The following is a 57,671-nucleotide window of genomic DNA, read 5'->3' on the forward strand; positions in this document are numbered from 1 at the left end:
CCCCACAGCAGACACGCGAAGGCGGTCAGCCACACGCCGCGGCGGACCGGGAAGGGAGAGTGTGCGAGGTTTCGCATGGCGGATTGGCCACCGCGCCCCCGGCCGCGCCGGGCCACCACTCGAGCGGCGGCCCCGGCGCAATCGGGGAGGTCGGTCGGCTTACTGATAGTTGACCGAGACCGAATATTGGCCGGTATAGGTGCCGTCCGCCTGGCTCGCGCCGACGTTCAGCGTACCTGCGACCTTGAAGTCGCCAGCGCCACCGGTCAGCGTCAACGCCGTGGTCGAGGTCGCCAGATTGACCGTCATCGAGTGCGAGGCACCGTCCGACAGCGTTGCCGTCGCGCTGTCGAGGCTGACACTGACGACTTCGCCGGTGGTGCCGACGACATGGAAGCCGCCCGAGGTCGCGGTGTCGTAACAGCCAAGGCCAGAACCGCACGTGCGTGCCCCGCTTTCGGCGACGGCTACGGTCGATGCGCTTGCCGACGGGAGAATCTTGCCGAAATACAGGTCGGAGGATTTGGTCACGGTGATCGCGCGGAGGATTTTTACGCTCGCAGTACCGTTACCCGCTGCGGCGTACGCGGGCGACACCGTCGCAACCGCCAGGATTGCGCCAATTGCGCCGATCGTCTTTTTCGAAAGAAGGATCATGATCTTGCCCCAGAACATGCCGACCGTCATTGGCCGGTGTCGGAGCTATGAGCGGGCAAGCGCAAAAAAATGGTTGCCGCACGTGGTAACCCGTCCGTTAAGCATCCTAACGGGTCCGCATCGCACATCTCTGTCGCGGCGCGCAGCGGCGGTCTCTGGGGCTGGACCGCCGGCGCTGCGCCACATGAAGCGCGCTTTAAGCGCCGCTACGTACTAATCCCTACACGCGAAGTCTTACCGAGAGATTAAAGCGCCCGCCCCAGGGCTCGGCGCCGCATGGCCATGCAACGCGGGGACGCGCAAGCCGCGTCTCGGCGCGCGCGGAGGTCCTGGCAAAATCGGGTTATTGATAATCGACCGAGACGACATATTGCCCGGCATAGGCGCCCTCGGCCTGGTTCGCCTTGACGCTCAGCACGCCGGCAATGCCGAAATCGCCACTCCCGCCGGCAAGCGCCAGCGACGACGTGGAAAGGCTGAGATTGGCGGTCATCGTGTGCGCCGCGCCATCGGTTAAGGTCACCCGCGTTGTGGCGAGACTGATGCAAACGATCTGCCCGCTGACGCCGACGACGTGAAAACGGCCGGCGCTCGGCGTGCCGTAGCACCGCAACGGTGATCCGCAGGTGCGCACGCCATCCTGCCGTATTGCGACGGTAGCCGTGCTCGTTGCGGGTAGTACGGTGCCGAACATTAGATCAGCTGTCTTGGTCACCGCGACGGGGCGGAGAATCTGGACGCTTGCCCTAGCCGCCCCGGGCGCCGCCGAAACGCCGCTCGCCATCGATACGGCGGTGACGCCGGCAAGAAGATGCGGGAATAGCTTCACGACACGCCCCAGACATCGCTCGCCGTCCGCAAGCGCTGCCCCGCAATGCCCCCGCTATGGTAAACAAGCCGTTGCCGCGGCGCTGTCCGCGCGACGCCGGGCACGCGAAAAGGGCCAGTGACGTCCGCGACATCACCGACCCTTTGCGACGCACCGCAAGCGTTACTGGTAGTTCACCGACACGGAATATTGGCCGGTGTACGTGCCATCGACCTGGTTTGCGCCGACGTTGAGCGTGCCCGCGACGCTGAAGTCGCCTGCACCGCCCGCCAGCGTCAGCGATGACGTCGAGGTCCCGAGATCGACCGTCATCGCGTGCGAGGCACCATCCGATAGCGTCGCGGTGGTACTGTCGAGGCTGACGCTGACGACTTCGCCATTGGTCCCGACAACGTGGAACGCGCCCGAGCTGGCGGTGTCATAGCAACCAAGGCCAGCGCCGCATGTGCGCGCGCCGCTTTCGGCTACCGCAACCGTGGCCGCACTCGCGGATGGGAGGATCTTCCCGAAATAGAGGTCGGCCGACTTGGTGACGGTAATCGCGCGAAGGATCTTCACGCTCGCGTCGCCATTGCCGGTCGACGCATAAGACGGCGAGACGGCAAGAAGGGTCAGAACGGCGCCGAACGCACCGAGCCGCTTGGTCGAGAAAAATGTCATGATCTTTGCCCCAGAACATGCCGGTCTGGATTGACCGGTGTCCTGAAAATGGCACGCAAACCTGCCGAAACGCTTCGCGAGCATGGCGAAGACGCGATTAACCACCACTCCGGATCACAGCCGCAACCTACTGATAATCAACGTCTACGTGGAATGCACCGTGATATCCCCCGGGCGCCTGCCCGGCCGGAACGATAATTTCCCCGCCGATCGCGACCCGCGCCTTGCCCGCAATCAGGTCGAGCTGCGGGCTGCCAAGCGTCAGCGCGACCTGCAGCGAATCGCCTGCGGCGGAGCTGAGCGTGGCATGGTCGGTCACCGTCACGCCGACGCGCTCGCCCGCCGTGCCCGTGAGCGCGAAGATCGCCGGGGACGCGCGTCCCGTGCACGATGCGGCGCGGCTGCACCGCGTCGTGCCGTCAGGATTGACCGTCAACACGACGCCCGAGCTGGACGAATCGATGCTACCGAAGGCGAGCGGCGCCTCCTCCCGCGCGATCACCGGCGCGACGATCGTCACCGATGCAGCACCCGCGACCGCGGTTGCCGAGGCGCTCGTCGATGCGAGCAGGGCGCAAAGAACGGTTGCCGCGCCGACACACGTTCTAGGGCAAGAGGTGATAAAGCGACGCGGCATGGGAAGCGTAGTAGCTCTGAATGTGTAAATCCAAGGTACGGAGATATACCTACGGCGCTCTTAATACCCCGGCTTTCGCGCCTCCGCGCCCGGCCGCACCGTCACGAAACGACCGCGAGCGTCGCTCAGGCGAAGTGCGCGGATTCGGCCGTCAGCGCGACGCGGATCGCCGCCGCCAGCGAATCGGCCTCGAGCTTCGACATCACATTGGCACGGTGAATCTCCACCGTGCGCGGGCTGAGATCGAGGTCGAGTGCGATCTCCTTGTTCGACAATCCGCCAACCAGACCGACCAGCACTTCACGCTCGCGCGCACTCAGGCGCTCGATCTGCATGCGGGCCGTCTCACGTGGTGCGGCCTGATCGCGCGCGTCCTGCAGCGCTTCGAACGCGCGATCGACCAGACCCATCAGGTCTTCGATGGCAAACGGCTTTTCGATGAAATCGCCGGCGCCGCGTTTCATCGCTTCGACCGCCAGCGCAATCTCGGCCTTCGCCGTCATAACGATCGTTCTGATCCGCCGATCGGTTGCGGCCAGTCGCGACAGCACATCGAGGCCGGAAAGACCCGGCATGTGAATGTCGAGCAGCAGCACTCCTTCCTCAAGCCCGTCGAGCGCCGCGACGAACGCGTTGCCAGAATCGAACGAATACAGGTGGCAGTCGCCGCGGCGCGACAGGGCATTGTGCAGGAGCGAGCGGATAACCTCGTTATCATCGACGATATAAACGGTCTTCATCGATCGTACTCTGCTCCGAAAGGTCCGGTTCGGATGCATTGCCGATGCTGGCCTGTCAATTGGCGCAGCGCGTGCCGTTTGCGGACACCGCGGGCGGTGCTGTTCGACGCTGTCGAGCCGTGTCAGGCAACATGCGCCAAGCGATCGCAGCCGGCCTTGAGAAGCCGCGGCCATTCGCAGGCGGGCGCGCGTTTCAAATCCTGCTCGAGCTCCGACGCTGCATCGCCGAGCAGCGTTTCTCCGAAAAAGCCCGCCATTCCCGCCAAATCGTGGAGCATCGCGGTTAATTCCTGGACGCGCATGCGATCGATCGATTCTTGGTGCGCACTCGCGGAAATAGCCGCGAGCGTCGTCGCCTTTCCCTTGCGATAGAGAACGGCGACGTCCTTCGCGGCGGCGCCTTTCTCTGCGCCCGCCGCGATATCGTGCTGCAGCGCACGGTTCCCCGAGAAGCGCTCCGCAAGCGCTTCCAGGTCGCGCAGTCGCACCGGTTTGGCGAGATGCGCCTGCATCCCTGCCGCAAGGCACGCTGCCTTGTCCTCGGCATAGGCGTTTGCAGTCAGCGCGACGATCGGCAACCGCTCCGCCGTGAAACCGAGCGCGCGGATGCGCCGCGTCGCGGTCAGCCCGTCGACCACCGGCATCTGCATGTCCATCAGCACCAGGTCGAACGGCACATCGGCGACCGCAGCCGCTTGCACCATCGCAACCGCCTCCGCCCCGTCGGCGGCGATCTGGTGGATGAAGCCGGCCGCGTCTGCCATTGCGGTGATCAGCGCCCGGTTGACGGCATGGTCCTCGGCAATCAGTACGCGCAGTGGTGCCGCGTGCCGCGTGCTCGAAGGCGTCGGGCCCTGCGCGACAGCTCGATCGGGCTGGCCGTGCGTCGTCGCTTCGACCAGCGGGATGCGCAGCGTGAAGGTCGTCCCGACGCCGACCGCGCTGACCACGTCGATCGAGCCGCCCATCAGGCGGGCGAGTTCTGCGCTGATAGACAGGCCGAGTCCGGTTCCGCCGTATCGGCGTGCGACCGATGCGTCGGCCTGCGCGAATTGCTGGAAGATCATGTCGAGCCGGTCGGGCGCGATGCCGATCCCCGAATCCTCGACGTCGATCGACAGCACGCCATGCCGCGCCCGCGCATGGACGCTGATCGCGCCGTGATCGGTGAACTTCACGGCATTGCCGATCAGGTTCAACAGGATCTGACGGATGCGCAGCGGGTCTCCGACCACATATTCCGGCAAGGCCGGGTCCAGCGAGATGGTGAGATCGACCCCCTTGCTCCGCGCGATCGGCTCCATCAATTGCGCGCATACGTGGAGCTTGTGGCCGAGACGTACCGGCTCCGCGGCAACCTGCATTCGCCCAGAATCGATCTTCGACATGTCGAGGATGTCGTTGAGCAACCGCATCATCGCGCGTCCCGAATCCGCGATGAGCTGGAGGTATTTGCGCTGCTCCTCGGTGAGGTCCATCCGCGCGAGCAATTCCGCAAAGCCGAACACAGCGTTCATCGGCGTGCGAATCTCATGACTCATATTGGCCAGAAAGGTCGCCTTGGCGGCGCTGGCGTTCTCGGCATCGAGCCGCGCCTGTTGCAGCGCGGCTTCGCGCAAGCGTCTGTCGGTGACGTCGCGGACCGAATCCGAGATTTCGACGATCGCATTCGACGCGTCGCGGTGGAACCGGGGTTTCGCCTCGAACCATCGGACATCGCCGTTCTTCGCCAAGGCACGATATTCGACGGTTACGTCGACGGGGGACGTGGCCGCTGCCTTGAACTCGCGCGCAACACGCGCGTGGTCGTCGGAATGCATGAACATGAAGGGCGTCTTGCCGAGCATCTCCTCGGGCGCATAACCTAGCAGATTCGTGATCGACGGCGATACGTAGCGCAAAAAGCCATCGGCATCGTACACCGCGATGATGTCGCGGACATTGTCCGCCAGCATCCGGCAGTGCCTTTCGCTCTCGGCGAGCGAGGCTGCGGCGAGATGTTGCTTCGTCACATCCTGAAATACGCCGAAGATCGAAATGGTCTTGCCCGCAGTATTACAAACGCACTCGGCCTTTGCGATCGTATACCGGATCGAACCATCGGGGCGCCGAATGCGCAGTTGGAACTCGTATCCCTCGCCAAGTCGGGCGGCGCGATCGACGAGGCGAGTCAGCGTCGCGCGGTCGTCTTCATGATAGAGTTTTTGGATCTCTTCGTATTGTGGGACGCTCGCGCTCGTCGGCAGTCCATGGATCCGAAAGACTTCGTCCGACCATGTGACGCGCTGGGTTACAAGGTCGAAGCGCCAGTGACCGACGCCGGACATCGCTTCCGCGCTTTTCAGGAGACGAAGCCGCTCGTCGAGAACGCCGCGCGCCGCCGAAAGCTCGAACTGGTCGACGACCATCTTTGCCAGCGCACGAAGAAAGTGCAGATCGACGTCGCTGGGGCGCTGCCGGGGTTCGGTGTCGATGACGCACAACGTGCCCAGATTGTGACCGCTCTTCGTCGTCAGAACGGCGCCAGCGTAGAAGCGGATATGCGGGGCGCCCACCACCAGCGGATTATTAGAAAACCGGGCATCCTTCGACGCGTCTTCCACGATCAGAACCGAGTTCGGCCCTAACCGGATCGAATGGTCGCAGAATGCCCATTCGCGTGGCGTCTCGCGCACTGGTAGGCCGATACAGGCCTTGAACCATTGTCGATCCTGATCGACCAGCGACACGAGCGCGATAGGCACCTGAAAATAGGCGGCGGCGAGGTCTGCGATACGATCGAACCGATCCTCGGGCGCCGTATCGAGGACGAATTGGTCGTGAAGTTCGGCGATGCGCGCTGATTCTGTGGATGAAGCGCTGTCGCTTGGTGCCTCTTGAGTCTCCATCTGCCCACTTCCCCACCACCGTTGGCATGGCCTGTCAGAAGATGGTTAAGGATCTCTTTAGCAACCACATTGGGTCGCGAGCCGCCCCGGTGCAGATGGGCGGCGCAGCTCTCAACCCAAATTGCCGCAAAGCAGGCTGTACGCCGGGTATAGCTTGGATCGCCGAAGGCTGCCTGTCACCCTTCCAATTTGAAGCATACCGTTTGTCGACGATGCTGCGACCCAACCCGCAGAAGAAGTCGGCTGCGGGCTATTGCCCAGACGTCCGCTATCGCCCTTCCCTCAATTGGCTGCGGGCGGCGCAATGCGCTGCGCCTCGCTGTCGGAAAAGGTTCGACCGCCCGAGATGGCCAAGCTGGCCAGCGCGCCCCCCGGCGAACCGTTCGTGTTGGGGTGATAGGTCACCGAAATCTTGTCGCCGCGCTTGAAGTCGCGCGGGGTAAACCCTTGCTTCGAGAACATCAGCGGGCTGCCCGAAATGATCGCCATTTCGACGGGCTTGCCGGCTTTGTCCTTGGCAAGAATCACCAGCGACGAGTGCGGAGCGCCCCAGCGAAATTCCTTCAAAGTGCCGGCGGCCGCCGCCGTCGTGTTCATGTTGTACGCCCCGAACGAATGATGCGCCAAAACCGGAGCGGCGGCGATCAGCGCCAAGGAGACGACGGCTGCTTGCGTAAAAACCTTCATGTACGGACTCCCTTTGGACCCGGCCGGACCTCGCTGATCGCCGCTCTCGGCGGGATCGCTCGCAATTGGCCCGAATGACCGGCAGCTCTCCTGCTGGATGGCCTTCTACTCCGGGGCCAAGGCCGCAAATAGCTGTTACAATCCGGTCAACGCGCGCACCGCGCGCTGCGCTACACGAACCGAAGCGACATCAGCGCAAATCTCGCCTTGGCAGCGCGTTCGGCCTGGAGCGGATTGGATCGCTCGACCCAGTGCAGAATCGATTCGGACAGCGCCATCATGCGGTCGAGCGGGACGTCTTCCGACGGTGAAGGTGGCGCGACGACGCAGGAATAGAGCAGCAGTCCGCGCTCGAAGCTGGCCAGCAACGGGTTCTGCGCGAACGCTTGGATCTGCCGATCGATCAGGATCATCCTCCACGCGTCGGCGGCTCCGTCGAGCGGGGTCGGCTGAACGCCATCGACCGGTGGGCTTTTCGCGCGTGACGCGGCCAGTCGCGCGATCTCGACGCTCAGCAGCCCTGCCGCCTCGTAGCAATCCGAGACCGCGAGGTGATGCCGCGACAGGATATGCGGCAGCAAGGACGAGATCGACACGGTATCAGGCTTCCGCAGCACGATTCCGCCGCTTCGTCCGCGCTGCGACGCCACGACGTCCAGGTCTTCGAGCAACCGCACGCTTTGCCGGACGATTTCCCCGTTGGTGTCGAACCGCATCGCGATGTCCGCTTCGGAGCCCAGGCACACCTCTGGCGCGTCCTGCTGTTCCCCGATCGTCTGCAAGATCCGCAAGGCCAGCCGATAGGCGACCTTCCTGCCGCCGGTGTGGTGCTTGGAAAAGGCCGCGATGTCGCACGGACGGTCCATCGCGAGGCGATTGCGCTCTTCGAGGTACCGTTCGAGCGCTGCGCGGGCCGAAGCCGCGTCGCCGCACGCGATCGCGTGCCAAAGCGCACGGGCGGCGCTCGTGTTGGGGTCTTCGCGCTGCTCGTCGGGATGGGCGCATGCCTTGCGGACCGACTCGATATATTCGACGATCAACTCGAATGCGGGATTCCCCGTCTGATAGGCCAAGGCGCGCGGGACCGAGACCTGGACCTCGTCGTTGACGAAGCGCAGCTCCCTCGGCAGCGGCGATGCCGGGTCGCAGATCATGTTGACCATCGCCGACAGCAGCGCCGCCTCCGCCTCGACGAGCTCGCGGATGCCATCGCGCGCGATGTAGATGTACAACAAGGTGAGCTCGACGATGTTGCCGAAATCCGGCTCGGCGACCACGACGCCCCCGCCGGGCCCCGGCCGGAGACGAGCCACCCCACGCTGTTCGAGGATCGCCAGCGCCTCGCGAAAGGCCCAGCGGCCGAGCTTGTGGCGAGCGCGTATCTGCGCGACCGTCCCGAGCAAACATCCGCTGTCGAGATTGCCGAAGATGATCTCTTGCTGGATGAGCATGGCGCCACGCTGCGCGAGCTTGGCGCCTTCGCTGGTTCGCCCCGCGACCAATGCATGGTCGATGTTCAGCGGGCCGCTCGGCTTGTTACGTCGCGCCGCCATCAGACTCCGTCCTTTCCTTGGGGCGATTTGCTTTTTCTTGCCTTATAAAGCGCCTCGAAAGTGAAAGGCGCAACGCTTTACGAATACCATCAAGCCCCAAAGTCTAGGGTAGGTCCGCTGGCTCAGGGACCAGCCCCGCGTCGCTAGGGACATTCGGATCCCCGATCTGCAGTTCGCAATTATATTCGTCGAACAGCGGCATGTTGGGCTGCCACCGGAAGGTCCGCACGATCGTCCAGGGGGCGGTGTAATATTTCGGATCGACGATAGTGGTTTCGATTTCGAGCAAAGGCTTGTGATCGCCGTTGTCGATCTTGCGGATGCGGTTGATCAGGTGCGCGTCCTTCGACACCGGCGTGCCGGCGATGTCGAGCCACAGGCCCTGCTTGAAGCCGCTGGTGTCGGCGACGAGCGTGTCGCCATCCCAGTGCGCCATCGCCGTTCCCATATAGCTGCGCCCTGGCGGCAGCAGCTTGCTGTCGAGAACGAGGTTTAGCCGCCCGCGATAGTCCTGGAAGACGAATTCCACGGCCGCCTTGTTCTGGAAGATCATGAACGGCATGTGGACGTCCGCCTGCCAGATGATGCCGGGCGGCCGGCATAGCGCGGCACCGTTCTGGAACGGCTTTCCGGCCTTGTCGGCGTTGGAACGCCGTTCGAGAACGCGCGCACCGGCCATCGTGAACGGTATGAGCTTGCCGTGGAGATCGCGCAGGATGCGGCCACGCAGGCTCAGATCGTGAAACCAGACCCCGCTAAAGTCGCGCGGATCCGACGACGCGCGACGGGCGTCGGACCTGAGCAGCGGCGGCTCCGCCATCGCTGCCATGGGCGACACCGGAATCGCAGCCGCGACCTTTTGTGCGTCGGTTAGCGGGGGGTCTTCACCCAGGCGCAGTTCGAGCGCCGCGGCATCGGCATAGACCGCCTTTTCGGGCACCGAGTCCGGATCGACATACGGCCGCGGCTTCGGCAGCGGAGGGAGCCCCGACGGTGGCCCGCCGGGCGGAAATCCCCCCGGCGGAGGGCCGCCCGGGGGAAATCCGCCCGGTGGCGGACCGCCCGGCGGAAAACCGCCCGACGGGGGCATGCCTTGCGGCATCGCGCCCGCCGGAGGCGCAGCCTGCGAAGGGGCGGCCTGCGGAGGTGCGCCTTGCGGCATTGCGGCAGCCGTGGGCGCTGCCTGTGCGGGCGCATCCGCCGGCACGCTTTGCGCGCTGGCGCTGTGCGTCAGCGCCAAGGCCGCGCCGATCATCGCCAGGCGGACCGAGACGGGACGCCTGCCGGTGCGGGAGATGTGCGACGAACTGGTGGAAGACATCGCTATTGACCTTTCTTGGACGCGAGCCGATCGAGACACACGTCCTCGGCGAAAACGACGAAGGGCTGGCGCTTGTAGGTCACCCGCGCTTCCCAGGGATGCTGATAATATTCCGGATCGGTGATCGTGATCCGGTCCTCGAGCGTATCCGCATCGAGCAGGCGATAGCGCTCGGTCACCTTCATGTCCCACGAGTGCGGCAGCAGCTGATCGATGAGCGCTTCGGGGGGCACATCGGTCGTCTCGACCTCGAGCGTGTCGCCGACCCAGCGCCCGCGCGAGACACCGGTGAAGCGCGTTCCCAACGGCTTTTCGAGCGGGAGCCCGCGCAGGTCGATCTGTCGGATCAAACGATTCCATTCGAAATCGAAGGTCAGGACGTTGAACAATTCCCGGATCTTGAAGCGCTTCGCGGTGATCATCATGCGCGGCATGCCCGGATTGGCGCAGCGCGAGGTCATGACGTCGTAATCGTCGATCGCGCCCTTCTTCTTGAGGCGCAGGTTGGTGCGATACGCCTCCTCTCCCTTCTTGGTGAAGGGGACCGTGCGATCGGCGGGGCGCAGGTCGACGACCGGCGTGGTGATCTGCCAAACCCCGAGCATGGCCTCGGTTTGCCCCGACACCGCCGGTGCCGGAGCCGGAGCCGGAGCCGCCTGGGGGGCCGCGAAGGCCGGTCCTGCGGCGAGCACCAGCAGCGCGGCACAAAAATGGGATGATTTTCGCACGAGTGCCTATCCTTCGTTGAACCTAGAGATCGCGGCGGCGCGACCGTGCGTCGGGCGTCATTTGCCCCAATGCTCGGCGATCTTGCCGTTCTGGATCCGCATCATGTTGAACATGAATTCCGGCGCGGTCTTGCCGGGCAACTGGATCGACGAGACCCACACCACCTTGTCGCCGTCGGCTACCCAGTACAGGTCCTGCGGGCTCGGCATCGGGCCCGCCATCGGGCCATTGCCTGCCGCCAATGTCGCCATGTTTTCGACATAGCCGTCGCGCCCGGGCTTTATGCCGTCGCTGTGCTGAATGTAGCTCGGGCTGATATAGCGTTCGGCGACCGCCTCGATTTTCCTGCGGTCATGATCTCGAAACGTCGCCTCCCGGATCTCGACCAGAAAGGTTTTGACCAACTGGACATTGGCGTTCGCGGTTGCGCGCGCCGGCTCGGCGGTCGCCTGCCCCGACGCGGCGGAGGCGAGCAGCAGGCCGAGACACGAGGCGAGGATCCTGCGACCCGGACCGCCAGCACGTTTGATACGCATCATCATCAATTCCCAAGGTTTCGGAGTGGTTTGGACACGGCGCGCACGATGCGCTCCGCCGGGCTGGCAGGACGGCGCAGCGGCCGACACCCGACACGATTGCCACGGGCGATCGGCGGGCCGAGCGCGATGGCCATCAGAAGCGCGCCTGCAGGATCACCCCGTAGGTGCGGGGATCGGTCCGCGTACCGGTGATCGAGAGGGGAGCGATCGACAGCACCGAAAGCGACGCCGCAGTCCGTTGATTGGTGAAGTTCCGGACGTAACCGCTGATCGAAAAGGCCTTGCTGTGCGGCGTCCAGCTCAGATTGGCGTTGCCGATCAGCTGCGCCTTGGCGCGGATGTACGCGGCGCCGCCGAGCGCCGCGTCCGCTGCGGAAAGCGGCGCGAGATCGTAAGCCGAGCGGTACACCCCTTCGCCGCGCAGCGTGACGGTCGATCCTCCCGGCAGCGCGACGTCATGTTCCCAAAAGGCGTTCGCCGTGGTCGCGGGAATGTAGGGGATTTGCTCCTTCGACAGATTGGCTGTGATCGCCGGCGTGCGATCAACGAACCGCGCATCGACATAGCTGGCATTCACGCCGATGCGGTCATGCCGGGCGGGTCGCACCAGAATCTCGATCTCGCCTCCGGTCATGCGGGCCGGCGCAGTGATCTGCAGGAAGGACGGGGCAAACGCGTTGCCGATATTCACCGCGGTCTGATAGCCGCCATAGTCGTAGTAGGAGAGCGCGCCGTTCAATTGGAGCCGATTGTCGAAGAAGCGGTTCTTGGTGCCGATCTCGTACGAGGTCAGCGTTTCCTCTTTATAGGGCAAGGCGATCGGCTGGTTGCCGGCGCCGCTCACCACCTGAACGTCGCCCGGCAGAAAACCCGTCGAAATCGACGCATAGACGAGGTTGTTGCGACTGAGGTCGTATTCGAGCCGGGCCTTGTAGGTGACGTTGTTGAACCGGCTCGTTGCCGCGTCGCCCGACACCGACTTGGTGACGAGAACTTCCGGCAGCGAAAAGCCAGGCGTTCCCGGTATGCCCGCAATCCCGAAATTGAGATTGGCGGTATAGTCCTGGTCGCTTTGCACGTAGGTATGATCGTAGCGCAGGCCGCCGCTGACGCGCAGGCGATCGGTCAGCGGATAGGTCGCTTCGGCGTAGACACCCAGAGCGCGCGTTTGCTTCGACGTTTTCGCGAAATAGGCGCGCGCGCCGTTATACTGCAGCGTGGCGGAATTCTGGCTTTCAAGATCGTTCTTGTAATAGAAGAGCCCAGCCTGCCACGTCAGCTTCGAACGCGCGGACGAAGAGAGACGCAGTTCCTGGGTAAGGAAATTGTCCTTCGGCACGAATTGCTTCTGCGAGAGGACCAGACCCGCCGGACCGAGCACGAGGATGTCGGCGTCCTGATGCCAGGTGCGATAGGATGGCACATAGGTCAGCGTGACACCGCCCAGGTCGATGTCGATATTTGCCCAAAACTGCCGGAAGCGGTTTCGCCCTTCGGTCGAACCGATCGGCACCTTGGTAAACGTGTCGGGCGCGGTGAGTTGTAGCGCCTGTTCGCCGGTGTGCGTCACATTGTCCTGGAACGCGGCCGCGAGCGTCACCGACACGGTGCTCGCCGGCTGCACGAGCAGCTTCACGCGGCCTTCGTTGGTGCGCAGCGCACCACCCTGCGGCGCGTCATAGCCGTCGCGCTCATAATGATTGCCCGACACGCGGATCGCTGCGACATCGCCGATCGGCAGGTTGAGCGCCCCGTTGAAATGCCGCAACGCGGCATTGCCGACTTCCGCCAGTGCCGCGCCTTCGACTTCGCCCAGCTTCGGAGCGATCGAATGGATCGCGACCAGCCCGGCGGTGGCGCTGCGGCCGTAGAGTGTGCCCTGCGGACCGCGCAGCACCTCGAGCCGTTCCAGATCATAGGTGCCGCCGATGCCGCCGTAGATCTCGTCGACATAGACCGCTGCCGTCGGCACGCTGGAAATGATCGAACCCGCGGCGCTGGCATTGGCAGGGACGCCGCGAATGGCGATCCCGGTTTCGGGGGAATCGGACCCACCGCCACTGGTTCCGGTCGACGTTGCGCCCGAGACGCCGGGCACATTGTCGAGCATCTGTGACAAGGTGCTCCGCCCCTGTTCGCGCAGGTCCTCGCCCGACCGGACGCTGACCGAGATGGGGACGTGTTGAATACCCACCGCGCGGCGTTCGGCCGTGACGATGATATCCTGCGTCGCGGTCTCAACCTCGTCCTTGGTCTGTCGATCCTGGCCCGCATTCTGTGCGAACGCCGTGCCGCTCGCCGAAACCATGAGCACGCCCAGAGCGATACCTCTTGCGCATTTGCCATTTCCCATCGTCATCCTCCCCCTTATTTTCGGTCGTTTTACCTGACGGCTCGCGCTTGCGGCGCTGCTGTCGGTTCAAGCGTAGGGTTCGCCTGAAATGTTGACCGATTAGTCTAATAAGAGGGCGGGGATCGTTATAATAGCTGTCAGAATTGTGCGAATATCCGTGGCGCTTTCTCGACTCTGGACTTACGCGTCACGGCGAAAAAGCGACGGTCGCTGCGCGCGCGGCAGTGTTCTACGACGCGCAGCCGGGCGCGCGCCACCACCGCATTGCTCTTGGCGCACGGTGCAGACTTCAGCGCTACGGACCGGGCAAGGGGTAACACCGCTCTAATGGGCGGGGCGTTTAAGGGTTACGCCGATATCGCGAGTCTGCTCCTGGATGCCGGCGCTGACCCCAACCAGCGCAATCACGCCGGTCAGACTGCGTTGATGAATGCGGTCATGTTCGGTCACGCCGAGATCGTTGAAATGCTACTCGCAGCTGGGGGCGATGTGGAGCTGAGCGATGCTGTGGGGAACAGCGCGGCCAGCATCGCTGCGGCGCAAACCAACTCGGCTATGGCAGATCTGGTGAAGCGCGCTACGGGCGATGCCAAGCAATTCGCCGATGCGACCGTACATAAGGCCAACGAATCTGACTGCACCTCGGGTAGACTGCAGTAGCGACAGTGCCCGACGAAGCGCGAACCTTGACGCACACCCTTCTCGGTCAACGAGCGCGAGGCGGCTCGATCTGTCCAAGCGAAGTCGCCAGGGCCCTGGCATCCGCGGGCGACTCGACCTTTGTGGATTGGCGTGACGCCATGCCGGAGGTTCATGCCGCTATCGATCAACTCTTGGCAGAAGGTTCGGTGCGGCTGACATGGAAAGGCGCGCTACTCGCGACGCGAGCCGGTCCCTATCGAATCCGGCGCGAAGAGTGAAATTCGCGGTCGCGGCGGCCTGCGGTCGCCTTGGGTGGTTGAGCTAAATATCGCACATTGAGTCATATCCCCTCAACGCGACGAGTGAACTATTTCGCCCGGCCGGCCTTCTCGTCGGCCAACCGCTTCTCGAACAAAGCCGCGTAGGTTTCAGCGTAAATCCGGCAGGCCTTGTCGTCGATAAACGGATTAGGGATCCGCGATACCGCCAGCTTGCGCGCTTTCACATCGCCGTCGGACTGCCCGGGGTGCGGCGTCAGGAGGATGTTGCACGGCAGCGCGCGTAAGGTGGCAAAGCTGCGGCGAAAGGCGTCGGCTTCTTCGGGGTGGCCTGTGTAGCGATAGCCCGGTCCGGCGATCGGGTTGAGGCTGGAGGCAAAGACCGTGTCCAAACACCGACCGCCTTCGCAGGATCGCCACGTCCAGCTCATGCTGCCGGGGGTGTGTCCGGCGGTAAGGTGAGCGGTCACGATGGTGTCGCCGAGACGGATCGGCGTGCCGTCGGCCACGGCACGCACGCGTCGGACGCCAGGGTAAGCGACGCCCCAAGCGACCTGCGGATCATCGGGAGCGGCCTGCCCCGAGCGCAGCACGGCGGCGGCGGCGGCGCTGGCAATCACGGTCGCGCCACTGTCGCGGGCGAGGGCGGCGATGCCGCTGGCATGATCGAAATGCGGCTCAGTATTTAGGATAAGTTTCACGTCGGCAATGCGAAAACCGAGCCGGCGGATATTGGCCTCGATCGCGCGCACCCCTTGCGGCACCGCACCGTCAATCAGGATCAGACCCGCCGACGTCCGGATCAGGGCAACATTGAGCGCGCCGAAACCGACGAGATAGGTGTTGCCGTAGATGTGCAGAGGCGCTTGCGGCGTGATCCACTCAGCCGCGTCGGCCGGCTTGATCGGACGCAGCAGCGGATCGTCGGCATGAGAAATTCCCGGTGCGCCGACCATCCACGCCAGACCCGCCATAGTCGCTATAAGTCGCTTCATGCTCAATCTTCCCTAGCTTCCCATGAGAATGCGACAAAGATCGGTAGAGGCGCAAAGCATCATATCTCGACAGAGGCATGAGGTGCGTTCATGCGTGAAGAATGGATCGTGCCCACCTTCCGTTAAACGCGCTGCGCGCCTTCGAGGCGGCGGCGCGGCATCTCAACTTTACCCGCGCAGCGATCGAGCTGCGGGTCAGTCAAGGTGCGATCAGCCATCAGGTCGCGGCGCTCGAGCGGCGCCTCGGCATGCCGCTGTTCCGGCGTCTGCCCCGCGGTTTGGCATTGACCGACGAGGGCCATGCGCTCGTGCCGGTCGTTGCCGGCGCCTTCGATGCGATCGGCGCCACGCTCGACCGCTATGCCGGCGGGCGCCTGCGCGAAGTGCTGAGCGTGGGAGTCGTGGGTACCTTCGCGGGCGGTTGGCTCCTGCCTCGACTGGCGGAATTCGGCCGAGCCCATCCGCATGTCGATTTGCGGCTGATGACCAACAACAATCGCGTGGATCTTGCAGGCGAAGGTCTCGATCTGGCGATCCGCTTCGGTGACGGCGCCTGGCACGGCGTTCACGCCGAACCGATCCTCGACGCACCGCTGTCGCCGTTATGCACGCCCACCATGGCGGATCGCCTCACGATGCCCGAGTCGTTGGCGCGCGAGACGTTGTTCCGGTCCTATCGGCTTGACGAATGGCCGTCCTGGTTCGCAGCGGTTGGTGTGGCACCGCCGCCGATCCGCGGGCCGGTGTTCGACACATCGATCCTGATGGTTGCTGCCGCGAAGGCTGGGCTCGGGGTGGCCATGGCGCCGCCTACGATGTTCGCGGACGAGCTGACGGCCGGGCGCCTCATCCAGCCGTTCGCAATCGAAATCACGACTGGGCGCTATTGGCTGACCCGGCTGATGTCGCGGCAGGACACGCCAGCGATGCGTGTCTTCAGGGAGTGGCTGATGGCGGCGGCGAGCTGGGATTCCTTCCAACTCGCGATCCATAAAGGCGGACCGACGACGATTTTCGCGGGGAGATGACCATTACGCACCTATGGCGCTGAAGCGCCGGCAACCGCCGTTCAAACCCTAATCGCCAACGCCGGCTGTAGCTTAACGGATGACCGTAGGTGATGAGCCGACAACGTGCTGTGAATGGCTAATCTTTGGGCCTTTTCAGTACGCACCGCGGAGCCACCGTCGACCACATAGTCCTGCTGTGTCGTTACCGGGTTAGCGTGCCCGAAAGCCCATCTATGTCTTTTCAGCGTCAACGGTATGCGCCGATAGCCGGTATGATCGAGCTTGTCGGAGCCTCGGCAACCGGCGACAAGTGCGGATGGCTGATCCTTCCCTGCTGACGGTGTGTGCGCTGGCAAAAAGCGTCCCTGGCCCGCGTCTGCTGTTTGGCGGGCTGAATCTTGCGGTGGGCGCCGGAGAGATCGTGGCGATTACCGGCGAATCCGGCGTCGGCAAATCGACGCTGCTCAACATCCTTGCCGGGTTGGACGACGCCGATGGAGGCGAGGTGGCGATCGAAGGAATTACGTTCGGCGGCCTCGACGAGACCGCGCGCACCCGATTGCGGCGCGAACGGATCGGCTTCGTTTTCCAGGCTTTCCACATCCTGCCGTACCTCACGCTGCAGCAGAACGTCGCCCTCCCGCTGGCGCTGGTCTCGCCCGACGCTGCGGCGGCGCGGGTCGAAGCGAAGGCGATGCTCGCGGCCGTCGGGCTCGGCGGTCGCGGCGAGGGCTATGCGCGCGATCTTTCGGGCGGCGAGTTGCAGCGCGTGGCGATCGCGCGCGCGCTCGTCCATCGCCCGGCGCTCATCCTGGCGGACGAGCCGACCGGCAACCTCGATTCAGAAACGGCGCTCCGCGTGCTGACGCTGTTCGCCGATGCCGCGCGCGAGCGAGGCGCGGCGGCGGTGCTTGTCACCCATTCCGACGCGACCGCCGCGATTGCCGATCGCGTGCTGACGCTCACCACCGAGGGCCTGGTCGAGCGTGCGCGCTGAGCCCGGCTTGTGGTCGGGGCGGCTGGCGCTTGGCTGGTTGATCGCGGGCGAGTGGCGCTTTCATCCAGCGCGCTTCCTCGTCACTGCAGTGGCGATCGCGGTGGGGGTGGCGCTAGGCTTTGCGGTGCATCTGGTCAACGGTTCGGCGCTGGCGTCGTTCGACAGCGCGGTGCGTGGCGTGAACGGCTCCGCCGATTTGAGCGTGAAGGCGACCAGCCGGCTCGGCTTCGACGAGCGCCTGTATCCGCGCGTGGCGCTCGCCGCTGGGGTGGCCGAGGCAAGTCCAGTCGTGCAACTCGAGGCGCGGATCGGCACGGCGCGCGTGACGCTGCTTGGGCTCGATATCCTGCGCGCGGCGGCGGTGACGCCGACGCTGATCGGGGTCCGCCCGCGCGGGTCCGATGCCGACGGCGCCGCGGTTTTCGACGAGGCGAGCGTCTTCCTGTCGCGCGCGGCACTCGAGCGGAGCGGCGCTAAGCTTGGAGCGGTGGTCACGGCCGCGGCGAACGGACGTGCGGTGCCGCTCCGGATCGCGGGTACGCTCCCCGGGGTTGCCGACGGGAGCGCGGTCGCGGTGATCGACATCGCCGCGGCGCAGTGGCGGTTCGATCGGATCGGACGGCTCGATCGGATCGACGTGAAGGTGGCGGATCGTCCGGCAGCGGATGCCGCGCTGGCGAGGATGATGCCCGGCGACGCCGTGATCTCGACCGCGCAGGCGCAGTCGCTGCAGGGCGATGCGCTCTCCCGCGCGTACCGCGTCAATCTCGACATGCTGGCGCTCGTCGCGCTCCTGACCGGCGGGTTTCTGGTCTATTCGGCGCAGTCGCTGTCGGTCGTCCGGCGGCAGCGAGCCTTCGCGCTGCTGCGCACGCTCGGCATGCCGCGCGGCGGGGTGGTCGCAGCCGTCGTGGCCGAGGGCGTCGCGATCGGCGTAATCGGATCGGGCATCGGGCTGTCGGCGGGGTACGGGCTTGCCTGGGCGGCAGTGCATTGGCTGGGCGGTGACCTCGGCGCCGGCTATTTCCGCGGCGCGGGGGCGGGGTTGGTATTCCAACCCTGGGCAGCAATCGGCTTTTTCGCGATCGGCCTGCTCGCGGCGATCGCCGGAAGCGCGGTACCGGCGCGTCTTGCGGCGCGCGCTGCGCCCGCGGCGGCGCTCAAGAATGCCGGCGACGTGCTCGATCCGCGTCAGCGCGTGGCGTGGTGGCCGGCGGCCGGGTTGCTGATCGCGGGGGGTGTGGTCTCGTTGCTGCCGCCGGTCGCGCATCTGCCGCTGTTTGGTTTTGCCGGGATGGCGCTGTTGCTCGCCGGCGGCATCGCGGGGGTGCCGTGGTTCGCGCGGGCACTGCTGGCGCCGCTCGCCCGCGGCGCGATCCGCACGGTCCCGCGTCAGCTCGCGATCCGGCACTTGCACGGCGCGCCGGGCGAGGCCGCGACCGCGCTGTGCGGGATCGTCGCGTCGACGGCATTGATGATCGCGATGGCGACAATGGTAACGAGCTTCCGCGGCGCGGTCGATGACTGGCTCGGCCAGGTGCTCAGCGCCGATCTCTATATGCGCACCAACGCGGGTGCGAGTTTCGACCCTGCCACTCGCACGCGGCTGGCCGCGACGCCCGGCGTTGCGCGTATGGCCTTCGGACGACAACTCGCCCTGACGATCGCGCCTGATCGCCCGGCGATCGCGCTCGTCGCACGACCGCAGCGCGGCGTGGAGGATCCGCAGTTCGTGCTGATCGCCCGCGCGGACGCGCTGCCGACTGGCCTCACGCCGATCTGGGTATCGGAGCCCGCCCAGCGCCTCTACCGCTGGAACCCCGGCGAGGTGATCCGCTTGCCGATCGGAGGTGGCACGCGCTTCGCGGTGGCGGGCGTGTGGCGCGACTATGCGCGGCAGGGCGGGGCCGTGCTGATCGACGAGGCCGACTATCAGCGTCTGACCGGTGACACCGGACGCGACGAGGCATCGGCCACGCTGCTGCCGGGCAGCGATGCGGCGGCGGTGACGCAGCGGTTGCGCGCGCGTGTATCGCCGATGCTGCGCGGTCAGGTCGACATCACCCAGCCGGCGGTCTTGCGCCGTTTTGCGCTGACGCTGTTCGATCGGAGCTTTGCGGTGACCTATCTGCTCGAGGCGATCGCCATCCTGGTCGGGCTCGCCGGCGTCGCCGCGACCATGTCGGCGCAGACGTTGGCGCGGGAACGCGAGTTCGGGATGCTGCGCCATCTCGGTCTCACGCGCGGCCAGCTCGGCGCGATGTTGGCGACCGAGGGGGCGATCGTTGGGCTGACCGGCGCGTTGGCCGGGATCGGGCTTGGGCTGGTGCTCGCGCAGGTGCTGATCCATGTGATCAACCCGCAATCGTTCAACTGGACGATGGACACGCGCATCCCCGTCGGCACCTTGGTCGCGGTGGCAGCGGCGCTGACCGGTGCGGCGGCGGTGACCGCCGTGCTGGCGGGGCGGCGTGCGACGTCGCGCAGCGCGGTGCAATCGGTGCGGGAGGATTGGTGATGCGCGTGTCCCCGATCGTAGCGCTGCTCGCCGCCGCCAGCCTGACCGCATCCGCGCCGGTGCCGTATCCGGTTGTGCGACCCGGCATCGCGCTGCGCTTCCCGCGCGATCACGGCGCGCATCCGCTGTTCCGGACCGAATGGTGGTATGTGACGGGCTGGCTTCGCACGGTGGACGGCGCCGATCTCGGTTTTCAGGTCACCTTCTTCCGCTCCCGGCCACCGACCGATCCGGCAAACCCGAGCCGCTTCGCCGCGGGGCAAGTGCTGTTTGCGCACGCCGCGCTGTCGGACCCGAGGATCGGCTGGCTGCTTCACGGCGAGCGGTCTGCGCGGGCCGGATTTGGCCTGGCGGGTGCCGGAACCACCGATGCGGACGTCACGATCCGCGACTGGCGGCTGCGGCGCTACGCCGACGGGCATTGGGCGACGCAGGTGGCGGCACCCGACTTCGCGCTTGCGCTGAATTTCGCACCGACCAAGCCGCCGCTGCCGCAGGGCCAAGGCGGGTTCAGCCGAAAGGGGCCGCAGCCGGATGCGGCGAGCTACTATTACTCGGTCCCGCATCTCAAGGTCGCGGGGACCGTACGCCGTGGTGGAACCTCGGTCGCGGTTACCGGTGAGGCGTGGCTCGATCGCGAATGGTCCTCCAACTATCTTCAGGGCGATGCGCAAGGCTGGGACTGGACCGGCCTGAACTTCGATGACGGTAGCGCGCTGATGGCGTTTCGCATCCGGCGCAAGGCAGGCGGAACGCTATGGGCAGGCGGATCATTCCGCCGGGCCGACGGTACGACGACCGTGTTGGCACCCGGTGACATCGTCTTTCGCCCGCTGGCACGGTGGCGCAGTCCCGTGACCGGGGCGGTGTATCCTGTGAAGCAGGCGCTCAGCGTGCGGTTGCCCGATGGCGTGCGCCGCTGGGTGCTAACCCCGCTGTTCGCAGCGCAGGAACTCGATGCGCGGCGCAGCGGCCTGCCGGTCTATTGGGAAGGTGCGGTGCGGACCGCGGGTGGGCGTGGGTATCTTGAACTGACGGGCTATGACCGCGCGCTGACGATGTGATGATCGACTACATCGACTCGATCGGTCGCTTACCTCCCCAAACCTTCGGGTGGTGCGGCGCGCTGACCATTGGCGTGCATGATCCGGCTGCAGGTTTGCTTCACACAAGCCCGAAATACATAGGAATCCGGTCCGTCGTAGCGACAATTGCAATCGAAAGCGTCTGAATGGCCTCGACATTCACCGCCCCATATGCTGATTTCACTTACGGATTTGTCCATCGAAGACAAACAATAGGAGGACGATATGGGCCTGATGGCGAATGCCGTTGCGTTGCCGCCGATCGACCGGCAGGTCCTCCGTACTCTTGAAACGCATTTCATCGCGCCGGAAATATATAGCCGCGATGACGTTGCAGCGCGCCAGGCGAACCTTGCGCGCATCATTTCCAATGACATTATTCCGCGTCTCTTAAAGCTTCACACCGACGTGATTCCCGATGCACCACCGGTCGCGTCGTTGATCGAGGCGCTCGCGCCAAGCAGCGCGGATATAACCGGCTTGGCCGACATCGTGCTGGGCAGCGATCTCGAAGCGGCGGCGGCTTACGTGATGGTGCTGCGGGATCGCGGCCTGCCGATGGAAACCCTGTTCGTCGAGTTGCTCGAGCCGACCGCCCGCCGTCTGGGGGAGATGTGGGACAAGGACGAATGCGACTTCATCGACGTGACGCTCGGTGTGGCCCGGCTGCAAAAGCTGTTGGCGATCTTCAACGATACCCATGCCATCCCCGCGCTGGACCAGCGTCGCCGCGTGCTGATGGCGATGACGCCCGGCAATCAGCACTCCTTCGGCGTGGCGATGGTGGAACGGTTTTTGCTCGCGGCGGGATGGGACGTGCAGGCCGAGCTCACCGGAACGGCTGACGAGATCGCAGCGGTCGCGCGGGACGGCTGGTTCGCGGTGGCCGGGCTGACGATCGGCTCGGAGCGGCAGATCGACAGCCTGAAGGAGGCGATCGCGCTGCTTCGCGAGCAGTCGCGCAACCGTGCCATCGGTATCATGGTCGGGGGGCCGATTTTCACGGCGAACCCGGGGCTCGCATATGAGGTGGGGGCGGACGCCACCGCGCCCAACGCCCCCGCTGCCGTGCTCGTCGCGCAGAAACTGTTCGACGTGGCAGCGGCGAAATTCCACGCCTAGGCGGCGGTTCGGGCTATGATGTCTATTCGCGCGACCACAGGTGCGCGCATGCGGCACCGCTCGATGTTTAGCCGACGATCTCCTCGACATCTTCTCAGAACACGGCGTGATCGCCACGGTCTGGCGCGGCCTCGCCATCCAACACTGCCCGGTAATAGTCGAACAGGGTCTGGCTGCCGATCGATGGCGTGGCCGCGGCGTCGTATCGGCCGGTCGCGGGATCCAGCACCAGCATGGATTCGGTCGCGTAATAGCGCCCGATCCGGGCCAGCTCGGCCTTGGCCGCGAGCGGCGGGGCAATGCGGCCGACGGCGGATAGGCCTGCGACAATACCGTCGAGCAACGCGACGGGCACCGAGCGAAACCGGGGCGTGCGGTTGAGCAGCGCGAACAGCGCCTCGCCCTGCTGCCGCGGCGTGATCGCCTCGCCCGGGCCACCGATCGGCAGGATCCGGTTCCAGCGCTCCTCGACCCCCAGGCACTCTGCGATATACGTGCCCAGATCGTCGTCGCTGATCGGCTTGCAGGCCGTCAGAGTGCCGTCGCCGAAGATCAGAAAGGGCCGCCCCTTGCGCACGCGTTCGATCTGGCCCGACAGGGATTTGAAATAGGCGGTGGGCCGCACGATCGAATAGCGCATGCCCGATGCGATCAGCGCCGCCTCGAATGCCAGCTTGGCATTCTGGAAAGCAAGAAGCGGTTTTTGCACGCAAATGGCGGACAGCAGCACGAAGTGGGTGACGCCGGCCTGCTGCGCCGCCTCCAGGGCGTTGAGGTGTGCGCGATGATCGATCGCCCAGGCGTCGTTGGGCTCGCCCGTGCGCGACGCCATGCACGACACCACTGCGTCGAACCGCTCGCCGCCAAACCCGGCGTGAGACAGCGATGCGGGATCGGCATAGTCCACGACCTTCACCAAGACGCCCTCGAACGAGCGGGCGCGGTCTGCTGAAGCAAGCGGTCGGTCGCCGCTTTTGGCTCGGACGAACGCGACCACATCGTGCCCTTGCCGCACGAGGGCCGCGGCAGTCGCGCGACCGATCGTACCGGTCGCACCGAGCAAACAGACCCGTCGCCGCGCCGTGGACTCGGGCGCACGTGATGTCACGGTTTCCGTCTCCATTGCCATCCGAGCGCGCCATGGCGCCGGGTTCGAAAGCAGTAGCTTAACGTGCCTTCAGCAGGCAGCGAAACAAAGCAGAATCTCCGACGTGAACGAACGGCAGCTATCGGGAAACGAGTAGGCCGGTGCTCGAGTGTTGTGCCGATGCACGCCTCAACGGCACCTCGAGACGTCGCGCGAGCAGCTGCCCTACTTCGTCCGGCGCAGCGTTATCCGCGTAATCTCGGATGGTACCCCGAGCCTCAACGCGAACCCCGGCCAAAGCCCGGTACCGTTGCTGACGTAGAGCGTCATGCCGCCGACTGCGTAGCGTCCCGAGACGAACCCCGCGTTGCCGCGGGCGACGAGCCGGTCGAGCCCGACGATCATGCCACCATGCGTATGCCCCGACAGCTGAAGCGCGACCCCGCGCGCCGCGGCGGTGCGCGCTTTGCGCGGCTGATGATCGAGCAGGACGACCGGCGCCTCGACAGGAGCGCCTTTCAAGGCGAGGGCGAGGTCGGGTCCGACCTCACCGACGCTTGGCGCCGATAGGTCGGTGACGCCGGCGATCACCAGTCGCTCACCGCCGCGGTTTATGACAGCATGCGCGTTCGGCAGCATGCGAAACCCCATGCCGGCCAGGTGACGCATCCATGCACGATAGTCGAAGAAATGCTCGTGATTTCCCGGGATCGCGTAGACGCCGTCCGGCGCGCGCAAAAGGCGGAGCGGCTCCACGTCGGTGTGGCGCATTTCCACCGAGCCATCGATGAAGTCGCCCGTTACAACGATCAGATCGGCGTCGGCCGCGTTGGCACGATCGACGACGGCCTTTGCCCACGCGGCGGTGAAGAGCCGGCTGATGTGGAGGTCGGTAAGCTGGACGATGGTGTAGCCATCGAAGGATGCCGGCAGGTCGTGGATCGCGACCGTGACGTCTCGGACAGGCGGCACGCGGAGCGCGTTGGCAACGCCGATCGCGGCAACGAGCGCTGCCAAGGCCGCTACGGCGTATCGGAGCCCAGCGGGCTCGCGGACTATCTCCTGACGGACGAGCATCGTGATGAGGGTGCCCAGGTCGAGGGCCAGTTGGAAAACGGCAAGCAGGAGCAGCGCGCCGAACGCCCAGTTGAACAGGATAACGACGAAACGCGGGAACTCGGGCGCAAACACCGAACCCGAGGAGAACCGGCTCCACAGATGAAACTGCGACGCGGCCAGCATCAGTATCCCCGCCGATACCTTGGCCCATAGCGGTAGCGGTAGCGGCCATAGCCAGCGGGCCAGGACGATCAGCGTGGGGATAGCGAACACGAGGTTGAAAATGACACGGACTCCAGGGTTTCGGACGCGATTTAGCCTCTAACGCCGGCGCGTCGACGAATGGCGATCACAAAGCAAGCGGCGCAGCTGACGCCCGTTTCCATTATCGCCTGCAATCCCCATCTGGGCGGGATGTATGAAGACCTCAACCGCCTCGGCCTGATTGAAGAGGACGAGATCGAATTGGACGATGCTGCGCTGTCGTTGGCGCTGCTCGATCATCCCGGCACCGATCTCGCGACCTATTACGACCTGCTCGACGCGATCGAGACACGACTGGACTCGGTCGGAGGTGATTTAGCGTCAGCCGCCGAGCGTGCCGAGGCCCTGGCCGCAGTGCTCGCCGGCGAGTTCGGCTTCGAAGGGGATTCCGAGACCTACGACGATCCCGCCAATGCCGACCTCATCAACGTTCTGGATCGTCGTCGGGGGTTGCCGGTGAGCTTGGCGATCCTCTGGGTCGCGATGGCGCGTCGGCTCGGTTGGAGCGCGGATGTGCTCGACCTCCCGGGCCACGTGCTCGTCCTGATCGCTGCGGAGGAGACGTCGGTGATCGTCGACCCTTTCGCAAACGGCGTGCGCGTGGGGACCGAGCGGCTCGCCGCGCTCATCGAGGCGGCTGCCGGTTCAGGTCGCTCGGTGACGCACCTCGCGGCGATGCCGAACCGCGCCGTGCTTGTCCGCCTCCTCCAGAACCAGGCGTCGCGCGCCGAGCAGGCGGGCAACGGCCGGCGTGCGCTCGAACTCTACGTTCGCATGACGACAATGGCACCGGCGTATCCGCACGCGTGGTGGGAGCGCGCCCGGCTGGAGCTTGCCGACCAGGCGATCGCGGCGGCGCGCGGCAGTCTCGGAGCGATGCTGGAGATCACGCGCGACCCGGCGTTACGTCGCCGCGTGACGAAAATGCTCGACGCGCTGACGGCTGACTGACCCGGTGGATCGCATCGGCGAGCGCTTCCGTTAGGCCCCCTATCCGCATGCGGATAGGGGTGACCAAGTGAGAGGAATCCTCGTCATGCACTGGCTTCGAACGGGCGCGCGCCAGAAGAGGCGCCCTTGGAGCTCGTTTGAACGAATGGCCGGTTCTGGATCCCGGCAAACCGGTCTCGGGGGACCGATTATGGGTCGTCGCGGGCGGATCGTTGCTCAAGAAAATTGCAGCGCTGCTGTCTAGCGATCTTCGGCCTCGGATTGGCAGAAAATGAAGCAAAGCTGTCCTATGGGCATTCCTTTATATGGGCCAGAAAAGCGAGCCATAACAGCCCGGACCGCATCATGTTTCACCTAAAACCTGTACGAAATCGCCTCGGCCTTGTTGCGGCTGCCTGCCTTGTTGCCGGCTGCAGCTCGGTCGCCGCGGCCCAATCCTCTAACCCGCCACGGCTTCCGATGTCCGGCGCAGCTCAGGCGCCGATCGAACACATCTTGCCGTATCAGGCGCGCTTTGGCCGACAGCGGCCGGTTATCGCCATCGTCGGAATAAACGCCGGTACCGAACTCACCGACTATGTCATCCCGTACGGCATCTTGCAGCAGGCGGCCGTCGGAGAGGTGATTACGGTTGCGACCGGCGAGGGTATGATGACAATGCGTCCGGCACTGCATATTCAGCCGCAGGCCTCCGTCGCTGAGTTCGACAGGCGCTTCCCCGAAGGCGCGGATTACATCGTGGTGCCGGCGGTGGTGCGGCACGACGATCCCGCGTTGCTTGCTTGGGTCAAGCAGCAGGCCGCGAAGGGCGGCACGCTCGTCAGCATCTGCGATGGCGCGTTGGTGCTTGCCAGCAGCGGCGTGCTCGACGGGCATCGCGCGACCGCGCATTGGGCAACGGCGGGTTACCCCCACAAGACATATCCCCAGGTTCATTGGGTCGACGACCGTCGCTATGTCGCCGATGGACGGATCGTCTCCAGCGCGGGAATCAGTGCGGCTGTCCCGACATCGCTGGCTTTGGTGGAAGCGATCGCCGGACGCGCCCGCGCTGCGGCGACCGCCGCCGTAATTGGCGCGCCCGACTGGAGCGCAGCCCATGACAGCCACCGGTTTGCCCCCAAATTCGGTCGCAATCTCGCGGCGTTCGCGGCCACGGAATACTTTAACGGCTGGTTTCATCATCCCCAGTCGATTGGCGTCACCCTTTCACCGGGGGCAGATGAGATAGCCATTGCCTTCACGGCCGATGCCTACGCCCGCACGGGCCGGGCAAAGGCCTATGCCTTTGCGCCCAATCCGGCTCCTGTGACGACCTTGCACGGCCTGACCCTGCTGCCCGATCGTACCGATCCGAACGCTCTCACGCGCATCGTCACGCCCGCGTCCGATACGTCGGCGTTCACCCTCGATCGTGTTCTCGCCGAGATCACGCGGCTGTACGGCAGGCAGACGGCCTATGGCGTGGCGCTCGGCTTTGAGTATCCGGGTTATCATGGTTGAAAAACGCACCGTCTCGCCCGCGCCGCCCCATACCCTCCGCGTAGTCCTGCTCGCCTATGACGGCATGAACCTGCTCGACCTTGCCGGACCATTGCAGGCGCTGACCACGGCCAATCGCGGTGGGCCGGCGGGGGCGCCGGCGCGCTACGAGACGATCGTCGCCTCCGCGCTGGGCGGGGCAGTCCTGACCACCGCGGGCCTGCCGGTCGTGACCGTGGCGACGGCGTCGCTGGGCGAAATGCCCATCGACACCCTCATCGCGCCCGGCGGGTGCGTGGGCGAAGACTATGATGTCGAGCCCGCGCTGCGCGACTTCATCGCCTTGCGCGCGAGATCGGTGCGGCGGCTCTGTTCGGTCTGCACGGGCGCGTTCCTGCTGGCGGCAGCGGGGCAACTCGACGGTCGGCGGGTCGCGACGCATTGGGCGTGGCTCGACAAGCTCAAACACCGGCATCCAACGCTCGACATCGACTCGGACAGCATCTTCATCCGTGACGGCAATTTATGGACCTCGGCCGGCGTGAGCTCCGGGATCGATCTTGCGCTCGCCTTGATCGAGCAGGATTACGGCCCGCGCGTCGCAATCGATGCCGCGCGGCAGATGGTCGTGTTCATGAAACGCGCCGGTGGCCAGTCGCAGTTCAGCGTGCCTTTGACTGCGCAGACGCGCGACCATGGCTTCGTCGAACTTCATGCATGGATCGCGGTGAACCTCACGGCAGACCTCTCCGTGGGCCGGCTTGCTGGGCAGGCGGGCATGGCGCCGCGGACCTTTGCGCGAACCTACGCGGCAAAGGTCGGCCGGACGCCGGCGAAGACCGTCGACCTGATGCGGCTTGAAGCCGCCTGCCGCGATCTCGAGGAAACAGACTTGCCGCTGAAGGCGGTCGCTGTCCGCGCGGGGTACGGTGATGAGCAAGCGCTCCGGCGCGCGTTTCAGCGTCAACTGATCACCAACCCGGCGACCCATCGTTTGCGATTTTCCAGTCTTCTGTAGCAGCGTTCGGCGGCAGATTGAGGCGGCCAAAAGCTGACATAATCGGACGTCATCATGCCAGGTATGTCGATAACGGCGTTCATCACCACGCTGCTGCAAGTGGCCTCGACCAACGCCGTAGCGGTTCCCGTGCCAGCAGGTGCGCAGCAGTTGCCGACACGTCTCTCTGTGACACAAGCGGCTTGCGCGCCAAATGATGACCCGAATGATATCGTCGTTTGTGGTCGAACGAACCGACGCAACAGCCAACGCCTCGAGCGGCTCGATCCCCGGTTTGAGCGGGTGACCCATTCGACCGGACTTTTCGAAAGACGCTTATCGGACACCGCCACAATGACGGGCGGTGGTCCGAAAGGCTCTGTTGGTATTACTCTGAAACTTGGTTTCAAATAATTCGACCTTCAAGCACTCCGCTCCAGCGCAGCGCGAAAGTTGGCAGCGCTCGGCTGCGTGAGCTATTCGCATTCGCTTGTCCGAAAGCGGGTCGACGGCTCTCCACCAATTGTTGCCGTCGAGCCTGACCGTTTGCCAAGCCGACGAGCGCTCTCGCGGCGGATGAACGTAGCCCGCTTTCGGGATGCGCAGATAAGCCAATGAGGGACCGACTGTGGGTCTGTTGGGTGTTCCGTCGGAAGCTCTCAACAGTCTTGCTGGACGGCGCTGATGGGTTGCGCCTCTCCTCAACTTACGCAGCGGTTGCTCACGCACGGCGCGAGCCCAAAACGCGTACGACGAGGGCACCACACCTTTGCTATCAACCGACGATGACCGCGTCGGTGTGACCTTGCTGTGCGCCGAGGCCGATGCACCTGGGAATGTACACATTGATATGGTGTGAGCATAGCCGGTGGAGGGGCCATATGCCCGCAACGCTCGCCTGGCTCGACACACACGAAGTTTTGCAGCGCTTATCTAGGCTCAGCGGATCTCCACGCGGTGTGTACCTGTTGGCAGCTGGAGGAAGCTACACCGCCGACCGAGAAATGCCTCGATGATTACCCTGGCTGTCAGGCTGTGCTGGCTCGGCTTGACCGTTGTGAAGCTGCCGCCGCCCGCGAGTGCGAACGGCAAGAGCAACTGGTCCGCGAGATACGGTCCGGCAAAGGCATCCGACGCGAGATAGCCAGCCATCCGCGCGGCGGCGGTCTTTGCGACATGCTCGGCCGAAACGCCGAGCTTACCAAAGCCGCTCACCACTTCGGTGACATGTTCGTAAGCTGCCTCGAGCAACACGATGTTGCCGGGGCCTTGCTCTTCCGGCAGCTCACGGATCGAAAAGGCATCCTCAGGCCAATCCAAGAGCCCACGAGTGGTCTTGATCTCGCGCTCTGCGACATCGAGCGGCAGGCCGGCATATAGCGCAGTGGCTGAGCGGCCGATCAGCGCGCCGCGATCGACACAGTTGATCGCGGTCAGCTCAGCCGGCTCGATATCGATCTCGATCCGGCCGCCGCCGCGCGGATAGAAGCCATGCCGTATCAGCCGCGCAGTGACGCGCGGCCCCATCCGGTTGATGACCGGCAGGAAGCTTTTCGCGATAAAGTCGAAGGGCGGTGCGAGCATGTTGTGCGTGCCCCCTTCGAGTACCAGCCGGGAGGGCGCGCCGGCGAGGATCAGGGGCATCAACACGGTCTGCAACACCAGACCCGTCGATCCCGCGGTGCCGACCGCGAAGCGGTACTCGCCCGGCGTCACCGGGCCAGGGCGGAACGTCAGATCGGACGACCCGACGCTCAGGCCTTCGCACATCGCGCCGCCGATCGCGCACGCGGCTTCGACCGCGGTGACGTGCTGACGCATCAGCCCCGGCTTCTCGCGCTTGCCGCGCGCATTGGTGATGTGGAAGGGCTGGCCGGTGACGAGCGACAGCGCGCACGCGTTGCGCACGACCTGTCCGCCACCTTCGCCTTCCGATCCGTCGATGATGATCATGGTCTTCTTTCTCGGGGGATGGCAGCGTGAAGGTCTACCCCTTCACGCACACCACCTGCTTCAACGTATGGGCGATCTCGACGAGATCGGCCTGTGCCGCCATCACGGCTTCGATCGGCTTGTACGCGCGCGGACTTTCGTCGATCACGCCTTCATCCTTGCGACAGGCGACGCCCTCGGTCGCGGCGACATGTTCCGCCACCGTGACCTCGCGCTTTGCCTCGGTGCGCGACATCACACGCCCGGCACCATGGCTGCAGCTGTCGAACGACTCCGCATTGCCGAGGCCTCGTACGAGATACGACTTGGCCCCCATTGAGCCTGGGATGATCCCCATCACGCCCTTCGCTGCGCGCACCGCGCCCTTGCGGGTGACGAGCACGTTCTGGCCGAAATGGTTCTCGCGCGTGACGTAGTTGTGATGGCAGTTGATCGCCTCCAGCTCCGCTTCGAACGGCTTGGTGATTACGCGGCGCATTGCGGCGATGACGTTGGTCATCATCATCCGCCGGTTGAGCGCTGCATAGTCCTGCGCCCAGCCAACCGCTTCGACATAATCGTCGAAATGCTCGGTCCCTTCCGGGAAATAGGCGAGGTCCTCGTCGGGCAGGTTGACGAACCACTTGCGCATGTCCTGCTTGGCCAGTTCGATGAAGAACGTGCCGATCGCGTTGCCCACGCCGCGTGAGCCCGAATGCAGCATCACCCACACCCGCTGCTCGGTATCGAGGCACACTTCGATGAAGTGGTTGCCGGTGCCGAGCGTGCCCAGGTGGACGAGGTTGTTCGACTTGGCGAGCTTTGGATATTTCGCGACGATCTGCCCGAAGCGCGTCGCCAGTGTCGCCCATGCGTCGACGATCGCGGCGGGCGGATCACCCCACGAGCCGGTGTCGCGTTTGCCGCGGCCCACCGACCGCCCGACCGGCACCGCGCGTTCGATCGCGGCGCGGACGCCTTCAAGATTGTCGGGAAGATCGCTTGCAGTGAGCGAGGTGCGCGCCGCCATCATGCCGCAGCCGATGTCGACGCCAACCGCCGCCGGGATCACCGCACCCTTCGTCGGGATGACCGAGCCGATCGTCGCGCCGATGCCGACATGGACGTCTGGCATCACCGCGACGTGCTTGAACACGAACGGCATCTGCGCCGCGCGCATCAGCTGCGCGCGCGCCTTGTCGTCAACCGCGACCCCGCGGGTCCACATCTTGATCGGTACGCCGCCCTCGACGGGCTGAAATTCGAAATTGGCTTCGGTCATCCTGACCTCCTGTTGAACTGTTGCACGCCGTGGTCGTGGCGACGAGGTGTGGCGGGACGTCCTGATGCTCTAACCGCTGAGCTACGGACCGAAGCCCGGCCGGATTCGAACCGGCGACCGTCAGATTACCATGTAGTCCCACCGGCATTCGCCACGTGTTGGCGATGTCGGTATCGGCGACGAGGATTGGCGAGACATTTTTTGCTGAGCTACCGGGTCGCCCGGGGATGGGTTTGAACCATCGACCTCCTGCATGAAGCAGGCGCTCTCCCTGTAGTCCCACCAGCATTCGCCGATAATTGTTGCTGGCAACGAGGAATGACGAGACGTTTCCGGATCGCTCCGGGGAGGATTCGAACCTCCTGTACCGTGTAGTCCCGTCGGCATTTGCCAGCTTCTTTTGTGGTCACGGCGACGAGAGGTGGCGGACGGTTGCGCTCTACCAGGCTGAGCTACCCGCTTGCACGGGGCGGGATTCGAACCCGCGACACCATGTAGTCCATGCCGGCATTCGCCGTGATGATATCTGGCCGTGGCGACGAGTGGTGGCGAGACGCGGTCCTTAAGCTACGTTCCAGCGGCGGGATTCGAACCCGCATCTCCTTCGCACCATCTCTGGTACTCGGGCGCTTTACTCGTCGGACCTCGGCAGTGGATGTAGTCCCACCGGCATTCGCCACGGCCAATTCTTCATACCTCCGTTTGCTCGATGATGCCGACCCAGTCGCGCGTTTCGCCGCGGGCGAACTTAGCGATCGTGTCGAACACGGCGTCGGAAAAACCTCCGACATTGAGGATCTCTGCCCGGCCCGACGCTTGCGTCGTGCCGTGCGGCTGGATGTCGATGCAGACCAGCTTCGCCGCCGGGTTGCGTCGAACGATCTTGTCCCACTCGCGCATCGTCTGCGTCGCGCCGCCCTGCACCCCATCCACCCATGACTGATTGTCCGAGACGATCACGACAAGATCGACCGCGGCCCGTTCCGCATTCAGCCTGGCCAGCGGCGCCGAGACATTCGTCCCGCCACCGCCGACCGCGGCCAGCTTTACGGTGTTCACCGCGAGCCGGGCATGCGGATCGAGCGTGATGCTCACGACCTTCTCCGCGAACGGCAGGACGCGTGCCTCGCGGTTGGTCCGCAGCATCGCCGACGCGACCAGGGCCGCGACATCGTTGCAACTGACCTTCGACGTGGCGCCCTTGCGGAACCCCGTCGCCGGCGAGGCCATCGACCCCGACATGTCGGGGCAGACGACCACCCGTCCCGCCACGCTCGGCACGGTGAGGACCGAAGCCTCGAGCGCTGTATCGAGCGCCGCCTGTACCTTGAGCGGCACGCCCTCACCGGCCGACCCCAGCGCCACCATCAACTGGTACGGCAGCACACGCGCCTTGCCGATCGCCGCCGAGTCCGACAGGCGCGCGGCGACCGCATCGGTAACTCCCGACACATCGAACGCGGCGTTGCGCGCGAGCGTGTTGAGGTTCATCCGCAGCGCCTGCCAGCCCATGCTGCGCGCCAGCTCGCCCCACTGTTCCGCCGTCAGCGGAAACGCGGTGAGCCATTCGAACGGCACCGGCGGCAGCGCACCCGCGGGATCGCGCTTCCACGCCTCGAACGCCGCGATCTCGACTGGAAGCGCCGCAACATCGTACGGTTTTCCGATCAGCCAGCCGTAGAAAGCGCGCCGCTCGTCCGTCGCCGGCTTCGGGCGCACCATCCGCACGATGTCGGCGAGCGACGGGTCGTTGCCCGTTGCAGCCGCCATCAAGTCACGCATCGACGCGGTCTCCAGCCAGGTCTGCACCAGCCGCTTCGGCCGCGTGCCGAGCGACGTCCGCCCGACCTGACCCGATCGCATGATCTGCACGAAGGTGCGCAGCATGCGGCCGGTGTCGATCACGCGCCCGAACACCACGACCGCGAGGTCGGGATCGGCCAGCGACAGATAGGCACAGAGCAAGGCCGGCATATCCTTCATCGTTCCGGCCTCGCGGGCATAGATTGCCGTCTTGGCGACGAAGAGCGGATCGACCGCCTTGGCGGCTTCGATCGTCTCAGCGAGATGCGTCTCGGCCGATGCGTAGACGCTTTCCGACAGCGTTCCCGTTGCCGCCAGCTGCGCAAGCCGGGCCTGCGGGCCATACGCATAGGCCGGCGCGAATTCGCGGTTCACGCTGTCGGTCGCCGGCAGCAGCTTGGCGATCGCCGCTGCGAAGAGGCTCTTGTTTGCCATCTCAAATCCCTTTGCGGTTCCGGGGTGACCGGCCCATTCCGATCACCCCTGCCGCGCCGTCCCGCTGGCCATGTTCGAGCACCAGCGGGACGTTTCATTCCTTGCAATCCGCGTGCCAGTTCAACCTGATCAAACCTGAAATACCGGTAGCCATATGTATTTGCTGATTTATTTCAGAGATCATTATCCCGAGCGCAAATAGATCGATTGCAGGAAAGGCATTGATATCATATCGCGTGGGATAGGATTTTATCCCACGGGATCACCATGAAGCCACTCGTCGCCATCGGATTTCTTGGATCCACGCTAGACTCGGGGAAATTCGGTCCGTCACGCTGGAATAAGTGGCGGCCATCGGTTGGCCTGTGCATGCATGAGGATCTTCGGATAGACCGCTTCGTGCTACTGCACGGCACGTCACACGGGCGGCTCGCCGAATATGTCGCGGACGACATCACCTCGATTTCGCCGGAGACACAGGTCGATCGGCGCGTGATCGACTTCGCCAATGCCTGGGATTTCGAAGAGGTGTACGGCAAGCTGCTGGACTTCGCGCGCGCCTATCCATTCGATCCGGATGCCGAGGATTATCTCGTACACATCACCACCGGCACGCACGTGGCGCAGATCTGCCTCTTCCTGCTGACCGAAGCGCATTACCTGCCCGGTCGGCTGATTCAGACCCAGCCGCAACGCGGGTCTCCGTCGAGCGCACCTGGCAGCTGGGACATCATCGACCTTGATCTGTCGCGCTATGACAGCATCGCAACGCGCTTTGCCGCGGTCGCCGCCGAGAGTACCTCTTTCCTGAAATCCGGAATCGATACGCGCAACCCGGCCTTCAACCGAATGATCGACGATATCGAGCAGGTCGCGGTGCGCTCCAAGGCGCCGGTGTTGCTGATGGGGCCGACCGGCGCGGGCAAGAGCCAACTGGCGCGGCGGATCTACGAACTCAAGCGGCTCAAGCATCAGGTGCGGGGGCCATTCGTAGAAGTGAATTGCGCGACGCTCAAGGGCGATGGCGCGATGTCGGCGCTCTTCGGGCACAAGAAGGGGGCGTTCACCGGCGCGGCGACCGACCGACCGGGCTTGCTGCGCACCGCCGATACCGGCACGCTGTTCCTCGACGAGATCGGCGAACTCGGACTTGACGAACAGGCGACGATCCTGCGCGCGATCGAGGACAAGCGCTTCCTCCCAGTCGGCGCCGACAAAGAGGCAGCAAGCGATTTTCAGCTGATCGCCGGCACCAATCGCGATCTTGGCCAGTGTGTTCGGCAAGGCACGTTCCGCGATGATCTCTATGCCCGGCTTAATCTGTGGACCTTCACCCTTCCGGGCCTCCGTGACCGTCGCGAAGATATCGCCCCCAATCTCGATTATGAACTGGACCGCTTCGCCGAGCGCGAAAGCACGCGGGTCACATTCAACAAGGAGGCACGTGACCGCTTCCTCGCCTTCGCCTGCGCGCCTGACGCCGAATGGCATGGCAACTTCCGCGACCTCGCGTCCAGCGTGACACGGATGGCGACCCTCAGCCCGAAGGGGCGGATCGACCTGGACGGCGTCGAGGCGGAGATCGCGCGGCTGAAGCGCGCCTGGGTGCAAGGCGACGCGACCGACAATGATCTCGCCGCGATCCTTTCGGCCGAACAGCTCGAGACGCTCGATCCGTTCGATCGCGTACAGCTGGCGCATGTGCTCGACACCTGTCGAAAGAGCCGGTCGCTCTCCGAAGCGGGACGCACGTTGTTCGCGGCATCCCGCACGCGCCGGGCATCCTCCAATGACGCGGACCGGTTGCGCAAATATCTGGCGCGCTTCGACGTCTCATGGTCCGATCTCTGATGAGTCGCGAAAACCATGTTCTCTGTCGGATCGACTGCGAAGGTGCATCCCGAGAACGCCGCTGTGGAGTGGGAAATGACGGTGAATCCTGCGCTGCACTTTGTCGGATTCCGTGGAGACGAGTTTCACTCGGCCGTGCGGATCTGGGGCAGACCGGACTTCATCCATCCCGACTGGGATCGCTGGGCTCAGCAGGACATCCATCCAACTGATACCGTGATCTTTGCGAGGGGCACGGATGCAGACCCGCTGGCGCGATTCACATATCCGCATTGCGGTTAGCGCTCGTATCATTGATCTATATTTGGCCCACCCTGCGGCAGCTATTAATCTATTGCAGGTCGCGGCCGGTATCCGCGTAGCGTCGGCGCCACTCCGGGCAACGGTGGCCATGCATTACTGCCATCGCGAACAACGGCAAAGTCTCAGTTCAACTCGGTGCCGGCGGAAAAATCCGCGCCTCGGGATCACGTCGTCGAAGATGTTGAGGATGCGGAACCGCCGCCCCGTGGCCATCTGATCGTGCACGAAGTCCAGGCCCCAGCGCTGGTTGGGCAGCGCCAGCACCAGTGCTGGCGCCCGCGCGCCGACGGCGCGCTTGCGTCCCTTCCGGCGACGCACCGTCAGACCTCCTCGCGGTAGAGCCGCCGGGTCTTCTTGCGCTTGATCGCGATGCCTTCCCGCCGCAGCAGGATATGCAGTCGCCGATAGCCGAACCGCGGCGCTGCTGCGCCAACTCGCGCAAATGCGACCGTAGGTCGCCATCATCTCCCCACCACGAACGATACCGCATGCTTTTGCGATCCGCTCCAACGACAGCACACGCCCGCCGCTCGCTCATCCCCAGCGCCGTCTGGAGATGAGCGACCGCTTCCCGCTGTGCGGCAGGCGTAACCATTTCTTTGACAGCAGGTCCTTCAGACCCGCGTCGTGATCATCTGACTCGCAACGGATAAATGGCCGTTGGTGCCCACGGTTCCTCGCCAGACGTCGGGGGTAGCGTTCTGTTCGCGCGGGTCGCACGGCGGCGAAAGAGGATCCGGATGAGAATGAGTTTCGCAATACCCGGGAGATGTGAGAGGTTTTTACGAACCGTGATCGTTTTTTCGCGATAGGGGCGGTGTCGCAAAAAACGCCTCAGGCCACAGCACAGCAATCTTGAGCATTTCGTCGCGCGGCGTGCACGCACAGTAGCGGAGCCTGCGACTTCACACTTTCGCCTGATTATATGGATTTATGGAGTCAGGGTCAGGACTCATTGATCAAAGCCAGAAGATGACGGTGGCTGCGAGTGCGATGGCGGAGAAGAGGGCTGTTGGACACCGGTCGTAGCGGGTGGCGACGCGGCGCCAGTCCTTCAGGCGGCCGAACATGATCTCGATGCGACTGCGACGTCGGTATCGGCGCTTGTCGTAGGTGACGGGCACGAGCCGAGACTTGCGACCTGGGATGCAGGGCTGAATGCCCTTTGCCTGCAAAGCGTCCCTGAACCAGTCGGCGTCGTAGCCGCGGTCGCCGAGCAGCCACTGCGCCTTGGGCAGATCGTCGAGCAACGCGGCTGCACCGGTGTAATCGCTGACCTGGCCAGCGGTCTTGAAGAAGCTCAAGGGGCGGCCGTTTGCATCGGTGGCGGCGTGAAGCTTGGTGTTCACGCCGCCTTTGGTGCGTCCGATCAGCCGCCCGAGAGCCCCCTTTTAACCCGCAGGCTCGATGCCGTGCGGTGCGCCTTCAAATAGCTCGCATCGATCATGACGGTTTTCGGATCGCCCCCCTCGGCCGCCAATCCTTCCACCATGCGGAGAAAGATACCCATATCGCCCCAGCGCTTCCAGCGATTGTAGAGCGTCTTGTGCGGACCATAGTCCTTGGGCGCATCGCACCAGCGCAAGCCGTTGCGATTGACGAAAACGATGCCGCTCAGCACCCGCCGGTCATCTACTCGTGGGCTGCCATGGCTCTTGGGGAAGTACGGCCGCAGCCGCGCCATCTGCTCGTCCGTCAGCCAGTACAGGTCGCCCATTCCAGGTCTCCTCACGAAGCCTGAATCAGATCATGCTTGTCACATCAATGGGTCCTGACCCTAGCTGACGCTCGATCGCATCGGGATTCCACAGTCCCATCTCGTTGAGCAAGGTCGCGGCCGTGGCGCGGAAGCCATGCGCGGTCATCACCTACCCGCTATATCCCATTCGCCGAGGGGCAAAATGTGACAATATTCTCCGACATCGACCGCTTCCACTTATGCGACGCCGTAAAGACATAGGGGCGATATCCTGTCAGCGGCCGCGGATCGTCCAACGGGCGAGCACCTGTCGCGATAGTGGCATCTGATGCGGCCAGCGCATCTTCATCTTCTCCGCTGGAATCGACCAAACGGCTCGATCAAGATCGAACTTGCTCCACTCTGCCCCCCCCCCCGGACGCACGAAAACATGCGGTGTCATGCGAAGCGCGAATTTGGTGATCGTGAACTCCGGAGCCTCCTCGATACCCCGCAGGAGCACGCAGAACTTCTTCGGGCAGATGATCGCCGCGTGATGTTTGGTCTTCGGGACGACGATCGCCCTGCGCAGATCGGTCGCAACATCGCGCTTCGCTCGCCCGGTGGCGATGCCATAACGGAAGACGCGGCTCACGACGCTACGCATTCGCCTTGCGCTTTCCTAACGACCTGTCGCCTCGATCGTCCGGAGCACAGCGAGCACCTCGGGTACCTCGATCTCGACGAGCGGTAGATCGCTCAGAAAGGGATAGGCCATTTCGAGCAGCTAGCGCACCTTCTCCAGTACAACTTCGGCCCATCCCTCACGGGTGATCTTAAGAAACCATTCCTCGGCGACACCCTTGAAAGATGGTGGCGTCGATCTGCGCACACAGCTTTCTACGTCTCGTCTCGATCAACGGATCGACGCTGTCGGCTATCAATTTGCGGGCGGCATCCCGCTTGTCCCGTGCTTCAGCAAGGCCGACGTCCGGCCACACGCCCAGTGCCAGCGTCTTCTGCTTGTCGAGAAAGCGGTAGCCCAGCCGCCAATATTTGGCGCCGCTCGGCGTGATCAACAGGTAGAGCGAGTGCGCGTCGGCAAGCTTGTGCGGCTTTGCCCGCGGTTTGGCATTCCGTATCGCAAGTGCGGTAAGAGCCATGAGGTATCTCCATCCAAAAACGGGTGGAAATAGCGCCGAAATATACCATCAAAGCTGTTGGTATATGGGCGAACCCACCCGAACCTGATCGGACAAGATATCAGCAAATAGTTTGTTTCCCAGTCACTTGGCGGACGCCGATGGGCGTCCGCGGACTGAAAATGGTGCCGGAAGAGGAAACTCAACGGTTACCTAAGCAGCTGACTTCACAACACGATTTTCATCGTTCGATCGCTGAAGGTCACAATATCAGCCACACCCCGGAACGCAACCGTGATATACGTCAAAGGCGGTACGCTCCTGCCGTCAACAAGGACCGTTTTAGGCCGTCTGCTCAATCGTGCCAGCTATCCCGGTCACCATTTGCCGCATGGCTTTCTCGCGACCCTCTCGACCATCATGAAAAGGCCGAGTGAGAGGTAAGGAGCACGATCGCAAGGTCATCGACCTCATGCTTGCGCAAGCGCGGACTGGCGAGGCCGAGGGCACCTATGACCGGGCCGTACATGCCCTCCTCGACGAGGGCGAGCCGAACAGGCGTGAAATCAGGGACCATCAAGCCCCCAGCCCGCGCATTGAAATTATTTTCACGCTCGGCCCCGTAGTTCGCTGTGTGCTGCGTCAACCATCCAACGCCGGAACATCCGGCGATGGGAGGGAATGATGACGAGCTTGAGAAGAACATATTGCGCTGCGCTGCTTGCGGCGACCGCTCTACAAGCGTGCCTGATCGTCTCGCCGGCCTGCGCGCAATCCGCGCCGATGGCGTTCGATCTGCCGGCGCAGCCGCTTGCGACGACGCTACGTGCAATCGCCCGCAAAGCTGGTCGGGAGATCTTGTTCGCCGACGATCAGGTGCGTGGCAGGAAATCGCCAGCTGTCCGGGGCAGTTTGACGATCGAGCAGGCAGTGAAGCGCGCACTCGGCGCAAGCGACCTCGTCATGGACGAGCAAGCGGGGGCGCTCGTCGTCAAGGTGCGTCCTCAAGCAGCGGAGGATGGCACCGCCGGGGGGACGATCACGGTAATCGGCACACGCATCCGCGGCGCGACAGGGCCTTCGCCGGTCACCGTTCTCACGCGGCGGGGCTTGGAGGAGCAGGGCATTACCGACCTTGCCAGCGTTTCGCGGATCATCCCCCAGAATTTCACCGGGGGGCAAAACCCCGGAGTCGTGGGCGGCGGTGACCAAGGTGGCTACAGCAATGTGAACAACTCGACGACGCTGAACCTTCGCGGGCTGGGGTCTGACGCAACGCTGACGCTCATCAACGGCCACCGCCTCCCTTACGATGCCGTCAACCAGGGGGTTGATATCTCGACTATCCCGCTCGCGGCGCTCGAGCGGATCGAGATCATCACTGACGGAGCCTCGGCACTGTACGGTTCCGATGCCGTCGGCGGCGTCGCTAACCTCCGATTGCGCCGCGACTATGACGGGCTTCTGACCAGCGCTCGGATCGGCGGCACAACTCAGGGCGGCGATGTCCAACAGCAATATTCGGGCCTGGTTGGCAAACGCTGGACGGGGGGCGGCTTCATGGCTGCGGTCGAGTTCAGCAAGGCAACGCCGATCTACGCCAACCAGCGATCGTACACGAGCAACCTTCGACCCGAACAGATGCTCGGGACGGGAAGCAGACAGGTGAGCGGGGTTCTTGCCGGGCATCAAGACATCGCTGACGGCATCTGGCTCGAGCTGGATGCACAAGTCGCCGATCGTCGATCCCGCAAGGATAGCGCCTTCTCGGTCACCTCGCCCCTTACCTTTCTCGGCCAGGTCAGTCAGCCGGTCACGCGCTCCTATACGATCACGCCTTCGCTCCATCTGCGGCCGGGCGGGGGTTGGGAAGCGACGCTTCAGGGCACGCAGGGCGAAAGCTCAAGCGGCGTCAATGCGCGGCGCTACACCAGCGGTGCGCTGCTTGTAGGGGAATCGACCTATGACGATTACCTCACCAACCTCGAGGCAAGCGCCGAGGGGCCGCTCATTCGCCTCCCTGGTGGCGATGCACGCCTAGCGCTCGGCGGCGGTTATCGCCGCTTCCGGCTCGACTTCGACGTGCGGTCTACCACAGGCGGCATCACGACCGTCAGCCGCAATGCGAGCGAACGACGGCAGAGCGTGTTCGGCTATGGTGAGCTATCGCTCCCGCTCATCGGCCCCGCCAATCGGCTGCCGCTGGTCGATGCGCTGCGCCTGAGCGCTGCGGTTCGCTACGAGCGCTACACCGGCATCGACGAGGTCGCAACGCCAAAGCTCGGGCTGGTCTATGCGCCGCATCCCGACATCACCTTGAAATACAGCTGGGGGCGTTCGTTCAAGATCCCAACGCTGAACCAAGTCAACCAGGCCCGCCAGGCGGTACTGCTCAGCGCCGCGCTGTTCGCGCCCCAGCCCGTACCCGCGCTGCCTACTGGCTCGACCGTGCTTCTGATCGGGGGCGGCAATCCCGACCTGCGTGCCGAGCGCGCAACCAGTTCGACGCTGTCGGTGGAGATCAAGCCGCACTTTCTCGACGGACTTCGTGTCGAAGCCAGCTGGTTCGACATCGATTATCGCGGCCGGATCGCATCCCCCATCAACAGCGTCCTGTCCGCCCTCACCAACCCGGCTGTCGCGAGCTTCGTCCAGCTCTCGCCCACGTCGAGCGCGTTGCAAACCCTGATTGCGACCTCGGACACCGGGCTCGCGAACCAGAGCGGCCAGCCCTATGATCCAGCCAAGGTCGTGGCGGTCATCGACTCGAGCCTGCGCAACACGGCACACGAGCATATCCGCGGCGTCGACCTGACGATCGAATATGGCGCGCAACTGGCGCGCGACAGCAGGCTCCAACTGGCCGCAAGCGCCAGCTATCTCGACTCGGCACGCCAAGTGGCAGCCAGCCTCCCCTCGCAGGCAACGTCAGGTATCCTTTTCACACCGTCGAAGTTCCGCGCGCGCGGGTCGGCCAGCTTGGAAACATCGATGCTGCAGGTATCGACATCGCTCAATTATGCTGGCAGCAACCTTGACACGCGCTTCCCGGTGGCGACCCGGATCGGTGCGTTCACGACGCTCGACCTGAGCGCCGCATTCCATCCGGCGGCGGGCAAGGGGCTGCTTCGTGATATCGAATTCCGGCTTTCGGTGCAGAACCTGCTCAACGAGGAGCCCGATCCGATCCGCGTATCTGATCCATCGTATGTTGCTTTCGATTCGACCAACCAGTCGCCGGTAGGCCGCTTCGTAAGCTTCTCGGTGACCAAACAATGGTGACCCTTCGCATGGTGGTTGCCGCTGCCGCACTCATACTGCCTGGCATGGCTAGGGCCGCGACCGACTGCGCCGATCTCGTACCGGCTGCGGGCGAGTTGTCGCAACCTATGCACGCGCTCGTGCCGATGGATCTCGTCCGCCTGCGCGACATCGGGCCGGTCGATCCAACCCAGCAATATGGCGGCTTGTTCACGGTGTCACCGGACGGTCATCAAGCGGCCTTCCAGCTTCGCCGTGGTGACCCCGCAACCAACAGCTTCTGCGTGGCGATGCTTGTGGTCGAGCTCCGCCCTAGGGGAAAAATACAGGTGGTTGACCGTGGCGGCGACTTCCTTCGCTTCCGCTTCGACCTGCGTGGCATGGCAGATTTCCCAAGCGGCGTCGCCGACACGATCACGCCACGCTGGTCGCCCGACGGTCGCTGGATCGTCTACCGTCGCCGGGACGAGGGCGCCGTGCAGCTGTGGCGAGCCCGAGTGGATGGCAGCGGAAGTGAGGCGATCACGGACAGCGCCGATAACATCGATGACTTCCGCTTTACGGCCGACGGATCGGCAATCGTCTATGCGACGCGGCCGGGTCTTCGCGAAGCAAAGGTCTCGATAGACCAAGAGGGCCGCTCGGGATTCCACTACGACGATCGCTTCTCGCCCACCACCAGCACTCGCCCGTTCACGCCAGCACCAGTGGCGCGAGCTGCATGGGTTATCGACCTGCAGAGCAGGCGGGTACGCGCGGCCACGCCGAACGAGACCGCGCGGCTGGACGTGACGTCGATGCAGGAAGGGCAATGGGTAGAGGCCGTCGGCCCCGGCGGTGCCACCGCCATGGTGCAGGTGTCCGCCAAGACCTCCTATCCCTCGCGCGGCCGACTTGCCATCCGGAAACCGGGACACGTCATATCGTGTGATGCGGCCGAATGCGCCGACGCGCGCTACCCGTGGTGGACCAGCCGCAAGGTCAATTTTCTGCGTTACGAAGGGTGGAAGAATAGCGAGACCGCCATCTATCAGTGGACGCCAGGCACCGGCGGCGTGCACCGGCTATACCGTACCGATGATGTGCTGATTGGCTGCGTTCCCTCCGGTTATAGGATCGATTGCCTGCGCGAGGGCGCGCGTCAGCCTCGCCGGCTCGAGCGGCTCGATCCGGCGAGCGGCAAGCGGACCATCGTGTTCGATCCGAACCCCGAATTTACCAGCCTGACCTTGGGCCGCGTCGAACGCCTGCACTCAACCAACAGTTTCGGGCTTCCGTCTTTCGCAGATCTTGTCCTTCCGATCGGCTATGTGCGAGGCAAGAACTATCCGCTCGTGGTCGTCCAATACAGCTCGCGGGGCTTCCTGCGCGGCGGTACCGGCGACGACTATCCGATCCAGGCCTTCGCCAATCGTGGCTTCGCGGTGCTAAGCATCGACAAGCCAGTGCCGGTCGGGATGAAGGCCGCGCCCGACTATGTCGAGGCCGACCGGATCAACCTCAAGGACTTTGCCGACCGCCGCAGCGTGCTCGAGGCAATCGAGACGCCCGTCCGTCTGCTGATCGCCCGCGGCATCGCGGACCCGCAGCGGATCGGCCTTACGGGTCTTAGCGACGGCGCCTCCTCGGTGCAGTTCGCACTGCTCCATAGCAACCTGTTCTCGGCCTATGCGATAAGCAACTGCTGCTGGGATACCAGCATGCCAGTCCGCGTCGGCCCGGGCGCTGCAAAGCAGTTCGCGACCATGGGCTACCCCGGGACGACCGACGAGAGCGCTGCGGCCAAGGCCTTTTGGCGGCAGATCGCCATCTCCCCCAACGCCAGGACGATAACCGCACCGATCCTGGCGCAGGTGCCCGATGATGAAATGTGGGGCGCGCTCCAGAGTTTCACGGTGCTCCGCGAGCAGCGGCGCCCGATCGACCTATACGTTTTTCCAGACGAGCATCACGTCAAATGGCAGCCGGCTCACCGGCTGGCTGTCTACGCCCGCTCGATCGATTGGTTCGACTATTGGCTGAACGGTGCGAAGGCTACCAATCGCGCCTCGGAAGTCGCGCATTGGGAGGCGCTACGGCGCGAGTGCCCCGCCTGCTTCGATGTTTCCACCCGGTTGGCGTCGAAACGATGACGGCCGCGCCAGATAGGCCGCGCCGTTGCGGCGCGGTCTGCACGCGGCTGCTATGGCCAGGAGGATAGCCATGCCTCGACATTGGCGAGCTCGAGCAGGCGCACATTCTCCTCGCCGGTCGTCGGACGTTCTGGCCGGAGCGTCTCCTCGATCGCGTGTTGGTCAAGCAGTCCTTGTGCGGCAAGTTGTCCGTCCAGCAGCCGCGCGCGCAACTCCCCGCGCTTGCGCGCGACGATCTCGCCGCAAAACGGGTCGGGCGTCCCCTTGCCCTTGCGGTCAAGGATCGCTTGCGGCAGCCGATCGGCGAAGGCGTCGCGCGCTACCGCGCGGTCCCGCCCACCGCTCCGCCACTGCCAACTCGGGATAGACAGGCACGTCTCGACGACGGGTTGCGACAGAAGCGGATGGACGACGGGAGCAACGCGGCTGCGATCGGGTTCAAGCGTCACCTGCGCCCGCAGCAGTCCGGCGATGTGCGCCGCCTTTCCAGGAAGCGCCCCGGGTGGGGCCTCAAGCCACGGATGCGCAAAGGCGAGTCCCTGCAACGACGCAATAAGCTCGGGATGCAGGAAGGCCGGACTCGCTCTCCAGCGATAGCCGGAAGCCGCGCGAGCAACGCGCATCGCCGCGCGCGTCACGCGGAGCGGCCCGGCCCCCGTCTGGCGGCAGATGTCGCGAAGGGTTGCGAACGCGCCAGCCCCAGGCCCCTCGTGCAACGCCCGGTCGGCCAATGCCGCAGCGGATTGCGAATAGTTGAAGACATTGTCGCCGCCATTGCCGGTGAAGAAGGCATCGGCCCCCACCTGCGCGGCAATCGCGCGGTGTGCTACCTCATAAGGCTGGGCTTCCACCCGTCCGGCCGGACGCGGGAGGTGTGCACCCAATGCACGGTTGAGATCGACGGCGTCGAGCGTATAGCGGCATTCGGCGAGCGGGAGATCGAGGGGTGCGCACACTTGCCGCGCATATCCGCGCTCATCCCCCGCCGGATCATCAGTGTAGAGCGTGATGCACGACGCCGCTGTCCCGGATCGCCCTCCCGTCGATCGCGCGAGGCAGGCCGCGACGATCGACGAGTCGAGGCCGCCGGACACGCTCAGCAAGGGATGCCGATAGCGCGACGTCCATGCCCCCACGGCTTGATCGATGGCGTGGCGCAGCCGCTCGCTCGCCGCCGCGCGATCCTCGCCGGCTGGTTCGGCAAAGTCCCACGGCGACCAACTCGTCACCGTTTCGTCCCGGTGTCCTTCGATCACCAACGTCGTCCCGGCCAATATCATGCCGATGCCGACAAGCGCTGTCTCGCGCGAGGGAAGGCCGCTCGAAAAGAGCATGCGGCCCAGCGCATCCCAGCCGACTCCGGCATGCACTGCGCCGCCCGCCGACAGGAGTTCCATGTCGGACGCGAAAAGGGCGATGCCGCCGGCCGCTGTCCGATAGCAGGGAAGCGCCCCCGATGGATCTCGCAGGATCTCAACGGCGTCGCCGCGCACGGACAGGCTGATATACCCGCCCCAATAGGACGCCAGCAGCGCCCCTGCGCCACCGCCTAGCAAGGCGCTGCGTTCGGTATCATCGAACGCGGCAATCGCGCGGGGCGGTCCATATCGGTGAAACAGCGTGCCGACCACCAGATGGTCCGTATCGATCGCAAGACAGCTGCAGTCTTCGTTCGCCAGCACCGCGATGCGCGGCGTCCGGTGGCAGACCCGCAGCTCCGTTGCGGTCGCGATGCGGGCCGCGCGAGCCGCGAGATCCTCACCCTGTGAGACGAGCAGCAGGTAGCGCGGCTTCATCGGACCACCAGGATGGGCGTATAGAGTCGCACCACCTCAAGATCGCCGACGACCACCGCGTTCCCGGCTTGGACCCAGCTATGCGCGGCAAAGGGATGGAGGCGGACGCCGAAGAGCAGCGCGCTATCCACCCCATCGTGGCGACAGCGCTGCTGCGCCGCGATTGCGCGCGGCAGGCACTGGTCGGCAGCGCGCATGAACAAGGCACTTGTCACGAAGGCCCGCGCGATCCGCCGCAGGCGGACTTCGTCCTTTGGCAAGGTTCCCGCGCCCTGATGCACTGCGAGAGACGCGATGATTTGCGCAAGGGGCCTGCGCTTCAAGGCGCGACGGGCGCGAAACTGTCCGGCAACGGCGGCGAAAAGATCGGGGATCGACAGGCTGGTGCCATCGACGATCGCCAAGTCGCGCGAAGCCGGCATGAACTCGGCAGCGGGCGCAGGCCCGCCCTCGCCCGGTTGGGTTATGCCACTTGCCATAAGCCTGGCGTTATCCTCGCTCGAAAGGGCGTCTCCCGACGCCCAGCGCAGGAACAATTGGTCGAGCGCTTCTGGAAGGCAGAAATACCGATCGCGCTCGAGATCGAGGAAGACAGCCTTTCCAGTGCATATGCACCAAGACAGTCCAAGGCGAAGAGCGAGGCGCATGGCGGCGTGGCGCAGGCTAAGGCGCGCACCCCGATGGGGGCACGCGCCCGCTTCCCGTCAGTCGTCGCTGAGGCCCATCGGGAGCTGCTGCCCGAATTCCAGGTCGGCGATGCCGGGCGTAACGCCCTTGGTGTCGCTGCTCACGACGCCGAGTTCGATCGTGTCTTCATGTTCGCGGTTCATGGTAGTCCTCCATTGAGAGAAACGTCATGGCCATGACACGAACAATGTACGGGCTATCGCGATTATTAGAATCTTATAATCAGATTATAATTCGATTGTTTTCGGGCCAACTTCATCAAATGAGCCGGGCGGGAAAAGCATGCTTGGACATGCGCCACCATCTTTAGCCAAGCGGCCTGGACATAATGGTGGCCACCCGGCCGCAATGATATTTTCGTCAAAGTTACTTCTGATTGGTTAGGGGCAACGCGCCGCTGCCCAAACGGTGCCACCGCCACCGGGCAGCGTGTTTGAGTCTAGGCCGATTGCCTTGCGCGCAATGCCTATTTCGCCGCACCGCGCGTCATTTGCGGGCTTGGCTTCCATCCGGCGCATCACCTGCCGGTGCCAAGACGATCTCATGTGCGTCGCTCGCGTCCACGCCCCGGCCGAACAATGCACCAAGCCGCCGCGCCAGCAGTTCGGTATCGTCGACGCGGAACCGTCCCGAAACACGCCGGTCAGCAAGCGAAGCATCGGCGAGCCGGATCGGGCGAGCGGCGCCTTGGTTTGCGATGGCGACCAGTTCGAAAACCGGGATAGCCCCGAAGTCGCGCGCTGCGGCCGAGGGCGTGGCGGTTGCGGCGGCTGGCGGCCCGGGAGTTGCCCGGACATCCGGCTGTGCAATGAAGTTGATGCTTTGACCGGCCGCGAGCTTGCGGATGGCGGGCTGCGTGGTGGCTGACGGGCGCGGCAGGGCCACGTCGACCGCGCCGCGCAGCAGCCGCACTTCGACCTTCCCCGACCTCGCCAGAGCCACCTCGAAGATTGTGCCGCGGGCCGTTACGCTGCCCCCTCCGGCAAGGACGATAAAGGGTCGCCGTTCATGCGCGACTTCGAACCGTGCCTGTCCCTGCAGCAACCTGAAGCTGCGCTGGCGATCGCCGATGTCGATATTGAGCACCGTCTCGTCGCCAAGACGCACGGTCGAGCCATCGGCAAGCTGCACCACCTCTGCCTTGCCGGCCATTGTCGAGATTGTGCGATGGTCGGTCGTGGCGGCAACGGCTTCGCGCCGGTCCGGTGGTGGTCCCGAAGAGTGCGATACGACCCACCCACCGATGCCGATCGCACAGGCAGCCATGCTCGCCAGCGCCACTACCAAGGCCCGGCTTCGCCCGGGCGGCGCAATTACTGGATCGGGTTGGTCGGGCTCCGCGAGCAGCTTTCCCAACGCGAAGATCTCGGCCACACGATTATAGGCGACGCGGTGCTCGGCCGCCTGCGCGAGCCATGCCTCGAATGCCGGGCGGCCGTGTTCGGCATCGGGACTGCGCATGCCCGCGAACCAATGCGCCGCCTCGCGGGCGAGCAACTCGCCGCCGTCCTCAGCTTTCCCGTCGGCGATCGTCATTGCCCCAGGTCCTTGCCGATCCGCACCAGCGCCTCTCCGACATGCCATTCGACGGTGCGAATGCTGATGTCGAGTTGAGTCGCGATTTCCTTGTAGCCCAGGCCGGCGATCCGGTGGAGCAGGAACACCTCGCGCATGCGCGGCGGTAGCGCATCCACTGATGCCCGGTACCGCTCTCGCATCTCTGCCAGTTCGATCGCGTCCTCCTGGGTTGCGCGCGTGGCGGGCTCGTTCGCGTCGTCGATCGGCACGTGTGGCGTACGGTTCGGGACACGGCGGGAACGGTCGATCAGCAGGTTGCGCACGATCCGGTTGAGGAACGCCTCTGGCTGGCGAAGTCCCTCCCGGGCGCCAGAACCGAGCAGCCGCGCAAAGGCGTCGTGCACGACGTCGTTCGCGTCCTCGCTCGACTGCAGCCGCGCGTCGAGCCAGCGCCGCAGGCGCGGTGCCTGCTCGCGGTAGAGCGTATCGAAGCGCACCTGCCCGCTGCCGCCACCGGAGGCCTCGTCACGGTCGTGATCCTGCCGGCGCATCTTACAGCGAGCAGCCGCCGCGCGAGGCACGGACATGGGAAAGGGTTCGCACGAGATCGGGTCTCGTGCCGGGCAATGCCTCGGGATATCATCCGACCGCTCTGGTCGGACGCGTTTGATGCCTGGCGGTTAAGTCCGCAGCGCGCCGCCGGCCTTGACCGCGCTGCGCCGCGCAGTCTGCGGCACCTCGCCGATCTGCGCAACACTCTGCTTGGCCCGACAGCAAGTCTTTGCCTCGGCTACCGCCCGGGAGCCGGACGCCGCTCGTCGGGCGCGCCGCGACGTCCCGCAACCCGCCCCCCGGCCGGGTGCTCCGCTGGCGCTGCGCCCTGCGGTGCGGGCCGCCGCTGGTTCGCGCCCGCTGGTGCGACGCCGACCGGCCCCTCCGGGTCGGCGAAACGGAGCAAGCCCATGTCTCATGACCAAGTCAGCCTGAAAGCGATGCGCCGCGCTGTCGCGGCGCTACCCGAACGCGAGCGGTCGGTATTCTGGCTGTGCGCGGTGGACGGGCTGGACTATCGCGCGATTGCCGAGCGGCTTGGCATCAGCCTCGCGGAGGTTGAGCGGCTGCTCGCAGCGGCGCTTCTGGCGATTGACCGTCACCTCGGGGGCGCGGCATGTGTACCCGATCCTGTCAGTTCCGGCGCCAAACCTTTCGCCTCCCGGTTGCATCGCCTCGCGCGCTGGTTAGGGTTCGGCTGATGCGTACCGATCTCGACCATTTGCCACCGGCCAAGCAGCGCGAGCTCGAGCGCGTGGTGCAAATCCTGTTCGAGGAATTCGGCGACGCGACCGCTATCGCGACGTCGGCCTGGAAGAAGCAGGGCCGCATCCTCAAGGTCATCCTGTACGGCAGCTATGCGCGCGGCGGCTGGGTCGACGAGCCGCATACCGCCAAGGGCTACCAGTCCGATTTCGATCTGCTGGTCATCGTCAACCACGACAAGCTCACCGACCGCGTCGAGTTCTGGTCCACCGCCGAGGACCGGCTCAACCGCGAGCTAGCGGTCACCCGGACGCTGCGGACCCCGGTCAATTTCATCGTCCATACGCTGCAGGAGGTGAATGACGGCCTCGCCCATGGTCGCTACTTCTTCATGGACGTCGCGCAGGATGGCATCGCGCTATACGAGAGCGACAGTACCAAGCTCCACGAACCCAAGCCGAAGACTCCGCTGCAGGCGCTGGCGATGGCGAAGGAATACTTTGGGGAGTGGTTTCCGGCCGCCGCTGGCCGTCTCGACACAGCGAAATACGTCATAGACCAAGGGCGTTTCAAAGAAGCGGCGTTTGATCTCCACCAGACATCCGAATTCTTGTATCACTGCGTCCTGCTCGTTTGCACCTTCTATACGCCACACGTGCACAACCTGGGTTTCCTCCGCACCCAGGCCGAGCGCATCGATCCCCGCCTGATCGACGCATGGCCACGCGACAGCCGTCTCGACCGCGCCCGCTTCGAGAAGCTCAAAGAAGCCTATGTGAAGGCGCGCTATTCGAAGCATTATCGGATCAGCACCGAGGAGCTTGCGTGGCTCAGCGAGCGGGTCGAGGTGCTGGGCCGCGCCGTCCAAGTCATCTGCGAGGAACAGATCGCCGCGCTGGAGCGCAGCGCCGCTGCCTGATCCGGGGTGCGGCCAGCCCGTTCATCGCGCCGGGCTTTTTGATCCTACATGCGGGCGGGCCGGCTGCTATCGACCAACTTAAGCCATTCCCCTACCATCGGGAAACTGGCAGCTTTTGACCGTACCCGCCACTCCCGGTCAAACGACGGGGCCGGCAGCAATGCGCTTGGGGCATAACGCTGACAAGCGATCGACCTCCTTTCAAAGCAACGATCGCTTCACCATGCGTTGGACTCGCGCGGAAAGTCGACTGTCGGACCTATCGTCGTTCCCATTGCCGACATCGCGCCTGTCAGAAGCTGTCCCAATCGTCGCCAGCGCCAGCCATTGCCGGCCGCTGCGGCAACCACGAACGGCGATCGCGCGGTTGCTATGACGACTTTGCGGTGCTGGCGCATCGTTACAAGGCTGACCGAATGAACGTGCGCGACCCCGTGTTTCCGACGCGTTACGGCGAGAAACGATGCGGCCGCCTCCGAAATCATGCTGTTTAGATGCGCGAGCTAGGCTGTCGAGAGAAGATCGCGAATGCGGGTGGCTAAACCTTCCATAGTGAACGGCTTGGTCAAGACGTGCATGCCCGGATCGAGGTGGCCATGGCTCAAGACGGCGTTCTCTGCATAACCCGTTATGAAGAGCACTTTCATGTCGGGTCGAGCAAGGCGCGCTGCGTCGGCGACTTGTCGACCGTTCATGCCGCCGGGGAGGCCAACATCGGTGATGAGAAGATCGATACGGACGTCCGACTGCAACACCTTTAAGCCCGCTGGTCCGTCAGATGCTTCGATGGCCGTGTAACCTAAATCCTCGAGGATCTCGCTCACCAACATGCGGACCGTGGGTTCGTCATCGACAACCAACACCGTCTCGCCCTGATCCGCCCGTGGCACACTCGATGGCTCCCCCGATACGTCGGGCGAGTCTGCCTTGCCGATGAATCGTGGCAGATAGAGGCAGACCATCGTGCCATCGCCGACTTCCGAGTAGATACGAACCTGGCCGTTCGACTGTCGCGCAAACCCGTAGATCATCGATAGACCTAAGCCGGTGCCTTGGCCGATCGGTTTGGTGGTGAAGAAGGGATCGAACGCCTTGGCGATGACTGATGCGGGCATGCCAGTCCCGGTGTCGCTGACGCACAGCGATACATATTGCCCCGGTGGCAGATCGCGCTCCGCCGCAGCTTGCCGATCAAGCCATCTGTTACCGGTCTCGATCGTGAGCTTGCCGCCATCGGGCATCGCGTCGCGCGCATTGATGCACAGGTTGAGCAACGCGTTCTCGAGCTGGCTCTGGTCTACCAGCGTGTTCCAAAGGCCGCCCGCCCCGATAAATTCGACGTTAACAGCAGGACCTACGGTCCGGCTGATTAAGTCCTGCATTCCTGAAACCAGTGGGTTAACAGCTGTCGCCTGCGGCGCGAGCGTCTGACGTCTAGAAAAGGCAAGCAGCCGATGTGTTAGAGCCGCCGCGCGCCGCGCGGCACCTTGGGCCCCGGTCACGTATCTATCAACATCGGCCATCCGGCCCTGTTGGATGCGGATCTGAAGCATTTCCAGATTGCCGCTGATCCCGGTCAGTAGGTTGTTGAAGTCGTGGGCGATGCCGCCGGTCAACTGCCCGACCGCTTCCATCTTCTGCGACTGGCGAAGCGCATCCTCACTCGAAGCGAGCGCGGCGGCAGCCTCTGATTCAGTCGTTATATCGCGCCCGAAACCATAGAGCGTGCTGCCCTCTGGCACGGTCGTCCAGGCGATGCGCCGGCGCCCGCCGTCCTTCGTGGCAAAGACGTTCTCATACTCGATGACGGGTTTGCCCGCGGCGAGCTGCTCCATCCCCGCCGCGCCGACTTCACGATCTTCTGGTGCCACGAACTCCATGACGTTGTGGCCGATCGTTTCGTCTTCTGACCATCCCAGAGCTATAGTCCACGCAGGATTTACCGCAGTGATCCGACCATCGATCGAAGCGACGACCTTGAGGACGGGCGACAGCGTCCAGATGCGCTCTCGGTCCTTCTCTAAGCTGCGTTCGAGGGTAACATCGCGACCGACAGCATGAACGCGGTCGAGGGAAGGAACCGCGCTCCAATTGAAGATTCTATAGCTGCCATCTTTCGCTCGATAGCGATTTTCGAATGCGAACGTTGTCGCGCCGGTGCCGAGCTTTCCGAGTTCGGCGGCCGTCGATGGCAAGTCGTCGGGGTGCAGATAGTCAGTTAGATTTTCGCCGATCAAGTCGTCCGCTTGCCATCCTAGAACGCGATCGGCGGTCGGATTTATGGCTGTGATTCGACCATCGAAGTCGCATACGAGCATCAAGTCCTGCGAAAGGGTCCAAAGCCGATCGCGATCCTCGACGCTCTCGGTCTCTAGCCGCTTCTGGTCATCGATGTCCGTGTTCGTCCCGATCCATCGTTTGATCGTTCCATCCTGATCGCGAATCGAAACGGCACGCACGAGGTGCCAGCGATACTGGCCATCTGCGCTGCGGATACGAAACTCGATGTCATATGTGTCGCCTGTGGCGAGCGACGCAGCCCACCGCTCTCCTGCGGTAGGCCGATCCTCGGGATGCACGATCGTCGCCCACCCGTCGCCACTCAACGATTCGAGCGATCCGCCGCTGTAGGCATACACCTGCTCGTTGAACCAGTTGAGCTTTCCATCTGCGGTCGCGGCCCAAACTTGATTGGGCATCGCCTGCGCAAAGGTACGAAATTCCATTTCGCTTAGGCGAATTCGTTCTTCCGCAGCCCGTCGCGCGGTAACCTCAAGAAACAGGATCGCGAACCTGTCGCCTTCGAGCGGGAATGCTCGTCCCTCATACCACCGGTCAATAGATCCAACTTGCCGCGTGAATGTGACCGAATCGCGCAGTTCGACAACTGCGGCCATCTCGGAGATCCACTCCTCTTCGATTCCGGGGAAAACCTGCCGGATCGTCTTTCCTTCCGCGGCTTCGATCGGCACGCCTACTAGCTCACTCCAAGCCGGATTTACGTCCAGATAGCGCCAGTCAGTGACTTGCCGACTTTCGTCGCGGACGAGTTCGCCGAGGATGAAGCCCTCGGCAAGACGGTCGAACATATCATGCCACCGCTGCTCATTGTCGTGGAGCGCTTCGTCGGCGAGCTTGGTTTCGGTAATGTCGCGAGAAATGGACAACAGCTTTTCGGGCTTGCCATTTTCGCCGAAGATCGGGGTGACCTGGACATCCCACCACCTTGGATTGCCCTTGAAAGTGACGGCGGGACCGCGAAAGTGGCCGGTGCGTCCCGCCCTCGCTTCATCGACCGCGGCCTGCGCTAAGGCATTGCCCTCACCCTCCCAGAATGAGGGCCAAGGGCATCCTCGCACCGTGTTGAAATCGTCGATTTCCATCACGCGCTGGCCGCCCTCGCTCATAAAGACGAGGTTGGCATTCAAGTCCAAGACCTTGATGCAGTCGCCGGATGACGCGAGGACGCTACGAAGAAATTCCGTGTCTGCGCTGTGCGCTATGGCCGCCTCGTGCTGCGCCGTGCGATCTCTCATTATTTTCACGTAGCCGAGATGTGTACCGTCTTCAGCACGCAGCGGCATCATTTCGCCGCTGGCCCAGAAGCGCGTCCCATCCTTTTTAACATGCCAACGTTCGTCGCTCGCACGGCCGTCAGCAAGGGCAGTGTCCATTTCGATAGCGGGCCGATCCGCTTCTCGATCTTCGGGCGTAAAAAACCTGTCCGCAGGTTGCCCGCAAATCTCGTCAGCGACCCATCCCAGGATTTGCTCGGCGCCAGAGTTCCAGTCAGTAATCAGGCCCGCGTCGTCGAGGGCGATGATCGCGAAGTCGATCGCGCTCTCGAAAATGGCGCGGTATTGGCGGCTTCGCTCGGCGTGGGGCATACTTTACTCGCAACGTTACTGGCGGGCTGGCCGACAACCTACGCATACCTGGACCGTAGATTTGTCGATAGCCCGGGAATCTGGTCACTTGCCGAAGATCGCATGAGTCTGCTGCGACTAAAGAAGTCGCCGCAACTGCAGGCCTAACGATCGAACATGCGCGGAGGCCCGGCCGATTTGTATGCCCGCTACCAAAGCAGCCAAAGTGCGCTTCGGCGCTAGATAGGCCCAACGATGGCCAAGCGGCAGCTATTTCAGGTTGAGGCCGCAAGCTAGCGGCCAGGCTTAAGCCTTGGAGGGCAGGATGCCGAAGGTTCGCGAGTGACCGCCGCTGCCGAAAAAATTCGTTCGCCGTGCGGTCTGCGAACTTCGTCCCACTTTCAGCACTTCACCGCCCGCTTCGGCGGCGGCTCTACGGCACGTTCTATCGAGATGAACGGATCTCTGAAGTTGGGGATCACGAAAGCACCGCTGAATGTCGCGTTGTGGGTCGTAGCTGCCGATAAGTAGCCATTCTGTACCCCCGCACCGCCAGATCTCAATCCTCACCCTATGGCTCTCGACAGCGGCCGCTCCTGCCGACGTTATCGGCTCGATATCCTTGAGCAAGCCACCGCCGCATGCGCAGCCGCATGCGACGGTGATGTAGCCGTTCCGCCGACCATCGGATCGACCCGCTTGAATTTACGCGTCTTCAGCCTGCAGGTTGACGCTGGTTTCCGCGAGCTTGGTCATATACTCGTCCCCACCATAAATTTCCTTGGTGGCGTCCTTGAGCTTCTTGACATCGTCCTTGAGACCAAGCGCGCTTGCATAGGCGGCGGCGGTCCCGAAACCCGCGATGCCGTAATGAGTCATCCGCTGGTATTGAGCGATGATCATGACGTCGAGCAGCGGGCCCTTGTCCGGTCCCTCCTCGAGGATGTGCTTGGTCGCCTCGGCAGCCAGACCTTCCATCCCCTTGCAGTGTTCCTTCGAGACCTTCTCGTCGTTCGCCGCAATCAGCTCCTTCAGCACGTCGGTATGCTTTTGAATGCCTTCTTGCGAGTTGTTCAGCATGTCCTTTAGCGTCGCGTCGCTTGCCTTCGAAGTAATTTTCTTCAAGACCTTTTTCATCTGGTCGTTTGCGGACCAGAGATCCTTTAGTTCGTCGGTGTAGATTTCCTTGAGATCTTCCGGAGCAGCCATAATGAGCGATCCTTCTTCGTACCTTGGACGACATTGCCCTGTGGCGATTCTCAAACCGCTCAACGTCGAGCACCGTTCCCGCGAAAAATGAACAAGTCGGGTCCGACCCGCCACGACCAAAAACTCATGCCACCATATGGCCTGGTAACATCCCGGCAGTTCCACAGGCCTGACGGATGTAACTCCGGTACGGCCTTCCGCAGCCGCTCACGGTGTCGCCGCTACTCGGCTAAGCCTGTGCGTGTACGAGGGTCAGTCCTTCTTGATCACCGCGTCGGCCCGTTTATCGATCTTGTGCTCTTCCGCCTTTGTCATCCGCCCCGCTTTCGCGGCCTGGCTCGCCCGGGCTTTGGCGTTTTTAGCATGAGCAGCATCCTCGATCGGATAGGCCCTCTTTTCTGGTTCAGCGAACTTGCCGGCTGGCAATTTGTCCCGGTCGTCTTCGGACAGTTTGGTCATGGCGCTTTCCTCCAGTTCCGAGAAAACCCCGGAAAGCGCGCTTGGTTCAGCGTTTCGTGCCGTTCCGGGGAACACATCTGCTCGAGACGCTTTCAGAGAAATGCCGTCATTTCGCCGGCCTGATACAGAGAGGTGAACCATGTCATTGTTAGATAAAGCAATTGCTGCGATCACACCCCCGGAAAGCGATGAAGCACGCGTCGAGGCACGCGCCAAGGCAGAGGCCGTGGCCACGCCGGGCGACTGGCTTTCACAGGTTCTCGATCATCATCGCCAGATCGAAGCTGCGTTCGATGTCGTCGCGCGAGCAACCGACGCGAGTGAACGCACGGCCGCACAAAAGAAGCTCGGGACGATCCTGACCGGCCACTCGATCGCTGAGGAGGCGGCGCTGTATCCGGCGCTGGCGGCTGATCACCAAGTCGGGCACGCCGAACTTGCCTACCAGGAACAGTCCGCCGCCAAGATGGAGCTGGGTCTGCTCGAACGGCTGGACCCGATGAGCGAGGATTATCGCGACAAGTTCGAGCATATCCGTGGCGCCGTTCTCCATCACGTTTATTCGGAGGAGGGAACGTGGTTTCTCGAATTGAAGAAGGACCTCCCGGCCGATGAGCAGGCGCGGATCGGCGAGCGATACCGGGAAGAGTTCGAACGTTATATGGGCGATGACGCCCAGGACCATGCGTTCTTCACCACGCCAGCATAACCTGCCCGCTTGCGGGAATGACAAAATCGATCCGGTCTGCACTCCGATGGCGCGGCCGGATCGTTTCTCCACCTGCCGTTCGCAGAGTGACGCGGGCAAAACGTTTGCCGGGCAGCCGAACAATGCTGAACGATGACGACCGCGCGGTGCCGCCATCGATGCCGAAGCTCAGCGACCGCTCCGATGTGCGTTCGCTTGTGACCGGAAAATGATCGCAAAAGATTCGGAACGGCGCACCCTCGACGGCATGGAACGAGCGGCTGGCAAACACGAACGCCGCGCCGGCTCCGTAGATTTCTTGGCCCACTTGGCCCGCAGGCTGGCCATCGGCGTACAAATCTTCGAGTGGGAACGACAGGGTTCGGTCTATATGCCCGTTGCGGATTTCAGTTGCCAGCACCTCGGCCGGTAATGCGTCGGGGTAGTAGAACCACGCGCGGTCGAGCGCGTATTTGCAATATTCGCTGATCAGCAACCGCGCGGCCGGATCGAGATCGGGGCCGCTGTCCTTGAGATACCCTTCGAACGCGGAGAAACTGTCGAAGCATTCGTAGATCGCCATGTAGGGAGCATCATGGAGGCAGGTCGCGCCGAGGAAGTTGCGATAGTGGCGCGCGTTAGCGATCTCAGACTCCCAGATTTCGCAATTGTGGAAAAAGCTGGCGAGATAGACGTAGCTTTGCCGCATGTAATATTCGCGATTGGTTATCCGCCACAGACGCAGGCAGGCGGATGCACCCCAAGCCGTGAGATTGGCCTGGTAGTTGAGCTCGAAGCGCATGCCCCTTGCGGCATCGATTGCGGCGCGGGCTTCGTCCAGAAAGCTTGGGTCGTCGGTCAGCTCATAAGCCTGCAGCATGACATAGGCATAGATGCCGCCGACGTCAGTTTGTCCGAGGCCATCGTCGTTGCGCGCTTCGACGATGACGTCGAAGCTGTCGACTTTGAACTGGATCGGCCAAGCGTATTTGAAATGGTGAGCCGCCTCGATAGCATAATCGAGGGAGTCCAGGAAAAATCGTTTGGCCCTCGCATCGCCATCGATCGCCAGGCGACCGAGGTTGAGCAAAGGATGATACAAATACCAGCTATCGACCGCGAGCTTGTCCTTGTCCTTGCCGACATTGGGCAGGTAGCGGCGCATGGTCTTTAGATTCGTATCATGAAATTTGACCAGCCCACCCTTAAGTTCATCCTCAAGTGCTACGGGTTGCCGCGTCCACGCCGCATAGTCACGAAGCGCCGCGATCAGGGACATCTGCACCATTACGTCGGGATATTCTGCGTCCGTGTAAGGATGAATGTAGGTATGCCCGTAATGGCGGATCGTCGCTTCCGGCGCATTCTGCAGG

49 protein-coding genes and 3 pseudogenes (2 of these 52 running past the window's edge) are annotated in these 57,671 nt (G+C 63.9%); 18 read left to right on the forward strand and 34 right to left on the reverse strand.

What is annotated here, in order from left to right; translation table 11 throughout:
• From EAH76_RS02840 to EAH76_RS24820, 8 genes and pseudogenes are all read right to left on the reverse strand, one after another.
• Nucleotides 1-77: the start of a DUF4402 domain-containing protein gene (locus tag EAH76_RS02840; protein WP_140847791.1), read on the reverse strand. It extends 412 nt beyond the left edge of the window; the window shows 77 of its 489 coding nt (coding positions 1-77); its start codon is at nucleotides 75-77; its stop codon lies off the left edge, out of view.
• A gap of 82 nt (nucleotides 78-159) precedes the next feature.
• The gene (locus tag EAH76_RS02845) at nucleotides 160-687 is read right to left on the reverse strand and encodes a DUF4402 domain-containing protein (RefSeq protein ID WP_241659512.1); all 528 of its coding nucleotides are present in this window, start codon (nucleotides 685-687) and stop codon (nucleotides 160-162) included.
• Between the two features lie 313 nt (nucleotides 688-1,000).
• Nucleotides 1,001-1,486 (reverse strand): DUF4402 domain-containing protein, encoded by a 486-nt coding sequence (locus EAH76_RS02850; RefSeq protein ID WP_140847794.1) that lies wholly within the window; start codon nucleotides 1,484-1,486, stop codon nucleotides 1,001-1,003.
• 162 nt (nucleotides 1,487-1,648) lie between these two features.
• Nucleotides 1,649-2,146 (reverse strand): DUF4402 domain-containing protein, encoded by a 498-nt coding sequence (locus EAH76_RS02855; protein WP_140847799.1) that lies wholly within the window; start codon nucleotides 2,144-2,146, stop codon nucleotides 1,649-1,651.
• A 127-nt stretch (nucleotides 2,147-2,273) separates the two neighbouring features.
• Nucleotides 2,274-2,666, reverse strand: coding sequence for a DUF4402 domain-containing protein (locus EAH76_RS02860; protein ID WP_161988950.1), 393 nt, complete (start codon nucleotides 2,664-2,666; stop codon nucleotides 2,274-2,276).
• Between the two features lie 242 nt (nucleotides 2,667-2,908).
• Nucleotides 2,909-3,697, reverse strand: a complete 789-nt coding sequence (locus EAH76_RS02865; RefSeq protein ID WP_241659513.1) for a response regulator transcription factor — start codon at nucleotides 3,695-3,697, stop codon at nucleotides 2,909-2,911.
• Nucleotides 3,646-5,535 carry a PAS domain-containing hybrid sensor histidine kinase/response regulator gene (locus EAH76_RS02870; RefSeq protein WP_241659514.1) on the reverse strand — a complete coding sequence of 630 codons (1,890 nt, stop codon included), beginning with the start codon at nucleotides 5,533-5,535 and terminating at the stop codon, nucleotides 3,646-3,648. Before EAH76_RS02870 ends, EAH76_RS02865 begins: the two co-directional genes overlap by 52 nt.
• Nucleotides 5,536-5,604: 69 nt before the next feature.
• A pseudogene (locus EAH76_RS24820) lies at nucleotides 5,605-6,267 on the reverse strand (PAS domain-containing protein); the annotation flags it as partial.
• Between EAH76_RS24820 and EAH76_RS24400 the strand changes: the two are divergent.
• Nucleotides 6,226-6,366: a hypothetical protein gene (locus EAH76_RS24400; protein ID WP_241659516.1), complete on the forward strand. Its 141-nt coding sequence runs from the start codon at nucleotides 6,226-6,228 to the stop codon at nucleotides 6,364-6,366. The pseudogene EAH76_RS24820 and the gene EAH76_RS24400 sit on opposite strands and share 42 nt — an antisense overlap.
• A 327-nt stretch (nucleotides 6,367-6,693) precedes the next feature.
• Here the strand turns inward: EAH76_RS24400 and EAH76_RS02875 are convergent, their stop codons facing one another.
• From EAH76_RS02875 to EAH76_RS02900, 6 genes are all read right to left on the reverse strand, one after another.
• Entirely contained in the window at nucleotides 6,694-7,098 is a 405-nt protein-coding gene (locus EAH76_RS02875) for a DUF6152 family protein (RefSeq protein ID WP_140847815.1), read from the reverse strand.
• A 170-nt stretch (nucleotides 7,099-7,268) separates the two neighbouring features.
• Nucleotides 7,269-8,651: an Rrf2 family transcriptional regulator gene (locus EAH76_RS02880; protein WP_140847817.1), complete on the reverse strand. Its 1,383-nt coding sequence runs from the start codon at nucleotides 8,649-8,651 to the stop codon at nucleotides 7,269-7,271.
• Between the two features lie 103 nt (nucleotides 8,652-8,754).
• Nucleotides 8,755-9,972 (reverse strand): hypothetical protein, encoded by a 1,218-nt coding sequence (locus tag EAH76_RS24240; protein WP_161988951.1) that lies wholly within the window; start codon nucleotides 9,970-9,972, stop codon nucleotides 8,755-8,757.
• Between the two features lie 2 nt (nucleotides 9,973-9,974).
• A complete protein-coding gene (locus EAH76_RS02890) occupies nucleotides 9,975-10,700 on the reverse strand; it encodes a hypothetical protein (protein WP_241659517.1) in 726 nt (241 codons plus the stop codon).
• Between the two features lie 57 nt (nucleotides 10,701-10,757).
• A complete protein-coding gene (locus EAH76_RS02895; protein ID WP_161988952.1) occupies nucleotides 10,758-11,327 on the reverse strand; it encodes a nuclear transport factor 2 family protein in 570 nt (189 codons plus the stop codon).
• Nucleotides 11,328-11,373: 46 nt separating this feature from the next.
• On the reverse strand, nucleotides 11,374-13,548 hold the full coding sequence (locus EAH76_RS02900; RefSeq protein WP_241659545.1) for a TonB-dependent receptor: 2,175 nt from the start codon (nucleotides 13,546-13,548) through the stop codon (nucleotides 11,374-11,376).
• 315 nt (nucleotides 13,549-13,863) lie between these two features.
• Between EAH76_RS02900 and EAH76_RS02905 the strand changes: the two genes are divergently transcribed.
• Both EAH76_RS02905 and EAH76_RS02910 read left to right on the forward strand, forming a co-directional pair.
• Nucleotides 13,864-14,253 (forward strand): ankyrin repeat domain-containing protein, encoded by a 390-nt coding sequence (locus tag EAH76_RS02905; RefSeq protein ID WP_277754244.1) that lies wholly within the window; start codon nucleotides 13,864-13,866, stop codon nucleotides 14,251-14,253.
• A gap of 5 nt (nucleotides 14,254-14,258) precedes the next feature.
• Nucleotides 14,259-14,513, forward strand: a complete 255-nt coding sequence (locus EAH76_RS02910; protein WP_241659518.1) for a DUF3253 domain-containing protein — start codon at nucleotides 14,259-14,261, stop codon at nucleotides 14,511-14,513.
• Nucleotides 14,514-14,602: 89 nt separating this feature from the next.
• Here EAH76_RS02910 and bla read toward each other — a convergent pair whose 3' ends face one another.
• Nucleotides 14,603-15,487 (reverse strand): subclass B3 metallo-beta-lactamase, encoded by an 885-nt coding sequence (bla, locus tag EAH76_RS02915; protein ID WP_241659519.1) that lies wholly within the window; start codon nucleotides 15,485-15,487, stop codon nucleotides 14,603-14,605.
• Nucleotides 15,488-15,609: 122 nt separating this feature from the next.
• On the opposite strand from bla, the gene EAH76_RS02920 reads away from it, so the two are divergent.
• The 5 genes from EAH76_RS02920 (at nucleotide 15,610) to EAH76_RS02940 (ending at nucleotide 22,240) form a co-directional block, all read left to right on the forward strand.
• Entirely contained in the window at nucleotides 15,610-16,536 is a 927-nt protein-coding gene (locus EAH76_RS02920) for a LysR family transcriptional regulator (RefSeq protein WP_140847841.1), read from the forward strand.
• A gap of 298 nt (nucleotides 16,537-16,834) precedes the next feature.
• Nucleotides 16,835-17,515, forward strand: coding sequence for an ABC transporter ATP-binding protein (locus EAH76_RS02925; RefSeq protein WP_140847844.1), 681 nt, complete (start codon nucleotides 16,835-16,837; stop codon nucleotides 17,513-17,515).
• On the forward strand, nucleotides 17,505-20,033 hold the full coding sequence (locus tag EAH76_RS02930) for an FtsX-like permease family protein (protein WP_140847847.1): 2,529 nt from the start codon (nucleotides 17,505-17,507) through the stop codon (nucleotides 20,031-20,033). Before EAH76_RS02925 ends, EAH76_RS02930 begins: the two co-directional genes overlap by 11 nt.
• The gene (locus EAH76_RS02935; RefSeq protein WP_140847851.1) at nucleotides 20,033-21,097 is read left to right on the forward strand and encodes a lipocalin-like domain-containing protein; all 1,065 of its coding nucleotides are present in this window, start codon (nucleotides 20,033-20,035) and stop codon (nucleotides 21,095-21,097) included. The genes EAH76_RS02930 and EAH76_RS02935 overlap by 1 nt, the downstream gene beginning before the upstream one ends.
• A 246-nt stretch (nucleotides 21,098-21,343) precedes the next feature.
• Complete coding sequence (locus EAH76_RS02940) at nucleotides 21,344-22,240, forward strand: cobalamin B12-binding domain-containing protein (RefSeq protein WP_140847855.1); 897 nt, start codon at nucleotides 21,344-21,346, stop codon at nucleotides 22,238-22,240.
• A 94-nt stretch (nucleotides 22,241-22,334) separates the two neighbouring features.
• On the opposite strand, the gene EAH76_RS02945 is transcribed toward EAH76_RS02940, so the two are convergent.
• On the reverse strand, nucleotides 22,335-23,369 hold the full coding sequence (locus EAH76_RS02945; protein WP_241659520.1) for an NAD(P)H-binding protein: 1,035 nt from the start codon (nucleotides 23,367-23,369) through the stop codon (nucleotides 22,335-22,337).
• Nucleotides 23,370-23,552: 183 nt separating this feature from the next.
• The gene (locus EAH76_RS02950; RefSeq protein ID WP_241659521.1) at nucleotides 23,553-24,659 is read right to left on the reverse strand and encodes a metallophosphoesterase; all 1,107 of its coding nucleotides are present in this window, start codon (nucleotides 24,657-24,659) and stop codon (nucleotides 23,553-23,555) included.
• A 69-nt stretch (nucleotides 24,660-24,728) separates the two neighbouring features.
• Between EAH76_RS02950 and EAH76_RS02955 the strand changes: the two genes are divergently transcribed.
• The 4 genes from EAH76_RS02955 to EAH76_RS02970 all read left to right on the forward strand — a co-directional run bounded on the left by EAH76_RS02955 (nucleotide 24,729) and on the right by EAH76_RS02970 (nucleotide 28,494).
• On the forward strand, nucleotides 24,729-25,601 hold the full coding sequence (locus EAH76_RS02955) for a SirB1 family protein (RefSeq protein WP_241659522.1): 873 nt from the start codon (nucleotides 24,729-24,731) through the stop codon (nucleotides 25,599-25,601).
• A gap of 261 nt (nucleotides 25,602-25,862) precedes the next feature.
• Nucleotides 25,863-27,104, forward strand: a complete 1,242-nt coding sequence (locus EAH76_RS02960; RefSeq protein ID WP_241659523.1) for a DJ-1/PfpI family protein — start codon at nucleotides 25,863-25,865, stop codon at nucleotides 27,102-27,104.
• Nucleotides 27,061-28,101 (forward strand): GlxA family transcriptional regulator, encoded by a 1,041-nt coding sequence (locus EAH76_RS02965; RefSeq protein WP_241659524.1) that lies wholly within the window; start codon nucleotides 27,061-27,063, stop codon nucleotides 28,099-28,101. The genes EAH76_RS02960 and EAH76_RS02965 overlap by 44 nt, the downstream gene beginning before the upstream one ends.
• Nucleotides 28,102-28,155: 54 nt before the next feature.
• Complete coding sequence (locus tag EAH76_RS02970) at nucleotides 28,156-28,494, forward strand: hypothetical protein (RefSeq protein WP_241659525.1); 339 nt, start codon at nucleotides 28,156-28,158, stop codon at nucleotides 28,492-28,494.
• Nucleotides 28,495-29,019: 525 nt separating this feature from the next.
• Here the strand turns inward: EAH76_RS02970 and rtcA are convergent.
• The 3 genes from rtcA to EAH76_RS02990 form a co-directional block, all read right to left on the reverse strand.
• Entirely contained in the window at nucleotides 29,020-30,033 is a 1,014-nt protein-coding gene (gene rtcA, locus EAH76_RS02975; protein WP_140847868.1) for an RNA 3'-terminal phosphate cyclase, read from the reverse strand.
• Between the two features lie 34 nt (nucleotides 30,034-30,067).
• Nucleotides 30,068-31,294: an RtcB family protein gene (locus EAH76_RS02980; protein WP_140847871.1), complete on the reverse strand. Its 1,227-nt coding sequence runs from the start codon at nucleotides 31,292-31,294 to the stop codon at nucleotides 30,068-30,070.
• 690 nt (nucleotides 31,295-31,984) lie between these two features.
• Nucleotides 31,985-33,532, reverse strand: coding sequence for a vWA domain-containing protein (locus tag EAH76_RS02990; protein ID WP_140847876.1), 1,548 nt, complete (start codon nucleotides 33,530-33,532; stop codon nucleotides 31,985-31,987).
• Between the two features lie 267 nt (nucleotides 33,533-33,799).
• Here EAH76_RS02990 and rtcR point away from each other — a divergent pair, with 267 nt between their 5' ends.
• Nucleotides 33,800-35,383 carry an RNA repair transcriptional activator RtcR gene (rtcR, locus tag EAH76_RS02995; protein WP_140847880.1) on the forward strand — a complete coding sequence of 528 codons (1,584 nt, stop codon included), beginning with the start codon at nucleotides 33,800-33,802 and terminating at the stop codon, nucleotides 35,381-35,383.
• A gap of 468 nt (nucleotides 35,384-35,851) precedes the next feature.
• Here the strand turns inward: rtcR and EAH76_RS03005 are convergent.
• The 5 genes and pseudogenes from EAH76_RS03005 to EAH76_RS03025 form a co-directional block, all read right to left on the reverse strand.
• Nucleotides 35,852-36,310, reverse strand: a pseudogene (locus EAH76_RS03005) (IS3 family transposase); the annotation flags it as partial.
• Nucleotides 36,311-36,645: 335 nt separating this feature from the next.
• Nucleotides 36,646-37,403, reverse strand: a protein-coding gene (locus EAH76_RS03010) for an IS5 family transposase (RefSeq protein WP_140847889.1) whose coding sequence is annotated in 2 segments (ribosomal slippage) — nucleotides 36,646-37,070 and nucleotides 37,070-37,403 — 759 coding nt in all. Because the reading frame shifts where the segments join, the coding sequence is not laid out codon by codon here.
• Between the two features lie 25 nt (nucleotides 37,404-37,428).
• Entirely contained in the window at nucleotides 37,429-37,554 is a 126-nt protein-coding gene (locus tag EAH76_RS24710; RefSeq protein WP_277754246.1) for a hypothetical protein, read from the reverse strand.
• Nucleotides 37,555-37,659: 105 nt separating this feature from the next.
• Nucleotides 37,660-38,034 (reverse strand): annotated as a pseudogene (locus tag EAH76_RS03020) (tyrosine-type recombinase/integrase); the annotation flags it as partial.
• Nucleotides 38,035-38,200: 166 nt separating this feature from the next.
• Nucleotides 38,201-38,527 carry an Arm DNA-binding domain-containing protein gene (locus EAH76_RS03025; protein WP_140847897.1) on the reverse strand — a complete coding sequence of 109 codons (327 nt, stop codon included), beginning with the start codon at nucleotides 38,525-38,527 and terminating at the stop codon, nucleotides 38,201-38,203.
• A gap of 663 nt (nucleotides 38,528-39,190) precedes the next feature.
• On the opposite strand from EAH76_RS03025, the gene EAH76_RS03030 reads away from it, so the two are divergent.
• Together EAH76_RS03030 and EAH76_RS03035 are read left to right on the forward strand one after the other, a co-directional pair.
• The gene (locus EAH76_RS03030; RefSeq protein WP_161988953.1) at nucleotides 39,191-41,788 is read left to right on the forward strand and encodes a TonB-dependent receptor; all 2,598 of its coding nucleotides are present in this window, start codon (nucleotides 39,191-39,193) and stop codon (nucleotides 41,786-41,788) included.
• 44 nt (nucleotides 41,789-41,832) lie between these two features.
• Nucleotides 41,833-43,899, forward strand: a complete 2,067-nt coding sequence (locus tag EAH76_RS03035) for an Atxe2 family lasso peptide isopeptidase (protein WP_241659526.1) — start codon at nucleotides 41,833-41,835, stop codon at nucleotides 43,897-43,899.
• A 50-nt stretch (nucleotides 43,900-43,949) separates the two neighbouring features.
• Here the strand turns inward: EAH76_RS03035 and EAH76_RS03040 are convergent, their stop codons facing one another.
• From EAH76_RS03040 to EAH76_RS03060, 5 genes are all read right to left on the reverse strand, one after another.
• On the reverse strand, nucleotides 43,950-45,695 hold the full coding sequence (locus tag EAH76_RS03040) for an asparagine synthase-related protein (protein WP_140847906.1): 1,746 nt from the start codon (nucleotides 45,693-45,695) through the stop codon (nucleotides 43,950-43,952).
• Entirely contained in the window at nucleotides 45,692-46,099 is a 408-nt protein-coding gene (locus tag EAH76_RS23860) for a lasso peptide biosynthesis B2 protein (RefSeq protein ID WP_161988954.1), read from the reverse strand. The genes EAH76_RS03040 and EAH76_RS23860 overlap by 4 nt, the downstream gene beginning before the upstream one ends.
• 300 nt (nucleotides 46,100-46,399) lie before the next feature.
• Nucleotides 46,400-46,525, reverse strand: coding sequence for a benenodin family lasso peptide (locus tag EAH76_RS03050; protein WP_140847912.1), 126 nt, complete (start codon nucleotides 46,523-46,525; stop codon nucleotides 46,400-46,402).
• A gap of 343 nt (nucleotides 46,526-46,868) precedes the next feature.
• Nucleotides 46,869-47,918: a FecR family protein gene (locus EAH76_RS03055; RefSeq protein ID WP_161988955.1), complete on the reverse strand. Its 1,050-nt coding sequence runs from the start codon at nucleotides 47,916-47,918 to the stop codon at nucleotides 46,869-46,871.
• Entirely contained in the window at nucleotides 47,915-48,487 is a 573-nt protein-coding gene (locus tag EAH76_RS03060) for an RNA polymerase sigma factor (protein WP_241659527.1), read from the reverse strand. Before EAH76_RS03060 ends, EAH76_RS03055 begins: the two co-directional genes overlap by 4 nt.
• A 375-nt stretch (nucleotides 48,488-48,862) precedes the next feature.
• Here EAH76_RS03060 and EAH76_RS03065 point away from each other — a divergent pair, with 375 nt between their 5' ends.
• Nucleotides 48,863-49,153 carry an RNA polymerase sigma factor gene (locus EAH76_RS03065; protein ID WP_140847918.1) on the forward strand — a complete coding sequence of 97 codons (291 nt, stop codon included), beginning with the start codon at nucleotides 48,863-48,865 and terminating at the stop codon, nucleotides 49,151-49,153.
• On the forward strand, nucleotides 49,153-50,076 hold the full coding sequence (locus tag EAH76_RS03070) for a HEPN domain-containing protein (RefSeq protein WP_140847921.1): 924 nt from the start codon (nucleotides 49,153-49,155) through the stop codon (nucleotides 50,074-50,076). The genes EAH76_RS03065 and EAH76_RS03070 overlap by 1 nt, the downstream gene beginning before the upstream one ends.
• Nucleotides 50,077-50,579: 503 nt before the next feature.
• Here the strand turns inward: EAH76_RS03070 and EAH76_RS03075 are convergent.
• The 3 genes from EAH76_RS03075 to EAH76_RS03085 form a co-directional block, all read right to left on the reverse strand.
• Nucleotides 50,580-53,963: a PAS domain S-box protein gene (locus tag EAH76_RS03075; RefSeq protein ID WP_140847923.1), complete on the reverse strand. Its 3,384-nt coding sequence runs from the start codon at nucleotides 53,961-53,963 to the stop codon at nucleotides 50,580-50,582.
• Nucleotides 53,964-54,647: 684 nt separating this feature from the next.
• Nucleotides 54,648-55,151, reverse strand: a complete 504-nt coding sequence (locus EAH76_RS03080) for a ferritin-like domain-containing protein (protein WP_140847926.1) — start codon at nucleotides 55,149-55,151, stop codon at nucleotides 54,648-54,650.
• A gap of 252 nt (nucleotides 55,152-55,403) precedes the next feature.
• Nucleotides 55,404-55,610, reverse strand: a complete 207-nt coding sequence (locus tag EAH76_RS03085) for a hypothetical protein (RefSeq protein WP_140847929.1) — start codon at nucleotides 55,608-55,610, stop codon at nucleotides 55,404-55,406.
• A 139-nt stretch (nucleotides 55,611-55,749) separates the two neighbouring features.
• Here EAH76_RS03085 and EAH76_RS03090 point away from each other — a divergent pair, with 139 nt between their 5' ends.
• On the forward strand, nucleotides 55,750-56,319 hold the full coding sequence (locus EAH76_RS03090) for a hemerythrin domain-containing protein (RefSeq protein ID WP_140847933.1): 570 nt from the start codon (nucleotides 55,750-55,752) through the stop codon (nucleotides 56,317-56,319).
• On the opposite strand, the gene EAH76_RS03095 is transcribed toward EAH76_RS03090, so the two are convergent.
• A protein-coding gene (locus EAH76_RS03095; protein ID WP_241659528.1) for a hypothetical protein crosses the window boundary here: on the reverse strand, nucleotides 56,303-57,671 show its 3' portion. Its footprint extends 845 nt past the window's final position; 1,369 of the gene's 2,214 nt are visible here — the last part of the coding sequence; its start codon lies beyond the right edge, outside the window — the gene reads right to left on this strand; its stop codon occupies nucleotides 56,303-56,305. The genes EAH76_RS03090 and EAH76_RS03095 overlap by 17 nt on opposite strands.

It is taken from the genome of Sphingomonas glacialis, from assembly GCF_006439055.1.
GTDB classification, from domain to species: domain Bacteria; phylum Pseudomonadota; class Alphaproteobacteria; order Sphingomonadales; family Sphingomonadaceae; genus Sphingomonas; species Sphingomonas glacialis_A.

Coding starts and splice junctions, on each gene's coding strand:
- EAH76_RS02845 (WP_241659512.1), bottom strand. CDS start 687: ATGACGGTCGGCATGTTCTGGGGCAAGATCATGATCCTTCTTTCGAAA.
- EAH76_RS02855 (WP_140847799.1), bottom strand. CDS start 2,146: ATGACATTTTTCTCGACCAAGCGGCTCGGTGCGTTCGGCGCCGTTCTG.
- EAH76_RS02865 (WP_241659513.1), bottom strand. CDS start 3,697: ATGGCCGCGGCTTCTCAAGGCCGGCTGCGATCGCTTGGCGCATGTTGC.
- EAH76_RS02875 (WP_140847815.1), bottom strand. CDS start 7,098: ATGAAGGTTTTTACGCAAGCAGCCGTCGTCTCCTTGGCGCTGATCGCC.
- EAH76_RS02880 (WP_140847817.1), bottom strand. CDS start 8,651: ATGGCGGCGCGACGTAACAAGCCGAGCGGCCCGCTGAACATCGACCAT.
- EAH76_RS24240 (WP_161988951.1), bottom strand. CDS start 9,972: ATGTCTTCCACCAGTTCGTCGCACATCTCCCGCACCGGCAGGCGTCCC.
- EAH76_RS02900 (WP_241659545.1), bottom strand. CDS start 13,548: ATGGTTTCGGCGAGCGGCACGGCGTTCGCACAGAATGCGGGCCAGGAT.
- bla (WP_241659519.1), bottom strand. CDS start 15,487: ATGGCGGGTCTGGCGTGGATGGTCGGCGCACCGGGAATTTCTCATGCC.
- EAH76_RS02920 (WP_140847841.1), top strand. CDS start 15,610: ATGGATCGTGCCCACCTTCCGTTAAACGCGCTGCGCGCCTTCGAGGCG.
- EAH76_RS02925 (WP_140847844.1), top strand. CDS start 16,835: ATGGCTGATCCTTCCCTGCTGACGGTGTGTGCGCTGGCAAAAAGCGTC.
- EAH76_RS02935 (WP_140847851.1), top strand. CDS start 20,033: ATGCGCGTGTCCCCGATCGTAGCGCTGCTCGCCGCCGCCAGCCTGACC.
- EAH76_RS02940 (WP_140847855.1), top strand. CDS start 21,344: ATGGGCCTGATGGCGAATGCCGTTGCGTTGCCGCCGATCGACCGGCAG.
- EAH76_RS02945 (WP_241659520.1), bottom strand. CDS start 23,369: ATGGCAATGGAGACGGAAACCGTGACATCACGTGCGCCCGAGTCCACG.
- EAH76_RS02955 (WP_241659522.1), top strand. CDS start 24,729: ATGGCGATCACAAAGCAAGCGGCGCAGCTGACGCCCGTTTCCATTATC.
- EAH76_RS02965 (WP_241659524.1), top strand. CDS start 27,061: ATGGCGTGGCGCTCGGCTTTGAGTATCCGGGTTATCATGGTTGAAAAA.
- EAH76_RS02970 (WP_241659525.1), top strand. CDS start 28,156: ATGCCAGGTATGTCGATAACGGCGTTCATCACCACGCTGCTGCAAGTG.
- rtcA (WP_140847868.1), bottom strand. CDS start 30,033: ATGATCATCATCGACGGATCGGAAGGCGAAGGTGGCGGACAGGTCGTG.
- EAH76_RS02980 (WP_140847871.1), bottom strand. CDS start 31,294: ATGACCGAAGCCAATTTCGAATTTCAGCCCGTCGAGGGCGGCGTACCG.
- EAH76_RS02990 (WP_140847876.1), bottom strand. CDS start 33,532: ATGGCAAACAAGAGCCTCTTCGCAGCGGCGATCGCCAAGCTGCTGCCG.
- rtcR (WP_140847880.1), top strand. CDS start 33,800: ATGAAGCCACTCGTCGCCATCGGATTTCTTGGATCCACGCTAGACTCG.
- EAH76_RS03025 (WP_140847897.1), bottom strand. CDS start 38,527: ATGGCTCTTACCGCACTTGCGATACGGAATGCCAAACCGCGGGCAAAG.
- EAH76_RS03030 (WP_161988953.1), top strand. CDS start 39,191: ATGACGAGCTTGAGAAGAACATATTGCGCTGCGCTGCTTGCGGCGACC.
- EAH76_RS03035 (WP_241659526.1), top strand. CDS start 41,833: ATGGCTAGGGCCGCGACCGACTGCGCCGATCTCGTACCGGCTGCGGGC.
- EAH76_RS03040 (WP_140847906.1), bottom strand. CDS start 45,695: ATGAAGCCGCGCTACCTGCTGCTCGTCTCACAGGGTGAGGATCTCGCG.
- EAH76_RS03050 (WP_140847912.1), bottom strand. CDS start 46,525: ATGAACCGCGAACATGAAGACACGATCGAACTCGGCGTCGTGAGCAGC.
- EAH76_RS03055 (WP_161988955.1), bottom strand. CDS start 47,918: ATGACGATCGCCGACGGGAAAGCTGAGGACGGCGGCGAGTTGCTCGCC.
- EAH76_RS03060 (WP_241659527.1), bottom strand. CDS start 48,487: ATGTCCGTGCCTCGCGCGGCGGCTGCTCGCTGTAAGATGCGCCGGCAG.
- EAH76_RS03065 (WP_140847918.1), top strand. CDS start 48,863: ATGTCTCATGACCAAGTCAGCCTGAAAGCGATGCGCCGCGCTGTCGCG.
- EAH76_RS03070 (WP_140847921.1), top strand. CDS start 49,153: ATGCGTACCGATCTCGACCATTTGCCACCGGCCAAGCAGCGCGAGCTC.
- EAH76_RS03075 (WP_140847923.1), bottom strand. CDS start 53,963: ATGCCCCACGCCGAGCGAAGCCGCCAATACCGCGCCATTTTCGAGAGC.
- EAH76_RS03080 (WP_140847926.1), bottom strand. CDS start 55,151: ATGGCTGCTCCGGAAGATCTCAAGGAAATCTACACCGACGAACTAAAG.
- EAH76_RS03085 (WP_140847929.1), bottom strand. CDS start 55,610: ATGACCAAACTGTCCGAAGACGACCGGGACAAATTGCCAGCCGGCAAG.
- EAH76_RS03090 (WP_140847933.1), top strand. CDS start 55,750: ATGTCATTGTTAGATAAAGCAATTGCTGCGATCACACCCCCGGAAAGC.